General features: G+C 74.8%; 51 protein-coding genes and 2 tRNA genes (1 of these 53 running past the window's edge). 33 read left to right on the plus strand and 20 right to left on the minus strand.

Features of this window, described 5'->3' with window-relative positions; translation table 11 throughout:
• The first annotated feature begins 153 nt into the window (after positions 1-153).
• From GYH36_RS04550 to murQ, 5 genes are read left to right on the plus strand one after another with little or no spacing between them, the layout of a single operon-like run.
• Positions 154-1,161, plus strand: coding sequence for a carbohydrate ABC transporter permease (locus tag GYH36_RS04550; RefSeq protein WP_024840696.1), 1,008 nt, complete (start codon positions 154-156; stop codon positions 1,159-1,161).
• A 47-nt stretch (positions 1,162-1,208) separates the two neighbouring features.
• A complete protein-coding gene (locus tag GYH36_RS04555; RefSeq protein WP_034604439.1) occupies positions 1,209-2,042 on the plus strand; it encodes a carbohydrate ABC transporter permease in 834 nt (277 codons plus the stop codon).
• A complete protein-coding gene (locus tag GYH36_RS04560; protein ID WP_155098972.1) occupies positions 2,039-3,715 on the plus strand; it encodes a glycoside hydrolase family 3 N-terminal domain-containing protein in 1,677 nt (558 codons plus the stop codon). The genes GYH36_RS04555 and GYH36_RS04560 overlap by 4 nt, the downstream gene beginning before the upstream one ends.
• On the plus strand, positions 3,712-5,019 hold the full coding sequence (locus tag GYH36_RS04565) for an anhydro-N-acetylmuramic acid kinase (RefSeq protein ID WP_115943718.1): 1,308 nt from the start codon (positions 3,712-3,714) through the stop codon (positions 5,017-5,019). Before GYH36_RS04560 ends, GYH36_RS04565 begins: the two co-directional genes overlap by 4 nt.
• Positions 5,016-5,972: an N-acetylmuramic acid 6-phosphate etherase gene (gene murQ / locus GYH36_RS04570; RefSeq protein WP_162289229.1), complete on the plus strand. Its 957-nt coding sequence runs from the start codon at positions 5,016-5,018 to the stop codon at positions 5,970-5,972. Before GYH36_RS04565 ends, murQ begins: the two co-directional genes overlap by 4 nt.
• Before the next feature lie 24 nt (positions 5,973-5,996).
• Here murQ and GYH36_RS04575 read toward each other — a convergent pair whose 3' ends face one another.
• The gene (locus GYH36_RS04575) at positions 5,997-6,746 is read right to left on the minus strand and encodes a YggS family pyridoxal phosphate-dependent enzyme (RefSeq protein WP_162289230.1); all 750 of its coding nucleotides are present in this window, start codon (positions 6,744-6,746) and stop codon (positions 5,997-5,999) included.
• Positions 6,747-6,855: 109 nt separating this feature from the next.
• On the opposite strand from GYH36_RS04575, the gene GYH36_RS04580 reads away from it, so the two are divergent.
• Entirely contained in the window at positions 6,856-7,254 is a 399-nt protein-coding gene (locus GYH36_RS04580) for a YccF domain-containing protein (protein ID WP_162289231.1), read from the plus strand.
• A 21-nt stretch (positions 7,255-7,275) separates the two neighbouring features.
• Here the strand turns inward: GYH36_RS04580 and ybaK are convergent, their stop codons facing one another.
• Both ybaK and GYH36_RS04590 read right to left on the minus strand, forming a co-directional pair.
• The gene (gene ybaK, locus GYH36_RS04585) at positions 7,276-7,779 is read right to left on the minus strand and encodes a Cys-tRNA(Pro) deacylase (protein ID WP_162289232.1); all 504 of its coding nucleotides are present in this window, start codon (positions 7,777-7,779) and stop codon (positions 7,276-7,278) included.
• A 25-nt stretch (positions 7,780-7,804) separates the two neighbouring features.
• Positions 7,805-8,527, minus strand: a complete 723-nt coding sequence (locus tag GYH36_RS04590) for a VIT1/CCC1 transporter family protein (protein WP_024840704.1) — start codon at positions 8,525-8,527, stop codon at positions 7,805-7,807.
• A 72-nt stretch (positions 8,528-8,599) separates the two neighbouring features.
• Between GYH36_RS04590 and GYH36_RS04595 the strand changes: the two genes are divergently transcribed.
• The 3 genes from GYH36_RS04595 to GYH36_RS04605 all read left to right on the plus strand — a co-directional run bounded on the left by GYH36_RS04595 (position 8,600) and on the right by GYH36_RS04605 (position 10,724).
• Positions 8,600-9,256 carry a GNAT family N-acetyltransferase gene (locus tag GYH36_RS04595; protein WP_115942858.1) on the plus strand — a complete coding sequence of 219 codons (657 nt, stop codon included), beginning with the start codon at positions 8,600-8,602 and terminating at the stop codon, positions 9,254-9,256.
• A 111-nt stretch (positions 9,257-9,367) separates the two neighbouring features.
• On the plus strand, positions 9,368-10,240 hold the full coding sequence (locus GYH36_RS04600; protein WP_162289233.1) for a GNAT family N-acetyltransferase: 873 nt from the start codon (positions 9,368-9,370) through the stop codon (positions 10,238-10,240).
• 58 nt (positions 10,241-10,298) lie between these two features.
• Positions 10,299-10,724 carry a carboxymuconolactone decarboxylase family protein gene (locus GYH36_RS04605; RefSeq protein WP_162289234.1) on the plus strand — a complete coding sequence of 142 codons (426 nt, stop codon included), beginning with the start codon at positions 10,299-10,301 and terminating at the stop codon, positions 10,722-10,724.
• Positions 10,725-10,796: 72 nt separating this feature from the next.
• On the opposite strand, the gene GYH36_RS04610 is transcribed toward GYH36_RS04605, so the two are convergent.
• Positions 10,797-13,535 carry a DEAD/DEAH box helicase gene (locus GYH36_RS04610; RefSeq protein ID WP_162289235.1) on the minus strand — a complete coding sequence of 913 codons (2,739 nt, stop codon included), beginning with the start codon at positions 13,533-13,535 and terminating at the stop codon, positions 10,797-10,799.
• 137 nt (positions 13,536-13,672) lie between these two features.
• On the opposite strand from GYH36_RS04610, the gene GYH36_RS04615 reads away from it, so the two are divergent.
• Together GYH36_RS04615 and GYH36_RS20255 are read left to right on the plus strand one after the other, a co-directional pair.
• The gene (locus tag GYH36_RS04615; protein WP_203231573.1) at positions 13,673-17,317 is read left to right on the plus strand and encodes a glycoside hydrolase family 92 protein; all 3,645 of its coding nucleotides are present in this window, start codon (positions 13,673-13,675) and stop codon (positions 17,315-17,317) included.
• Positions 17,318-17,505: 188 nt separating this feature from the next.
• Complete coding sequence (locus GYH36_RS20255; protein WP_162289236.1) at positions 17,506-18,102, plus strand: YdeI/OmpD-associated family protein; 597 nt, start codon at positions 17,506-17,508, stop codon at positions 18,100-18,102.
• A gap of 7 nt (positions 18,103-18,109) precedes the next feature.
• On the opposite strand, the gene GYH36_RS04625 is transcribed toward GYH36_RS20255, so the two are convergent.
• The gene (locus GYH36_RS04625) at positions 18,110-18,898 is read right to left on the minus strand and encodes a helix-turn-helix domain-containing protein (protein ID WP_162289237.1); all 789 of its coding nucleotides are present in this window, start codon (positions 18,896-18,898) and stop codon (positions 18,110-18,112) included.
• Positions 18,899-19,042: 144 nt separating this feature from the next.
• Here GYH36_RS04625 and GYH36_RS04630 point away from each other — a divergent pair, with 144 nt between their 5' ends.
• Positions 19,043-19,438: a nuclear transport factor 2 family protein gene (locus GYH36_RS04630; RefSeq protein WP_162289238.1), complete on the plus strand. Its 396-nt coding sequence runs from the start codon at positions 19,043-19,045 to the stop codon at positions 19,436-19,438.
• A gap of 88 nt (positions 19,439-19,526) precedes the next feature.
• Here the strand turns inward: GYH36_RS04630 and GYH36_RS04635 are convergent, their stop codons facing one another.
• Positions 19,527-20,354, minus strand: a complete 828-nt coding sequence (locus tag GYH36_RS04635) for an aminoglycoside 3'-phosphotransferase (RefSeq protein ID WP_162289239.1) — start codon at positions 20,352-20,354, stop codon at positions 19,527-19,529.
• A gap of 135 nt (positions 20,355-20,489) precedes the next feature.
• Here GYH36_RS04635 and GYH36_RS04640 point away from each other — a divergent pair, with 135 nt between their 5' ends.
• Complete coding sequence (locus GYH36_RS04640; RefSeq protein WP_162289240.1) at positions 20,490-20,960, plus strand: peptidoglycan-binding domain-containing protein; 471 nt, start codon at positions 20,490-20,492, stop codon at positions 20,958-20,960.
• On the opposite strand, the gene GYH36_RS04645 is transcribed toward GYH36_RS04640, so the two are convergent.
• A complete protein-coding gene (locus tag GYH36_RS04645; protein ID WP_162289270.1) occupies positions 20,938-21,876 on the minus strand; it encodes a 3-methyladenine DNA glycosylase in 939 nt (312 codons plus the stop codon). The genes GYH36_RS04640 and GYH36_RS04645 overlap by 23 nt on opposite strands.
• Before the next feature lie 271 nt (positions 21,877-22,147).
• On the opposite strand from GYH36_RS04645, the gene GYH36_RS04650 reads away from it, so the two are divergent.
• Positions 22,148-23,200 (plus strand): DUF4190 domain-containing protein, encoded by a 1,053-nt coding sequence (locus tag GYH36_RS04650; RefSeq protein WP_162289241.1) that lies wholly within the window; start codon positions 22,148-22,150, stop codon positions 23,198-23,200.
• Between the two features lie 34 nt (positions 23,201-23,234).
• Positions 23,235-24,218, plus strand: a complete 984-nt coding sequence (locus GYH36_RS04655) for a hypothetical protein (RefSeq protein WP_162289242.1) — start codon at positions 23,235-23,237, stop codon at positions 24,216-24,218.
• A gap of 12 nt (positions 24,219-24,230) precedes the next feature.
• Here GYH36_RS04655 and GYH36_RS04660 read toward each other — a convergent pair whose 3' ends face one another.
• The 3 genes from GYH36_RS04660 to GYH36_RS04670 all read right to left on the minus strand — a co-directional run bounded on the left by GYH36_RS04660 (position 24,231) and on the right by GYH36_RS04670 (position 26,914).
• Positions 24,231-24,611, minus strand: coding sequence for an MmcQ/YjbR family DNA-binding protein (locus tag GYH36_RS04660; RefSeq protein WP_162289243.1), 381 nt, complete (start codon positions 24,609-24,611; stop codon positions 24,231-24,233).
• A 65-nt stretch (positions 24,612-24,676) separates the two neighbouring features.
• Positions 24,677-25,684: an aldo/keto reductase gene (locus GYH36_RS04665; protein ID WP_162289244.1), complete on the minus strand. Its 1,008-nt coding sequence runs from the start codon at positions 25,682-25,684 to the stop codon at positions 24,677-24,679.
• Positions 25,685-25,693: 9 nt separating this feature from the next.
• Positions 25,694-26,914 carry a heparan-alpha-glucosaminide N-acetyltransferase domain-containing protein gene (locus tag GYH36_RS04670; protein ID WP_162289245.1) on the minus strand — a complete coding sequence of 407 codons (1,221 nt, stop codon included), beginning with the start codon at positions 26,912-26,914 and terminating at the stop codon, positions 25,694-25,696.
• 128 nt (positions 26,915-27,042) lie between these two features.
• Between GYH36_RS04670 and GYH36_RS04675 the strand changes: the two genes are divergently transcribed.
• The 4 genes from GYH36_RS04675 (at position 27,043) to GYH36_RS04690 (ending at position 31,113) form a co-directional block, all read left to right on the plus strand.
• A complete protein-coding gene (locus GYH36_RS04675; RefSeq protein ID WP_155099907.1) occupies positions 27,043-27,933 on the plus strand; it encodes a methyltransferase domain-containing protein in 891 nt (296 codons plus the stop codon).
• A 55-nt stretch (positions 27,934-27,988) separates the two neighbouring features.
• Positions 27,989-28,771, plus strand: coding sequence for a fumarylacetoacetate hydrolase family protein (locus GYH36_RS04680; protein ID WP_162289246.1), 783 nt, complete (start codon positions 27,989-27,991; stop codon positions 28,769-28,771).
• A 66-nt stretch (positions 28,772-28,837) separates the two neighbouring features.
• The gene (gltX, locus tag GYH36_RS04685) at positions 28,838-30,340 is read left to right on the plus strand and encodes a glutamate--tRNA ligase (RefSeq protein ID WP_312028509.1); all 1,503 of its coding nucleotides are present in this window, start codon (positions 28,838-28,840) and stop codon (positions 30,338-30,340) included.
• On the plus strand, positions 30,337-31,113 hold the full coding sequence (locus GYH36_RS04690; RefSeq protein ID WP_162289247.1) for an HAD family hydrolase: 777 nt from the start codon (positions 30,337-30,339) through the stop codon (positions 31,111-31,113). Before gltX ends, GYH36_RS04690 begins: the two co-directional genes overlap by 4 nt.
• Before the next feature lie 52 nt (positions 31,114-31,165).
• On the opposite strand, the gene GYH36_RS04695 is transcribed toward GYH36_RS04690, so the two are convergent.
• On the minus strand, positions 31,166-32,302 hold the full coding sequence (locus GYH36_RS04695; RefSeq protein WP_203231574.1) for a YeiH family protein: 1,137 nt from the start codon (positions 32,300-32,302) through the stop codon (positions 31,166-31,168).
• 150 nt (positions 32,303-32,452) lie between these two features.
• Between GYH36_RS04695 and GYH36_RS04700 the strand changes: the two genes are divergently transcribed.
• A complete protein-coding gene (locus tag GYH36_RS04700) occupies positions 32,453-33,376 on the plus strand; it encodes a LysR family transcriptional regulator (protein ID WP_162289248.1) in 924 nt (307 codons plus the stop codon).
• Between the two features lie 7 nt (positions 33,377-33,383).
• Here GYH36_RS04700 and GYH36_RS04705 read toward each other — a convergent pair whose 3' ends face one another.
• Both GYH36_RS04705 and GYH36_RS04710 read right to left on the minus strand, forming a co-directional pair.
• On the minus strand, positions 33,384-34,082 hold the full coding sequence (locus GYH36_RS04705; protein WP_162289249.1) for a hypothetical protein: 699 nt from the start codon (positions 34,080-34,082) through the stop codon (positions 33,384-33,386).
• Positions 34,079-34,858, minus strand: coding sequence for a class I SAM-dependent methyltransferase (locus tag GYH36_RS04710; protein ID WP_034604454.1), 780 nt, complete (start codon positions 34,856-34,858; stop codon positions 34,079-34,081). The genes GYH36_RS04705 and GYH36_RS04710 overlap by 4 nt, the downstream gene beginning before the upstream one ends.
• 190 nt (positions 34,859-35,048) lie before the next feature.
• Between GYH36_RS04710 and GYH36_RS04715 the strand changes: the two genes are divergently transcribed.
• Positions 35,049-35,120 (plus strand) — tRNA-Gln (locus GYH36_RS04715).
• Positions 35,121-35,220: 100 nt separating this feature from the next.
• A tRNA-Glu gene (locus GYH36_RS04720) sits at positions 35,221-35,293 on the plus strand.
• Positions 35,294-35,498: 205 nt separating this feature from the next.
• On the opposite strand, the gene GYH36_RS19235 is transcribed toward GYH36_RS04720, so the two are convergent.
• The 3 genes from GYH36_RS19235 to GYH36_RS04730 all read right to left on the minus strand — a co-directional run bounded on the left by GYH36_RS19235 (position 35,499) and on the right by GYH36_RS04730 (position 37,598).
• The gene (locus tag GYH36_RS19235) at positions 35,499-36,473 is read right to left on the minus strand and encodes a PH domain-containing protein (RefSeq protein WP_203231575.1); all 975 of its coding nucleotides are present in this window, start codon (positions 36,471-36,473) and stop codon (positions 35,499-35,501) included.
• Positions 36,474-36,475: 2 nt separating this feature from the next.
• A complete protein-coding gene (locus GYH36_RS19240) occupies positions 36,476-36,643 on the minus strand; it encodes a hypothetical protein (protein WP_179151500.1) in 168 nt (55 codons plus the stop codon).
• A 235-nt stretch (positions 36,644-36,878) separates the two neighbouring features.
• Positions 36,879-37,598: an IclR family transcriptional regulator gene (locus tag GYH36_RS04730; protein ID WP_024840729.1), complete on the minus strand. Its 720-nt coding sequence runs from the start codon at positions 37,596-37,598 to the stop codon at positions 36,879-36,881.
• Positions 37,599-37,759: 161 nt separating this feature from the next.
• On the opposite strand from GYH36_RS04730, the gene leuC reads away from it, so the two are divergent.
• Both leuC and leuD read left to right on the plus strand, forming a co-directional pair.
• Positions 37,760-39,241 (plus strand): 3-isopropylmalate dehydratase large subunit, encoded by a 1,482-nt coding sequence (gene leuC / locus GYH36_RS04735; RefSeq protein WP_115943716.1) that lies wholly within the window; start codon positions 37,760-37,762, stop codon positions 39,239-39,241.
• A 53-nt stretch (positions 39,242-39,294) separates the two neighbouring features.
• Positions 39,295-39,933 (plus strand): 3-isopropylmalate dehydratase small subunit, encoded by a 639-nt coding sequence (leuD, locus tag GYH36_RS04740; RefSeq protein ID WP_024840731.1) that lies wholly within the window; start codon positions 39,295-39,297, stop codon positions 39,931-39,933.
• A 263-nt stretch (positions 39,934-40,196) separates the two neighbouring features.
• Here the strand turns inward: leuD and GYH36_RS04745 are convergent, their stop codons facing one another.
• The 4 genes from GYH36_RS04745 to GYH36_RS04760 form a co-directional block, all read right to left on the minus strand.
• Entirely contained in the window at positions 40,197-41,111 is a 915-nt protein-coding gene (locus tag GYH36_RS04745) for an LLM class flavin-dependent oxidoreductase (RefSeq protein ID WP_162289250.1), read from the minus strand.
• 85 nt (positions 41,112-41,196) lie between these two features.
• A complete protein-coding gene (locus GYH36_RS04750) occupies positions 41,197-42,510 on the minus strand; it encodes a hemolysin family protein (protein ID WP_024840733.1) in 1,314 nt (437 codons plus the stop codon).
• Between the two features lie 36 nt (positions 42,511-42,546).
• A complete protein-coding gene (locus GYH36_RS04755; protein ID WP_024840734.1) occupies positions 42,547-43,533 on the minus strand; it encodes a DUF808 domain-containing protein in 987 nt (328 codons plus the stop codon).
• 116 nt (positions 43,534-43,649) lie between these two features.
• Entirely contained in the window at positions 43,650-46,142 is a 2,493-nt protein-coding gene (locus GYH36_RS04760) for a leucine--tRNA ligase (RefSeq protein WP_162289251.1), read from the minus strand.
• A 336-nt stretch (positions 46,143-46,478) separates the two neighbouring features.
• On the opposite strand from GYH36_RS04760, the gene lpdA reads away from it, so the two are divergent.
• The 9 genes from lpdA to GYH36_RS04805 all read left to right on the plus strand — a co-directional run.
• Entirely contained in the window at positions 46,479-47,885 is a 1,407-nt protein-coding gene (lpdA, locus tag GYH36_RS04765) for a dihydrolipoyl dehydrogenase (protein ID WP_162289252.1), read from the plus strand.
• Positions 47,886-48,117: 232 nt separating this feature from the next.
• Positions 48,118-49,008 (plus strand): SDR family oxidoreductase, encoded by an 891-nt coding sequence (locus GYH36_RS04770; protein ID WP_115942832.1) that lies wholly within the window; start codon positions 48,118-48,120, stop codon positions 49,006-49,008.
• A gap of 103 nt (positions 49,009-49,111) precedes the next feature.
• Entirely contained in the window at positions 49,112-50,152 is a 1,041-nt protein-coding gene (locus GYH36_RS04775; protein WP_162289253.1) for an adenosine deaminase, read from the plus strand.
• A 181-nt stretch (positions 50,153-50,333) separates the two neighbouring features.
• Positions 50,334-51,578 (plus strand): RNA-guided endonuclease InsQ/TnpB family protein, encoded by a 1,245-nt coding sequence (locus GYH36_RS04780; RefSeq protein WP_203231576.1) that lies wholly within the window; start codon positions 50,334-50,336, stop codon positions 51,576-51,578.
• A gap of 213 nt (positions 51,579-51,791) precedes the next feature.
• Positions 51,792-53,108, plus strand: a complete 1,317-nt coding sequence (murA, locus tag GYH36_RS04785; protein ID WP_115942829.1) for a UDP-N-acetylglucosamine 1-carboxyvinyltransferase — start codon at positions 51,792-51,794, stop codon at positions 53,106-53,108.
• 67 nt (positions 53,109-53,175) lie between these two features.
• The gene (locus GYH36_RS20260; protein WP_162289254.1) at positions 53,176-54,462 is read left to right on the plus strand and encodes a sensor histidine kinase; all 1,287 of its coding nucleotides are present in this window, start codon (positions 53,176-53,178) and stop codon (positions 54,460-54,462) included.
• Positions 54,459-55,064 carry a response regulator transcription factor gene (locus GYH36_RS04795; protein WP_024840744.1) on the plus strand — a complete coding sequence of 202 codons (606 nt, stop codon included), beginning with the start codon at positions 54,459-54,461 and terminating at the stop codon, positions 55,062-55,064. The genes GYH36_RS20260 and GYH36_RS04795 overlap by 4 nt, the downstream gene beginning before the upstream one ends.
• Before the next feature lie 31 nt (positions 55,065-55,095).
• On the plus strand, positions 55,096-55,821 hold the full coding sequence (locus tag GYH36_RS04800) for a lysophospholipid acyltransferase family protein (protein ID WP_024840745.1): 726 nt from the start codon (positions 55,096-55,098) through the stop codon (positions 55,819-55,821).
• Positions 55,818-56,585, plus strand: partial view of an NAD(P)H-dependent glycerol-3-phosphate dehydrogenase gene (locus tag GYH36_RS04805; protein WP_024840746.1) — the 5' portion only. Its footprint extends 315 nt past the window's final position; only the first 768 of its 1,083 coding nucleotides appear in the window; the start codon lies at positions 55,818-55,820; its stop codon lies off the right edge, out of view. Before GYH36_RS04800 ends, GYH36_RS04805 begins: the two co-directional genes overlap by 4 nt.

Raw genomic sequence — 56,585 nt, forward strand, 5'->3', positions numbered from 1 at the left:
GGGGGTTGTTTTTGCCCCCCGCCCCCCCCGCGGGGGGGGCCCCCCCCCCCCGGGGGGGGGGGGGCCCCCCCCCCCCCGCCCCCCCCCCCCCCCGCCGCCACCGGCCTCCCCGGGGCCCCGCCCCGCACGCACCACCGACAGGACCTCATCCCCATGGCAGACCTTCGAGCCGCGCCCGGCGCCTCGCTGGACCCGGCCGCCCCGGCCGACCGGCCGACGTCGGGCACCGCGCCCACGGGCACGCGCCGGCGCCGCGCCGGCGGCCTCGGCCACCGCTCCCCGCTGCGCCCCTGGCTGCTCCTCGCGCCCGGGCTCGTCGTGCTCGGCGTGCTGCTCCTGTGGCCGCTCGTGCGCGTCGTCCTGCTCTCGCTGCAGGACTACGGGCTGCGCCAGATCGCGAGCGGCGAGTCGAACTGGGTCGGCCTGCAGAACTACGCCGACATCCTCGGCGACAGCTACCTGTGGACGACGGTCCTGCCGAACACCGTGCTCTTCGCGCTCGCGTGCGTCGTGCTCACGGTCGCGCTCGGCACCGCGGTCGCGCTGTTCCTCAACACGCTCGGCGGGTTCTGGCGGGGCGTCGGCGCGACGGCGATCATGGTCGCCTGGGCCGTGCCCGCGATCACGGGCACGTACGTGTGGGTCTGGATCTTCGACCCGCTCAACGGCCTCGTCGCCTCGGTGCTCGAGGGCGTCGGCGCGATCGAGCCCGGCACGGTGAACTGGTTCACCGAGCGCCTGTCGTTCTACGCGATCGCGACGCTCAACGTCGTGCACCACGGCTTCCCGTTCGTCGCGATCACCGTGCTCGCGGGACTCATGACGATCCCGAACGAGCTGCACGAGGCGGCGAAGGTCGACGGCGCGAGCGCGTGGCGCCGCTTCTGGTCGATCACCGCGCCGATCCTGCGCCCGGTGTTCGCGGTCGTGACGATCCTGTCGACCATCTGGGACTTCAAGGTCTTCACGCAGATCTACCTCATGCCCGGCGGGAACGGCGGCAACAAGGACGTGTTCAACCTCGGCGTGTGGTCGTACATCGAGTCGTTCGCGCAGGGCAAGTACGGCATGGGCTCGGCCATCGCGGTCCTGCTCACGCTCATCCTGCTCGGCATCACGCTCGTGTACATGCGCACCCTGTTCAAGGAGGAGGAGCTGTGAGCGCCGCCGTCGTCGACACCCCCACCGCCGCGCCGGCAGGCCAGACCCTGCGCGCGCGTCCCCGTCGCCCCGGCGTCGCCGCCGCGAAGACGGTCGGGCTCGTCGCCCTCCTCGCCTTCTCGCTCTTCCCCGCGTACTGGATGTTCTCGTCCGCGATCGACCCGCAGGCCGCGACGCGCGGCGCCCGGCTCCTGCCGGCCGGCGTCACGTGGGACAACTTCGTCAGCGTCATCGACGACGGCGGGTTCGGCCACTACCTGCGCAACTCGGTCCTCGTCGCGCTCGGCACGGTCCTCGCGTCGTCGGTCGTGGCGCTGCTCGCCGCGGTCGCGGTGAGCCGGTTCCGCTTCCGGTTCCGCAAGTCGATGCTCGTGCTCATCCTCATGGTGCAGATGGTCCCGCTCGAGGCCCTCGTCATCCCGCTGTTCCTGCAGATGCGCAACCTCAACATGCTCAACTCGCTCCTGGGCCTGACGATCGTCTACCTCGCGTTCGCGCTGCCCTTCGCGATCTGGACCCTGCGCGGCTTCGTCGCCGCGGTGCCCGTCGAGCTCGAGGAGGCCGCGTACCTCGACGGCGCGTCGTGGGGGCGCATGTTCTGGAAGATCCTCGTGCCGCTCGTGGCGCCCGGCGTCGTGGCGACGAGCGTGTTCTCCTTCATCACCGCGTGGAACGAGTTCATCTTCGCGCTGACGTTCCTCCAGCAGTCGAGCAAGTACACCGTGCCGATCGGCCTGCAGAAGTTCTTCGGGGAGAACACGACCGACTGGGGCGCGGTCATGGCCGCGTCGACGATCATCACGCTGCCCGTCCTCGTGTTCTTCGTCCTCGTGCAGCGCAACCTGTCGTCGGGCCTCACCGCGGGGTCGGTGAAGGGATGAGCGGCACGACCCGCCCGACGCCGTCGCCGGAGCGCGCGCGCCCGGCCGCGAGCGACGTCGTGCGCGCCGTCAACGGGGTGCTCCTGCCCGGGTTCACCGGCACGGACGACCCGCCGGCGTGGCTCGCCGAGGCCGCGCGCGACGGGCTGGCCGGGGTCGTGCTGTTCGGGCACAACACGCCCGACGTCGCGACGACGGCCCGCCTCACCGCGCGCCTGCGCGGGGCGTCGCCAGACCTGCTCGTCGCGATCGACGAGGAGGGCGGCGACGTGTCGCGCCTCGAGGCCGCGACGGGATCGAGCCTGCCGGGCAACGCGGCGCTCGGGATCGTCGACGACGTCGAGGTCACCGAGCGGGTAGGCGTCGCGCTCGGCCGCCTCCTCACCGCGACCGGCGTCGACCTCGACCTCGCGCCGGACCTCGACGTGAACTCCGACCCGGACAACCCCGTCATCGGCGTCCGGTCGTTCGGTGCGGACCCGGCGCTCGTCGCGCGCCACGGCGCCGCGTTCGTGCGCGGCCTGCACGCGGGCGGCGCGGGCGCGTGCGGCAAGCACTTCCCGGGGCACGGCGCGACGAACGTCGACTCCCACCTCGCGCTGCCCGTCGTCGACGCGAGCGCCGACGAGCTGCGGGCGCGCGACCTGCCCCCGTTCGTCGCGACGATGACCCGGCGCGACCCGGCGTCGCCCGCGGACGACGCGGTGCTGGACGCGGTCATGACGGCCCACGTCGTCGTCCCCGCGCTCGGGCCGCTGCCCGCCACGCTCGAGCCCGCGGTCGGCGCGCTCGTGCGCGAGCTCGGCTTCGAGGGGCCGGTCGTCACGGACGCGCTCGACATGGGCGCCGTCGCGGCGTTCGGCGCCGAGGGGGCCGTCGCGGGCATCGGCGAGGTCGCGGTGCGCGCCGTCGAGGCGGGTGCCGACCTGCTGTGCCTCGGCACGACCGTCGGCCGCGACGACGAGGCGCTGTTCCGCCAGGCGCAGGACGCGCTCGTCGACGCCGTCACCGCGGGACGCGTCACGCTCGACCGCCTGCGCGAGTCCGCGGACCGCACGGCGCGCGCCCGGGCGGCGGTCCGCGCGCGCCAGGCCGCGAGCGGCGTCGTGCCGTCGCCCGAGTCCGCGCTCGCGGCGCTCGACGAGCTCGGCCGCGTGGGCGCCGAGGTCGCCGCGCGCGCCGTCCGGTTCGCCGGGCCGGTGCCCGCGGACGGACCTGTCGTGACCGGCACGCCCGACGTCGTCGACCTCCGCCTCCGGTTCGACCACGCCGCGGGCCGCACCGCGCAGCACGTCCAGCGCGCGCTCGACGAGGCGTTCGGGCCGGACGTGCGCCACCTGCGCCCGGCCGACGCCGACGCGTGGGCGCACGCGGTCGCCACGGTGCGTGCGAGCGACCGGCCCCTGCTCGTGCTCACGCGCGAGCCCGTCCTCGGCTCGGGCGAGCGGACGCGCCTCGGCGAGCTGCTCGCGGCGCGCCCCGGCGCGGTCGTCGTGCACACGGGATTCCCGGGCGCCGTCGAGCAGTGGTTCGGCACCGACCTGCCCGCCGCCGACGGCGCCCCGCGCGCGGTCGTCGTGGTCGCGTGCGGCACGGGGCGGGCGAACGCACGCGCCGCCGTCGCGCTCCTGCGCGGCCGGCCCGCCACCGCGCCGGGGGAGGGGTCCCGATGATCGTCCTCGGGCTGTCCTCCGGCACGTCGGTCGACGCGATCGACGCGGCCGCCGCCGACCTCACCCTCGGCGACGACGGCGTGCTGCGCATGCGTCCCCTCGGCCACACCGAGTACGCCTGGCCGCGCGCGCTGCGCGAGCGCATCCTCGCGGCGCTGCCGCCGGCCGCGGTCGACATGGCGGAGGTCGCGCAGCTCGACACGCTCGTCGGCCAGGAGCTCGGCCGCGCGGGCCGCCGCGCGATCGACGACGTGGCCGGCGGCGACGTCGACCTCGTCGCGTCGCACGGGCAGACCGTCTACCACTGGGTCGTCGGCGCCCGCGCGCGCGGCACCCTGCAGCTCGGCAACGCCGCGTGGGTCGCGGAGCACGTCAAGCGGCCCGTCGTCAGCGACTTCCGCGTCGCCGACGTCGCCGCCGGCGGGCACGGCGCGCCCCTCGTGAGCGTGCTCGACGCGCTGTGGCTCGGTCGCGAGGACGACACTACGGGCACCGACGGCGCGCCCGACGCCGGGCTCACGGCGGCGCTCAACCTCGGCGGGATCGCGAACGTCTCCCTCGTCGGGCGTGTCGACGACCCGGTCACGGGCTGGGACACCGGGCCCGGCAACTGCCTGCTCGACGTCGCGGTCGCACGTCTCACCGACGGCCGCCTCGCCTACGACGAGGACGGCGCGCTGGCCGCGCGAGGCACCGTCGACCCCGTCGCGCTCGCGGCGCTGCTCGACGACCCGTACTTCGCCGCGCCCGCGCCCAAGTCCACCGGGCGCGAGCTCTTCGACACCACGTACACCGAGCGCCGGCTCGCGGCCGTGCGCCCCGGCCTCACCGGGCCCGACCTCGTCGCGACGCTCACCGAGCTCACCGCGGTGAGCGTCGCCGACGCGCTCGCGGGGCACGACGTGCGCCGCGTCGTCGCGTCCGGCGGTGGGGCGCGCAACCCCGTGCTGCTCGACCGCCTGCGCGCAGCGCTCGCCGAGCGCCTGCCCCACGCGTGCGAGGTCGTCACGTCCGACACCCTCGGGCTGCCCGTCGACGCGAAGGAGGCCTACCTCTTCGCTCTCCTCGGCTTCCTCTCGGCCCACGGGCTGCCCGGGACGGCCGCGGGCGAGCACCGGCGGCGGGCCACCGGAGCGCGGCGTGCCGTCGTGCTCGGCTCGCTCACGCCGCCCACGCCGCTGCCGTGGCAGGCCGCGAGCGGGCCCGTGCGCCGACTGGCGCTCGCCAACACTCCGCACGGGCTGCTGCCGGGCCCGCGCGCCAAGAGCCCGCTGACGGGCTCGACGAAGGGAAGCACCCGATGACCGACCCCACCCTCGCCACGAGCACGGAGGAGTGGCAGGCGCTCGTGCGCCTCGCGTCACCGACCGAGGAGCGCAACCCGCGCACCACCGACGTCGACCTGCTGCCCACCGCCGACGTCGTGCGGCTCATCACCGACGAGGACGCGGGCGTCGCGGACGCCGTGCGCGCGCAGCGTGACCACATCGCGCGAGCCGTGGACCTCGCGGTCGAGGCGCTGCGCGCGGGCGGGCGCGTGCACTACGTCGGCTCGGGGACGTCGGGCCGCCTCGGCGTGCTCGACGCGGTCGAGCTCCTGCCGACCTACGGCGTGGGCGAGGAGTGGTTCGTCGCCCATCTCGCGGGCGGCGTCGGCGCGATGATGCTCGCGGTCGAGGGGGCAGAGGACGACGTGGAGCTCGGGCGCGCCGACGTCGACGCCGTCGGGGCGCACGACCTCGTCGTCGGGCTCGCGGCGAGCGGCCGCACCCCGTACGTGCGCGGCGCGCTCGACGTCGCGCGCGAGCGCGGCGCGCGGACGGTGCTCGTCTCGGCCAACCCCGGCGCGCCGCTCGCGGAGGGCGTCGACGTCGCGATCCTCGTGGACACGGGCCCCGAGGTCGTCACGGGCTCCACGCGCATGAAGGCCGCCACGGCCCAGAAGCTCGTGCTCAACACGTTCTCGACGGCGACGATGATCCGCCTCGGCAAGACGTACTCGAACCTCATGATCGACGTGCGCCCGACCAACCAGAAGCTGCGCGCCCGCATCGTGCGCATGCTCGTCCAGGCCACGGGCCTCGGCGCACCCGAGTGCGAGGACGTGCTGCAGGAGGCCGACGGCGAGGTGCACGTGGCGCTCGTCATGCTCCTCGCGGGCGTCGACGCCGACGCGGCGCGCGAGGCGCTCGCGGGGGACGGCGTCGCGGGGGTGCGCGGCGCGCTCGCCCGGCTCGGGGCGCTCCCCGCGCGGTAGACCCGGGACAGGCCTCCGCGGGTGTCAGCGGGCAGGGGCGGGGCGCGGGCCGAAGACGGCGGTGCCGACCCGGACGATCGTCGCGCCCTCGGCGACCGCGAGCTCGAGGTCGCCGCTCATGCCCATGGACAGCTCACGGGCGCCTGCGGTGCCGGGCGCGCCCGAGCCCACGACGGCGTCGCGCACCTCCCGGAGGCGGGCGAACCCCGAGCGGACCTCGGCCTCGTCGGGCGAGTTCGCGCCGATCGTCATGAACCCCGCGAGCCGCAGGCCGGGGAGCGCGGCGACCGCCGTCGCGAGGGGGGCGGCGTCGTCGGGACGCACGCCCGACTTGGACTCCTCCCCCGAGACGTTCACCTGGGCCAGGACGTCGAGCACGCGGCCGTCGCGCGCGCAGCGGACCGACAGCGCCTCGGCGAGCGCGCGCGAGTCCACGCTCTCGACGCCGGTCGCCGTCGCGAGCACCTGGTTGACCTTGTTGCGCTGGAGGTGTCCGATCATGTGCACCTCGACGCGCCCCGCGGCGACGAGGTCGGCGAGGTCCGGCGCCTTCGCGACGAGCTCCTGCACCCGGTTCTCGCCGATCAGGTCCGCTCCCGCCTCGACCACCGCGCGCACCGCGGCGGCGGGCTGCGTCTTGGTCGCCACGAGCAGCCGGACGTCCGACGGCGCACGCCCCGCCGCGCGCGCCGCGGCGTCCACCCGGTCCCGCACCCGGGCGAGGTTGTGCGCGACCTGCGCGGGCAGCACGGACGGCGGCTCGGGGAGGGGCATGCGGTCAGTCTAGGTCGGACGGTGCCCGCAGGACCCGGGTCGTCTCAGGGTGGTCCCCGATCGGCACCGGGGCCGCGGTCGGCGAGAATGGTCGCGAAAGGACGGTGCCGTGAAGACACTGCTCAACATCATCTGGCTCGTGTTCGCCGGGCTCTGGCTCGCGCTGGGGTACGTCGTCGCGGGCATCATCTGCTGCATCCTCGTCGTGACGATCCCGTTCGGGATCGCGAGCTTCCGCATCGCGGGCTACGCGCTGTGGCCGTTCGGCCGCACCGTCGTCGACAAGCCGACCGCGGGTGCGTGGTCGACGATCGGGAACGTCGTCTGGGTGCTCGTCGCGGGGATCTGGCTCGCGATCGGGCACGTCGTCACGGCGATCCCGCTCTTCGTGTCGATCATCGGCATCCCGCTCGGGATCGCGAACCTCAAGCTCATCCCCGTCTCGCTCCTGCCGCTCGGCAAGGACGTCGTCCCGACCGACGCCCCGTTCGCCGCCTACCAGCGCTGACCGTGGCGGTCGCCGCCCGCCCTACCGGGCGACGGGGGCGGCGGTCCCGCCGGTGAGGCGCAGCAGGTCCGACGGCGCGAGACCGACGTCGAGGCCCCGGCGCCCACCCGAGACGTACACCGCGTCGAGAACGAGCGCGCTGTCGTCGAGGAACGTGCGGTGGCGCTGCTTCTGGCCCAGCGGTGAGATGCCGCCGACGACGTAGCCGGTCGCGCGCTCGGCCACGGCGGGCTCGGCCATCGTCGCCTTCTTGCCGCCCGCCGCCTTCGCGAGCGCCTTGAGGTCGAGCTGGCGGTCGACCGGCACGATGCCCACGACGAGGGGGCCGCCGTCGACCACGGCGAGCAGCGTCTTGAACACCTGCTCGGCGGGCACCCCGATCGCGGCGGCGGCCTCCAGGCCGTAGGACAGGTCGCTCGACGGGTCGTGCTCGTACGGGTGCAGCGTGTGCGCGACGCCCTCGCGCTCGAGGAGGGCGACCGCGGGGGTCCCGGCGTGCGCGGACGACTTCGACTTCTTGGCCACGCGCCGATTCTGCCGCAGCGGTGCGCTACACGTTGACGTCGAGCAGGGACCCGATCGCGTACGTCACGCCCATCGCGACCGCGCCGCCGAGGACCGTGCGGACCGTCGCGCGCCGCGTGGGCGCCTCGCCGAGCCGTGCGGAGCCCCAGCCGGTGAGCACGAGCGCGAGCACGACGGCGACGAAGGTCAGCGGGATCCGCACGCCCGCCGGGGCGAGGAGGATCGCCGCGAGCGGCAGCAGCCCGCCGACGGTGAACGACACCACGGACGCGAGGGCGGCCTCCCACGGGCTCGTGAGCTCGTCCGGGTCGAGGTGCAGCTCGGCGTCGGCGTGCGCCGCGAGCGGGTCGCGCTCGGTGAGCTGGACGGCGACCTGCCGCGCGAGGTCCGGCGTCAGGCCCTTCGCCTCGTAGATCCCGGCCAGCTCGTCGAGCTCGGCGTCGGGCATCTCGGCGAGCTCGCGGCGCTCGGTCGCGAGCAGCGCCTTCTCGGTGTCGCGCTGCGTGCTCACCGAGACGTACTCGCCCGCGGCCATCGACAGCGCGCCGGCGAGCAGCGCCGCGCCGCCGGCCGTCGCGATGACGGGGACCGACGTGCTCGTCGCCGCGACGCCCACGACGACACCGGCCGTCGACACGATGCCGTCGTTCGCCCCGAGCACCCCGGCGCGCAGCCGGTTGAGCCGTGACCCCGTGCTCGGACGGTGCGGTTCGTCGGGGTGCTCGCCCGGTCGCGGTGCGTCGCTCATGAGCCCACGGTAGGGCCGGAGGGAGGTCCCGACGCCGGTGCGCGGCCCGGCGCGTCGGCGTACGGTCGGACCGTGGCGGCACCCGGCGCGGCGCACCCCGGCAGGCCCGGGGCCGTCGTCGTGCGCCCGGCGAACGAGGTCACGTGGGACGACCTCGCGGCCGTGTTCGGCGACCGCGGGTACCCCGCGACGTGCTGGTGCCAGCGCCAGGTGCTCGGCGACCGGGTCTGGTACGCGACGCCGCCCGAGGAGCGCGCGCGGCTCCTGCACGAGCAGACGAGCTGCGACGACCCGGACGCCCCGACGACGAGCGGTCTCGTGGCGTTCCTCGACGGCGAGCCCGCCGGGTGGGTCGCGGTCGGGCCACGCCCCTCGTTCCGGCGCCTGCGCGGCAGCCCCGTGCCCTGGACCGGACGGGCGGCGGGCGACGCCCAGGACAAGGACGACCCCGACGTGTGGGCGGTCGCGTGCTTCGTCGTGCGCGCGGGGTTCCGGGGCCTCGGCCTCACGTACGACCTCGCGCGCGCGGCCGTCGACCTCGCGCGCGAGCGTGGCGCGGCCGCGGTCGAGGGCTACCCGATCCTCGACCCGTCGGGTGCCCCGATCACGTGGGGCGAGAACTCGGTGGGCAGCGTCCAGGCGTTCCGGGCCGCAGGGCTCGAGGAGGTCGCGCGGCCGACCGTGCGGCGCCGGGTGCTGCGCCGCGACCTGCGGCCGCGCGGCGCCTGACCTCGCGACCGGCTCGTGGGCGGCGGACCCCGGCGGCGGGACCCGTGCGGCGGTGGCCCTCCGCGCGAAAAGAGGGCGCGCCCGCGCGGTGGCGTGGTGTCTCATCGAGGCATGGTGATCGAGACCGCGACGCCGCGGGTCGAGCAGCTCGGCGAGGTGCTGGACGCGGTGCGCGCGTGGCAGGACGACGCCGCCCCGCTCCAGCTGCACCCGGGCGACGTCGGATGGTTCTGGCGGTTAGGCGCCACCGCGACCGCGGCGGCGCTGCGCACGTGGCGCCGTGACGGGCGCGTCGTCGCCGTCGGGCTGCTCGACGGGCCGGGCCTCCTGCGCCTGGGTGTCGCGCCGGACCTCCTGCGCGACGACGAGCTCGCCCGGCGGGTCGCCGCGGACGCCGCCGACCCGGCCTGCGGTGTCCTCGGCCTGGGCCAGGCGTCCGTCGAGTCGCCTGTCGGTGCGCTCATCGACGAGCGTCTGGCCGACGCTGGCTGGGCCCAGGACGAGCCGTGGGCGCTGCTGCGCCGTGATCTCACGGGCCCCGTGGAGGACCCGGGCGTGCGGGCGCACGTGGTCGGTCCGGCGGACGCGCCCGCGTGGGCCGAGGTGCTGCGCTCGGCGTTCGACGGCGCCCGCGCCGCGCCCGAGCGCTGGCACGCCCTCGCCGGCGGACTGCCGTTCGCGGACGCGCGGTGCCTCCTGCTGCACGACGTCGACGCGGCGGGCGAGCCCGCGGCCGTCGTCGGCGTGTGGTCGGCGGGCGCGGGCCGCCCCGGACTGGTGGAACCTCTGGGCGTGCACGCCGACCACCGCGGCCGGGGCCTCGGCCGGGCCGCGACGCTCGCGGGCCTGGTCGCGCTGCGCGCGCTCGGCGCGTCGAGCGCGCTCGTCGCCACGCCCGCGGCCAACGCCGGCGGCGTCGCGACGTACGTCGCCGCCGGTTTCGAGCACCAGCCCGCGCGGCGCGACCGGCGCCGCGAGGCGTGACGGCCGCCCTGCGAGACCGGGCGCCGTCGCGCGCGGGCGCTCGCCTACGCTGCGCCTCGTGACGCAGGGGGAGAGCACGCAGGACCGGGCGACGACGCGCGCCGAACGCTACGAGCAGGGGAGGGCGGTGCTCGACGCGGTCAACCCGGGCGCCGGTGCGGCGCTGCGGGACGCGCTCGGGGACGTGTCCCCGGAGCTCGAGCACCAGGTCGCCGCGTGGGCGTACGGCGAGGTCTACGCCCGCCCGGGGCTCGGGCCGCGCGACCGCCAGCTCGTCACGCTCGGCATGCTCTGCGCGCTCGGCGGGTGCGAGCCGCAGCTCGAGATCCACGTGGGCACGGCGCTCGACGTCGGGCTCGCACCGCAGGAGATCGTCGAGGCGCTGCTGCAGTCCGCGGTCTACTGCGGGTTCCCGCGGGCGCTCAACGCGACGGCCGCCGCGAAGCGGGTCTTCGCGGCGAGGGGCCTCCTGCCGCTCGCGTAGCGGGTCTGCCGCGCGTCGGGGGCGACGCGGACCTGGGCCCGCGGAGGGCTGGTCGCGGAGGGCCGGTCGGGCCTACAGCGGGCCGACCGCGAGCACCGTCACCACGGGCTCGCCCGCCTCGTCGCTCGCCGCGAGGTCGACGCTCGCGGTGATCGCCCAGTCGTGGTCGCCGGCCGGGTCGTCGAGCACCTGCCGCACGAGCCACGTGCCCGCCGGGACGACCCCTGCGGGGGCGTGCTCCGCCGTCCGGCCCTCGTGGCCCGCGGGCAGCGGTGCGCCCGCTTCGACGACCTGGAACAGCGCCGCCGCGCGCGCACCCGGGCCGATGCCGATCGCGTCGTCCCCCTGGTCCTCGAACAGCGGGTCCAGGGCGTCACCCCACGCGTCCGCGTCCCAGCCCGCGCGGCCGTCGAGCGCGCCGAGCGCCCGGTAGTCCTCGCGCGCCGCGAGCTCGACGCGGCGGAACAGCGCGTTGCGCACGAGGCGGCGGAACGCCCGCGGGTTGCCCGTCACGGGGCGCGCGGGCGCCTCGGCACCCGCCCCGGAGAGCGGTCCGTCGCCGACCTCGCCGTCCGCGTCGTCGTCCACCGGGTGCGCGAGGCGCTCCCACTCGTCGAGGAGCGACGAGTCGACGCCGCGCACGAGCTCGCCGAGCCACTCCACGATCTCCTGCACCTCCTCGGTGCGGTGCTCGTCCGGGACCACCTGGCGCAGCGCGCGGTAGGCGTCCGCGAGGTAGCGCAGCACCACGCCCTCGGTGCGCTCGAGCCCGTAGACGGACACGAACTCCGCGAACGTCATGGCGCGCTCGACCATGTCGCGAACCACGGACTTGGGGGAGAGCTCGGCGTCCGCGACCCAGGGGTTCGACCGCTTGTACATCGCGAACGCGGGCGCCAGCAGCTCCTCGAGCGGCTTGGGCCACGTGATCTCCTCGAGCAGCGCCATGCGCTCCTCGTACTCGTACCCCTCGGCCTTCATCGCGGCGACCGCCTCGCCCTTGGCGGCGTTCTGCTGCGCGTAGAGCACCTGGCGCGGGTCGTCGAGCGTCGCCTCGATGACGGAGACGACGTCGAGCGCGTGGGTCGCGCCCTCGACGTCGAGCAGGTCGAGCGCGGCGAGCGCGAACGGCGACAGCGGCTGGTTGAGCGCGAACTCGCGCGGGAGGTCGCCGACGAGGCGCACGCTCGGGCGGTAGCCCGCGGGGCGCGACGCGTCGGGCACGCGTACGCGCTCGACGATCCCCGCGACGCGCAGCGACCGGTAGATGCGGAACGTCTGGCGCACGTGCTCGCGGCGCTGGGACTCCGTGTCGTGGTTCGCGAGGAGCAGGTGCCGCATGGCCTCGACGGGGTCGCGGCGCGGGTCGTCCGCGTCCGCGTCGCCGGGCTGCGGGCGGCCGTGCTGGGCGGTGCGCGCGAGGACGTTGAGCACCATCGCGTGCGTGACCGTGAAGTGGCTCGTGAGCGGCTCGGGCTCGGCGTCGCGCAGGCGCTCGAACGTCGCGTCGGTCCAGTTGACCGAGCCCTGCGGCGCCTTCTTCCGGACGATCTTCTTGAGCTTCTTCGGGTCGTCGCCCGCCTTGGCGAGCATCTTGCGGTTCTCGATGACGTGCTCGGGCGCCATGACGAGCACCTCGCCCACGGTGTCGTACCCGGCGCGGCCCGCGCGCCCTGCGATCTGGTGGAACTCGCGCGCGGTGAGGTGGCGCATGCGCTCGCCGTCGAACTTGACGAGGCTCGTGAGCAGCACGGTGCGGATGGGCACGTTGATGCCCACGCCGAGCGTGTCCGTGCCGCACACGACCTTGAGCAACCCGGCCTGCGTGAGGCGCTCGACGACGCGCCGGTACTTGGGGAGCATGCCCGCGTGGTGCACGCCGACGCCGTGCCGCAGGAACTTGCTGAGCGTCTTGCCGAACCCGGTGCCGAAGCGGAAGTCGCCGAGCTCGGCGGCGATGGCCTCCTTCTCGGACTTCGTCGCGACGTTCATCGACAGCAGCGACTGCGCGCGCTCGACGGCGTCCTTCTGCGTGAAGTGCACGACGTACACCGGGGCGCGGCGCGTGCTGACGAGCTCCTCGATGACCTCGGTCAGTGGCTCGACGACGTAGCTGAAGTGCAGGGGGACCGGCCGCTGCGCGGTGGTCACCTCGGCCACGGGCCGGCCGGTGCGCTCCTCGAGCTCCTCGACGAACCGGGTCGTGTCGCCGAGCGTCGCGGACATGAGCAGGAACTGCGTGCTCGGCAGCTCGAGCAGGGGCACCTGCCACGCCCACCCGCGCTGCGGGTCGGCGTAGAAGTGGAACTCGTCCATGACGACCTGGGAGATCGCGTCCTCGTCGTCGGGCGCGGTCTCGCCGCCGCGGCGCAGCGCGATGTTCGCGAGGATCTCGGCCGTGCAGCAGATGATCGGCGCGTCGGGGTTCACGGCGGAGTCGCCCGTCGTCATGCCGACGTTCTTCGAGCCGAACGCCGCGACGAGCGCGAAGAACTTCTCGCTGACGAGCGCCTTGAGCGGCGCGGTGTAGTACGTGCGGCCGCCGCGGCCGGACCGGTGGGCGGCGAGCGCGGCGAACTGCGCGCCCATCGCGACGAGCGACTTCCCCGAGCCGGTGGGCGTCGAGAGGATGACGTGCGAGCCCGTGACGAGCTCGATGAGCGCCTCGCTCTGGTGCGGGTAGAGCTCGAGGCCCTGCTCGGTCGCCCACGTGGTGAACCCCTCGTAGAGCGCGTCCGGGTCGGGAGCCCTGCCCGTCGGCGCAGGCACGTGGGCGAGGAGAGCCGGGGTGCGGCCGGTGGTGGTGGTCACGGCACGAGTGTGTCAGGTGTCGGGCGCACCGGGCGTCGGTCGGCAGGCTCGACAGCGCTGTCAACGTGTGCGAGGGTATGCCGCGAGTCACCGACGACCACGATCCCACGACGCCGTGGGGGCAAGGGGAGCACCACATGCGCACCGACAGCGCGACCGAGCCCGGTCGCCGTCCTCGTCCGTCCCGGTCCGGACCACCACGCCCGGCGCGAGCCCGGCGCCGCACGAGCGCCGCCGTCGCCCTCGCCACGGCGGCGAGCCTCGCGCTCCCGCTCGCCGCGCACGCCACGCCCGTCCCGGCGTCCGCAGCACGAGCCGAGGCCACGACGGCGGTCGCCGCGGTCGACGCCCCGCTCGTGGACTACGTGAACCCGTTCATCGGGACCAAGGACGACGGCAACACCTACCCCGGCGCGGCCGTGCCGTTCGGCATGGTCCAGCTCTCGCCGGACAACGGGCACAACGTCGGCTACGACTACGACCGCACGTCGGTCCGCGGCTTCTCGCTCGTGCACCTCTCGGGCGTGGGCTGCGGGCTCGGCGGCCCGCTCCCGGTCCTCCCGACGACCGGCCCCGTCACGTCGACGGACTACGGCCAGTACGCGCTCGGCTTCTCGCACGACGACGAGGAGGCCTCGCCCGGCTACTACCGCGTCGGCCTCCAGGCGGCCGCGGGCACGATCGACGCCGAGCTCACCGCGACCGCGCGCACGGGCGTGCAGCGCTACACGTTCCCGGCGACGACGCAGGCCAACGTGCTGCTCAACGCCGGGCAGGCCCTCAACCGCGTGACCGGGTCGGACGTCCGCGTGGTCGACGACCGCACGGTCGAGACCCGGATCACCGTGCGCGGCTTCTGCCAGGACACCGAGCCGCAGACGATCTGGACCCGCACGACGTTCGACCGCCCCTTCGTCGCGCACGGCACGTGGGACGGCGAGACCGTCATCGCGGGCTCCGACGCGGCGTCCGGCGGCGAGGGCCGCCGCGGCGTGTACGTCACGTTCGACACCACCGACGGCGACCTCGACGTCGAGGCCGTGACCGCGATGAGCTACGTCGGCGCCGAGGGCGCGGCGGCGAACCTCGCCGCCGAGGCCGGCACGTTCGACGCCGTGCACGACGCCGCGCGTGCGGCCTGGGAGGAGCGGCTCGGCCTCGTGCGGGTCGCGCAGGGCGCGGAGGACGACCTGCGCACGTTCTACTCGTCGCTGTACCGCAGCTTCCTCGCGCCGAACGTCGGGTCCGACGTCGACGGGCGCTACCGCGGCTGGGACCAGGAGGTCCACGACGCGGAACCGGGCTTCACCTACTACCAGAACTACTCGCTGTGGGACACGTACCGCACCCAGCAGCAGCTCCTCTACCTGCTCGCGCCCGACGAGTCGGCCGACATGGCGCTCTCGCTCGTGCGCCAGGGCCAGCAGGGCGGCTGGCTCCCGCGCTGGGGGTACGGCACGGTCGAGACCAACATCATGACGGGCGACCCGGCGACGCCGTTCCTCGTCAGCGCGTGGCGCCAGGGGCTGCTCGCGGGCCACGAGGAGGAGGCGTACGCCGTCCTGCGGCAGAACGCCGACGAGGTCCCGCCCGCCGACTCGCCGTACAACGGGCGCGCCGCCAACGTCGAGTACCTGCGCGACGGCTTCGTGCCGCACGAGCCCGCGCGCTCGGGCAAGCCCGGCGACTACGACCTCCAGCACGGCGGCTCGGCGACCATGGAGTACGCGCTCGCCGACGCGATGCTCTCGACGATGGCGCGCGGCCTCGGTCACGACGAGGACGCCCACCGGTACGCCGCCCGCGGCCAGAGCTACCGCAACGTGTTCGACCCGCGCACGAGCAGCTTCCGCGCGCGCAACGCCGACGGCTTCTTCGTGGGCGACCCGGACCCGGCGCACTCCGACGGGTTCCACGAGGGCACCGCGGTGCAGTACCAATGGCTCGTCCCGCAGGACGTCCCGGGCCTGTTCGACCTCATGGGCGGCACCGACGCCGCCGTCGAGCGCCTCGACGCGTTCTTCGCGTACGACGAGCTCGTCGAGGACCCGGCGCGCGTCGCGAGCGAGGTGTGGGTCAACGGCACGTACGACTACTACGGCTGGGAGACCTACAACCCCAACAACGAGCCGAACCTCCACGCGCCCTACGTGTACCTGTGGACCGGCCAGCCGTGGAAGACGACCGACGTCGTGCGCGCCGCGGCGACGCTCTTCACCGACGGCCCCGACGGCGTCACGGGCAACGACGACCTCGGCACCATGTCCGCGTGGCACGTGCTGTCGTCGATCGGCGTGTACCCGATCGTCCCGGGCACGGACCTGTGGGGTCTGACGACCCCCCTGTTCGACGACGTGACGATCACGCTCGACCCCGAGGTGTTCGGGCGCGACTCGCTGCGCCTCACCGCCGAGGGCGTCGCCCCCGACGCGCACTACACGCAGTCCGTCGCGCTCGGCGGCGAGCCCCTCGACCGCGCGTGGGTCACGGGCGACGAGCTGACCGCGGCGGGGACGCTCGACGTCGAGGTCGGGTCCGCCCCGTCCGCGTGGGCGACCGACCCCGCAGCCTCGCCCGGCGCCGTCGTGCCGGCCGACGGGACGGTCGAGCGCCTGTTCGTGGGCGCGACGCCGCGCCGGCCTGTCCTCGCCCCGGGCGGGCAGACCGAGGTCGCCGTCCAGGTCGTCGCGCAGGGCTCGGGCACGTCCAGCGGCACGCTCGAGGTCACCTCGGACGGCGCGGTCACCGCGACGACCGACCTCGCCGAGTGGACGGCGGAGTCCGACGGCCTGCCCGCGACGGTCGAGGGCACGGTCACGCTCGCGGCCGCCGCGGACGCCGAGCAGGGCGTGCACACGGTGCGGGTCGTCGTGCGCGACGCGGCGGGGACGGAGGCCGTGCGCGAGCTCCAGGTCGTCGTCTCGGGCGAGTCGTGGATCGCGGACGCCTTCGACAACGTGGGCATCGGTGACGCGGGGGCGGCGAACGCCGACCTCGACGGCTCGGGCGCGTACCTCCTGCGCGACCTGCTCGCCGACCTCGGCGTGGTCCAGGGCCTCGAGCTCACCGTGCCGGGCACCGACCTCACCTACCTGCTCGGCGCACCGCCCGCGGGAGAGCCCGACAACGTCGCCGCCGACGGGCAGGTGCTGGACGTCCCCGAGGCCCACCGCGGCACGCGCACGCTCTCGCTCGTCGGGACGGCGACGCACGGCACGCAGGGCGGCGACCTCGTGCTCGGGTTCGCCGACGGGTCGAGCGAGACCGTCCCGGTCGTGCTCAGCGACTGGTGCACCGGCTCGCCCGAGCCCGGCAACGTCCTCGTCGCCAAGCCGGGCGCGCGCGGCAACGGGACGGGGACCGACAAGTTCGGCTGCGGCCTCTACGCCACCGCGCCCGTCACGGTGCCCGACGGCAAGGTCCTCACGAGCCTCACGCTGCCCCGCAACACGCGGTTCCACGTGTTCGCGGTCGCGACCGACGCGGTCGGCGTCGCACCGGGACCGCAGGTCGAGGTCACGGCGCAGGCCCGCTGCCTCGGCGCCCGGGCGTTCGTCGCGGTCCGCGCGCTCAACACGGGCGAGCAGGCCGTCGCGATCGAGCTCGCGACCCCGTACGGCTCGCGCCTCGTCGCCGGCGTCGCGCCCGGGGCGAGCGCGTACCAGTCGTTCGCGACGCGCGCCGCCGCGGTCGAGGCGGGCGAGGTCACCGTCACCGTGACCGCGCCCGACGGCGAGCCCCAGCAGGTCACGGCCGCGTACGACGCCGCGACCTGCTCCTGACCGGGCGTGGAGCCGGGCCGCCGCGGCCCGGTTCCACGCGCAGCCCTGCCGCACCCGCCACGGTGCGGCAGGGCCCGACGGACCGGCCCGGGAGGCGCCGAGGGAACGCCTCCCGGGCCGCCGTCGACCCCTGGCGCCCCGGTGCCGGGTCGGGCACGCTGGTGCCCCGGACCGACGACGGAGGCGCGGTGACCGAGGACGAGTACCGGGGCCGACCGGCGGTCCACGCCGAGACGCCGCAGGAGTGGCGGGCGTGGCTCGCCGACCATCACGACGACCCCGAACCCGGGGTGTGGCTCCTGACGTGGCGGCGCGAGAGCGGCCGCCCGACGTACGGCTACGAGCCGTGGATCGAGGAGGCCCTCTCCTTCGGCTGGATCGACGGGCAGGCCGCGACGGTCGACGCCGACCGCCACGCGCTCTGGTTCACGCGGCGTCGGCGCGGCAGCCGCTGGACCCGGCTCAGCAAGGAGCGCGTCGCGCGGGTCGAGGCCGACGGTCGCATGACCGACGCGGGTCGCGCCGTCGTCGAGGCGGCGAAGGCCGACGGGTCGTGGACGCGGCACGACGACGCCGAGGCGCTCGTCGTGCCCGACGACCTCGCCGCGGCGCTCGCGGCCCGCCCCGGCGCGCGCGAGCGCTTCGACGCGTTCACGCCCGGCGTCCGGCGCTCGGTCCTCGGGTGGATCGTCGAGGCGAAGCGCCCCGAGACCCGGGCGCGCCGCGTCGCGGAGACCGCCGAGCTCGCCGAGCAGGGCGTCCCCGCGCACCAGCCGCGCCGGTAGACGGCGGTCAGCGCGCGACGCCGAGCGCGGCCGCCGTGGCGTCGTCGGCGGGGAAGAACGACTCGATCGCGATCTCGTCGAGCGTGACGTCACGCGGGGACCCGAACACCGTCATCGTGTAGAGGAAGGCGAGCTCGCCGTCGGGCGTCGCGAGCCGCAGCGGCACGACGGCGTCGCCCGCCGCCACGCGGTCCTCGTGCCCGTGGTCGGGCGGCGGGAGGTACCCCTCGACCTCCGCGAGCAGCGCGGCGAGCGCCGGGTCGCCCGTGCGCTCGAGCTGGCGCCGCACGCGGCGGCGCACGTGCCCGCCCCACTCGGCGAGGTTCGCGATCCGCGGCGCGAGTCCGTCCGGGTGCAGCGTCAGCCGCAGCACGTTGGTGCGCGGTGCGCGCAGGTGGTCGGGGACGTCGTCGAGGAACGCGCCCGCGGCCGCGTTCGCAGCGACGAGGTCCCAGCGTCCGTCGACGGCCATCGCGGGGAACGGCTCGTGACCGGCGAGCACGAGGTCGACGGCGCGCCGCGCCGCCGCGAGCGTCGCGGTGGACAGCGGCGTCTCCCGGTGCCGCGGCGCGTACCCGGCCGCGAGGTACACGTCGTTGCGCGCCCGCAGCGGCACGTCGAGCTCGTCGCACAGGCGGTCGATCATCTCCCGGCTGGGGCGTGCGCGGCCCGTCTCCAGGAAGCTGATGTGGCGCGCCGACACGTCGGCGCCGAGCGCGAGGTCGAGCTGCGAGCATCGACGCCGCACGCGCCACTCGCGCAGCATCGATCCGACGGGTACGTCCACGGGTGCCATGGACCCACCCTGCCGCCGGCGCCGACGCGCGCCAACTACCTCCGAGGTCATCGACACGGTGCGCCGGCCCGCCCGACGGTGGTGCTCCGGCCGTCCGCCGGACCGCAGGGCGCCGCGGACCAGGCGCCGACCCGAGGAGGGACCATGTCCGAGACGACGACGCGGACCGCGACCGCGGTCGAGCGCTACCTGGAGTTCTGGAACACCGCGGACGCGGCCGAGCGCGACCGGCGCGCGGCGCGGACGTTCGCGCGCGGGGTCGAGTACGTGGCCCCGGTGACGCGCGCCGAGGGAGCCGACGCCGTGCTCGCGTTCGCGACCGAGCTGCTCGGCCACCTCGCGGGCCACCGCTTCGAGGCGCGCACGGATCCCGACCTGCACGACGACCGGCTGCGGCTGCGCTGGCGCGTCGTCGCGCCCGACGGGAGCGAGTTCGCGACGGGCACCGACGTGCTGCACGTGCGGTCGGACGGGCTCGTGTCGTCGGTGACGACGTTCCTCGACCGCGCCCCCGACGGGTTCGCGGCGCGCCACGCGTGAGCACCGGACGTCGGTGCGCACGCGGACCACCGCGCGGGGGACGGCCGTGGCCGGACGGACCGGTCGCGGCCGTCCCTCGCCCGACGGGTCAGGAGAGGTCCCAGAGCAGGCGGTAGTAGGCGATGCGCTCGGGGTCGGGCTCGACGCCGTAGCCCGTGTAGACGTGGCCGTCGTACCCGGGGCCGTAGTTCCACTCGGTGCTCCAGGCGGCGACGGCGAGGTCGGCCCAGCGGTCCGCGACCCCGAGCGAGCCGAGGTCCACGTGCGCGGCGAACGAGCCGTCGTCGTGCAGGAGCGTGTTGGGCACGCACGCGTCGCCGTGGCACACGACGAGGCGGTCGACGGCGGGTGCGTCGTCGAGTCGTGCCCTCGCCTCGGCGACGGGGATGCCACGGTGCTCCGGGAACCACTGCGCCGGGCCGTCGCCGCGGGCGAGGCGCGCGTCGGCGTTCGCGACCCGGTCCGCGACGGACCACGTGAAGGGGCAGGACGCGACGGGCAGCGCCTCGTGCAGCGCGCGCAGGCCGCGACCGATCGCGGTGGCCGCGCCCGCCGGGTCGCCGGTCTCGCGGGCCTCGACAGCGGAGCGGCCGGGTACGGCCTGCGTGACGAGCCAGGCGCCGTCGGCGTCGGTCCCGTGGTCGAGGACGCGCGGCACGGGCGTGCGGTCGCCGACCCACGCGAGGCGCGCGGCCTCCGCGGCGAGGTCGAGCCCCGGGACCCCCGCGGGTGCCCACTTGACGTACCGGGTCCCGCCCGCCTCCCGGCCCGGGCCGGGGTCGAGGCGGAAGGTCAGCCCGCCCAGCACGTTGCGCCACACGGGCGTGACGACGTCGTCCCCGGCGAGGGTGCGGACGGCGGGCGGGACGGCCACGGGCCCGGTCGGGATCTCGGCGATTCGCTCGGCACGGCTCACCCGACGGATCCTCGCACGCGGACGCGCGGTGGCCGTCGTGTATCTCGCGCGGCCCGGTCCGCTCCCTAGACGACGGGGCGCGGGTGCCTCACGGCGGGCCTCCGCCGGGCCCGTGTCCGCACGAGGGGGAACGCGATGTCGATCGTCATCACCACGCTGCCGGCCTGGCCGCGGGTCCGTCGCGGCGCGAACGGGCACCCGGTCCAGACGCTCCAGCACCTGCTGCGCCACCGCGGGCACGAGCTCGCGGTCGACGGGCTGCTCGGGCCGCGCACCGAGGTCGCCGTGCGCTCCTTCCAGGACGCCGCGGGACTCGACGTCGACGGCGTCGCCGGCCCCGTCACGTCGGCCGCGCTCGTCGTGGTCGTGCGCCGGGGGAGCGTCGGCGAGGCCGTGCGGGCCGTGCAGCGCGAGGCCGTCGCGCGCGACCTGTCGGGCGGCCCCGACCCCGTGCTCGCGATCGACGGGCAGCTCGGGCCGCGCACCGAGGCGTGGGTGCGCGGATTCCAGGAGGCGCTGCACGCGGGCTTCCCGGAGGTCGCCGTCGACGGCGTCGTCGGGCCCGTGACGTGGCGGTGCCTCGTCAGCGGGATGCTGTCGCACTGACCGCCGGGTCGGCGTTCGCGAGCAGCGCGTCGCACGCCGCGAGGAGCCGCTCGCGCAGCGCGGCGCCGCGCTCGGCGAACGCGCGCTGGTGGCGCACGTACTGCGCCTTGCCCTCGGGCGTCTCGATCGCGACGGGCGCCAGGCCGTACGACGACACGTCGTACGGACTGGCCTGCATGTCGACGACGCGGACGTCCCGCGCGAGCTCGAAGGAGTCGAGCACGACGTCGCCCGGCACGGCGGGCGTGAGCTTGAGCGCCCACTTGTAGAGGTCCATGGTCGCGTGCAGGCACCCCGGCTGCTCCAGGGCGGGCTGGGTCTCGCGCGTCGGCTGCAGGCGGTTGAGCGGACCGGCCTCGGGCGTGAAGAACCGGAACGCGTCGAAGTGGGAGCACTGCACGGGGTGCGACTCGACGACGCGGTCGGTGCCCGCGTGGCCGAGGCGCAGGGGGAGCGGGTGCCGGTGGTCGCGGCCCGCCTCCTTGTCGCGGTAGACCATCGCCCACTCGTGCAGGCCGAAGCACCCGAACCGTCCCGGCCGCGAGGCCGTGGCGGCGAGCAGGGCGCGCAGGTAGCGCACGGTGTCGCCCCGGTCGGCGAGGAACGCGTCGACGTCGAGCGTCAGGCCTTCGCGCGTCTCGCGGTACCACCGCCACCCGGCGCGCGTCGCGTACGGGTCGGGGGCGTCGTCCGGCGACCCGGCGGCGGCGCGGCCTGCCGGGGGAGCGAGCACGACGCCCGGGCCCGGGTGCCAGCGCCGGAGCTGGGCCGGGCGCGTGGGGTAGTACGTGAAGAGGAAGTCCTCGATCGCGTGCTTCTCGCGCCGCGGCTTGCGCGCGCGCCAGCCCGCGGTGAACGCGTCGGCGCGCTCCGCGTGCGCGCGCTCGCGCTCCGCCCACTCGTCCGCGGCGAGCACGACCGGGCGCGCCGCGCCCGCCGGGCGCGCGGCGACGGGCCCGGCGCCGGTCGGGTCGCCGGTCGTGGTCGTGGTGAGGGGCACCGTCCCAGGGTACGAGAGGGGTGCCGAGACGGGCCGGGCCGGAGTTCACCCGCCGGGCCGTTTTCCCGATGTGGGCGGAACCGGGAAGAATGCTCGTGAACGTGCTGTGAAGGCCCGGCGCGTCGGGAGGGCGTCGCCCTCCGCCCACCCGTACGAACGACTCGCGGCGACGCCGCGGAGGAGCACCATGTCGCAGCCGCCCACGGCACCGCAAGACCCGTACCAGTTCGACCCGTACCGGCCGCAGGGGACGAGCCCGGCGCCGCAGGGCGACCCGCAGCCCGCCCCAGGCGCCCCCGCGTACGCCCCGTCCCCGGAGCAGGCCCCGTACGGGTCCGACCCCGCGACGGCGCCGTACGGGTCGTCGCCCGAGCAGGCTCCCTACGGCGCGCCCGGGCAGGCTCCGGCGTCCGCGCCCCAGGGCTACGGCCAGCCGTACCCTGACCCCGCCCAGCAGGGCTACGCCGCGCCCTACGCCGACCCGGCGCAGCAGCAGGGGTACCCCCAGCCCTACCCGGACCCGGCGCAGCAGCCCTACGGCTCCCCGTACAACGGCGGCTACCCGGCGTACGGCGCGCCCGCGTCGTCGACGAGCACGCTCGCGATCGTCGGCTTCGTGCTCGCGATCCTCGGCTTCCTCGGCAGCTGGATCCCGTTCCTCAACCTGTTCGCGGTCGTGCTCGGCATCGCCGGCGTCGTGCTCGGGTTCGTCGGCCTGTCCCAGGTCAAGCGCGGGCGCACCGGCAAGGGCTTCTCGATCGCCGCGATCGCGCTCGGCGTCGCGTCCGTCCTCGTGACCATCGCGATCTGGGTCGTGGTCGTCGTCGCGGCGAACAACGCGAGCTCGCAGTACGAGCAGGCGATCGTCGACCTCGAGCAGGAGACGTCCGAGTGGGACGAGGAGCTCGACCGCATGTCCGGCGAGGCGACCGAGGAGATCCTCGCGAACGACCTCGGCGTCGAGTTCGGCGCGTTCGAGGGCGAGCCCGACGAGTACGGGTGGGTCGAGTCCACGCTGCCGCTCACGCTGACGAACACGTCCGACGAGCCGCTGACGTTCGACCTCGACGTCGATGCGATCGCCGCCGACGGCACCGTGATCGAGTCGGACTTCGCGTACACGGACGAGCTCGCGCCGGGCGAGTCGGAGACCGTCGAGGTGTTCACGTACATCGACGAGGAGAACCTCGAGGCGATGCGCACCGCGACGTTCGAGGTCACGCGCGCGAGCGCGTACTGACCCCCCTGACCGCCCCAGCACCCCAGGACCGGCCGTGAGCACGAAGGACCCCGCGGGCCCGCCCGAGGACGCGGCGCCGACCGTCCCCGCGTGGGGGACGGCGCACGGCGCCGAGGGACCCGGCGAGCCCGCGGCCGGTGCTGCCGCCCCCGCGCCCGCCGAGGCCGCGCTCGCGCCCACCGAGCCCGACCCGGGCGGCGGGTCCGGGCAGGCGTCCGACGACCCGGAGCCTGCGGCGACGGCCGCGCCCGTCCTGTCGACCGCGGGGCGGAGCGCCGCGCGGAGGTGGGACGGCGCGGCCGTCGTCGCCGCGTGCGCGGGCGTGCTCCTCGTCGTCGCCGTCCTCGCCACGGAGGTCGCGTCGTCGTGGCGCGGCTGGGCGCACGTCGGCGTCCCGTACGCGCTCGCGGGGGTCGCGGTGCTCGTGGTCGGAGCGCTCGCGCGGCGACGTGGCGCACGAGGGGCGCGGACGCTGGTCGCGCTGCTCACGGGCACGGCCGTCCTCACGGCGTGGGTGACGGTCGACGTCGTGCCGTCGTTCGGGCCGGGGTACGCGGTCGCGACCTCGCTGCGGGGGTACCCGCTGGGCTCGGGCGGCGGCGAGGACGGGGTGAGGATCGGCGCGGCCGCGGACCGCGTCTGGTTCGGGGAGTCCGTGCGGTACGACGACGGCCTCGTCGTCTCGGTCTCCGCGCCGCGCCCGTACACCCTGAGCGAGTACGCGACGGAGCGCGAGGACGACCACCCGCACTACGTGCGGATCCGCGTCCGGGTCACCAACGGCACGAGCAGGGCCGTGGACCCGCGCGACCTCGAGATCCAGCCCGTCTCCGGGGGGCTCGTGCCCCGGAGGGTCTACGACTTCGCCCCCGACGCGCTCCTCGAGCGCCCCGACACGATCGAGCGCGGGACGAGCGGCGAGTGGGACGTCGTCTACACCGTGTACGACCCCGAGGACGTCACCGTCGCGGTCGAGCCGGCGTGGGCGATCTACGCGGTGGCCGTGTTCTCCTGGTGACGCCGCCGCGCCTCACTCGGTGCGGTCGAGGTACTCGCGCGCGAGCCGCTTCGGGGCGCGCGCGAGCCACGCGTCCTGGACGAGCTCCTCGAGCTCGGGCACCGCGAGGCGGTCGAGGCGCGCGAGCACGACCGGGTAGCCGTGGAAGTGGCTCGTCGTGAGGAAGACGTCCGGCTCGTCGGCGAGCAGCGCCTCCTTCTCGCCCTCGTCGGCGACGCGGAACGCGACGGGCGGCTCGGCGGGCGCGGCGTCGCCGAGCTCGTCGAGGTCCTTGGCACGCAGGGGTCGCTCCCAGACGAACAGCGTGCCGTGCACGGTCCACCGCCGCGGACCCTTGAGGTCCGTGTCCGGCAGCACCGTCGCGATCCGCTCGACGTCCTCCCACGAGGCCATGACCCCACGGTAGGCCCGGCCGTGCCCGGCGACCAGGGCGAGAGCGCCCGGTCGCCGGGCGCCGGTCAGTACGGGGCGACCTTCGCGGCCGGCGGGAAGATCCCGTCGAGCTCCGCGAGGTCCTCGGCCGTGGGCACCCACGCGCCCGCCGCGGCGTTCTGGCGCACCTGCTCCGGCTTCGTCGCGCCGGCGATCACGCTCGACACCTGCGGGCGCGACAGCAGCCACCCGAACGCGACCTGCACCTCGCTGATCCGGCGCACCTCGCAGAACGCGCCGAGGCGTGCGAGCGCCTCCCACGGCGCCGACTCCAGGAGGTGCGGCTTCGTCGTGACGAGGCGCCCGTCGTCGGGCCGCGCGCCGTGGGCGTACTTGCCCGTGAGCAGACCGTTCGCGAGGGGGAAGTACGGGAGCACGCCGATCCCGTACGCCGCCGCCGCGGGCAGCACCTCGAGCTCGGCCGCGCGGTCGACGAGGTTGTACTGGTTCTGCGCGGACACGAACCGCACGGTCCCGGCGGCGCGGGCGGTGAGCTCGGCCTCGGCGATCTGCCACCCCGCCCGGTTGGAGTGCCCCACGTAGAGCACCTTGCCCGCGCGCACGAGGTCGTCGAGCGCGGCCAGCGTCTCCTCGATCGGCGTCCGCGGGTCGGGCGTGTGGAACTGGTAGAGGTCGATCCGGTCGGTGCCGAGCCGGCGCAGCGAGTCCTCGACGGCCCGCACGACGTACCGCCGCGAGCCGCGCGCGTCGAAGTCCGCGCCCGCCGCGCCGCGCATCGACATGCCGAACTTCGTGGCGACCACGACGTCGTCGCGGCGCGACCCGAGCGCCTGGCCGAGCAGCTCCTCGCTCAGCCCGGGCCGCGCGCCGTAGGTGTCGGCCGTGTCGAAGAACGTGACCCCGGCGTCGAGAGCGGCGTCGACGACGGCGCGCGTCCCGTCGAGCGTCTCGGTGGCGGTGCGCGGCCGGCCGAAGTTGTTGCAGCCGAGCCCGACGGCGGACACGGCCAGGCCGGACCGGCCGAGGCGGCGCAGGGCGGGGCGGGGTGCGGTGTCGTCGGTCGCAGTCGTCATGCGGCGACCCTACGACCCGGTGCGCGTCGTCGTGACCGCGGACGCGCGCGCCGCGACGGCCGCGAACAGCCGCTCGAGCGGTCCGCGCCCGAGCGCCCAGCGCCACAGGGTCGCGCCCGCGAGCGTCGCGAGGACGAGCACGAGCAGGGGCCCGTTCGTCGTCCGGGAGTACGCCTCGTCGCCCCACGCCCACAGCACGACGATCTGCGCGGAGTAGACGGTGAGCGCCATCGCGCCGACGGCCGCGACGGGGGCGAGCACCCACCGGCCGACGCGCCCGGCGAACAGGCACAGCCCGAGCACGGCCACCGCGAACCCGCCCGACCCCACGACCTCGGGCAGCGTGTCGGTGTGCGGCCCGGCGAGCCACAGGTACGCGCTCGTCGGCCACGGGTCGTCCCACGCGAGCGGCTCCGGGCGCAGCGTGCTCGACCACGCGGCGGCCGCCTCCTCGACCGCCTGCGAGCCGCCGAGCGGCCCGACGACCGCGGCGGACACGCCGTACCCGACCGCGAGGGCGACCAGCCCGCCGCCCACGAGCCCGACGCGCACGGTCGTCGACGACAGGTCCGACCGGCCGATCGCGACCCCGACGAGCACGTACGCCATCCACACCACCGCCGGGTAGTGCCCGGACACGAGGAAGTCCGTGAGCGCGCCCGACCCGTCGTCGGGCAGGTGCAGGCCCGCGCGCGCGAGCGCCTCGGGGAGCCAGGACGCGAGCACCGGGCCGACCACGGCGAGGACGCCCGCGAGCACGAGGAGGTCCCGGCGCCGCCAGCGCAGGAAGGGCAGGGCGAGCACGAAGTAGGCCGCGTAGAACCCGAGGATGAGCAGCACGCGCGTGCCGAGCAGGTCGAGCAGGCCCACGAGCCCGAGCAGGAGGACCGCCCGCACGAGGATGCGCGTGCGGCTCTGCAGCGCGGGGAGCCCGTCGAGCGGCGTCCGCCCGCCCGAGACGATCGCGAGGGACACCCCGGCCACGAGCGCGAAGAGGATCGACGACCGGCCGTGCGCCACCGAGAGCCAGCCCGACACCTCACCGAGGTCCTCGGTCGTCCAGCCCACGTGCGCGGTGAACATCCCCAGCACGGCCACGCCACGGGCGACGTCGACGCCCGCCACGCGGCCCGGCCCGCCGAGGAGCAGCGCCGCGTGGCGGCGGGCGAACCCGGTGGCGGGCGGGGAGGGGTCGCCGGGGGCGGAGGTCGTGCCGGTCGCGGCCGTCATGGGGGGATTGTCCGCGCGCGAGCGCGCCCGCGCGGCGCCGCCACGCCGGGGGACGGGCCGTCCGGACGTCGCGCCCAGAGTGTGAGAACAGGGTCGAGAACGATGCACGTCGGGCCTACGGTGCGGGTATGACGCACACCCCGCACGGCGCCGACGCGGCCGCCGACCTCCACGCCGACGCCCCCACCGGGGCCGGGAGCGACCCCGCGCAGGAGTCCGAGTCGTACACGCACGGGCACCACGAGTCCGTGCTGCGCTCGCACCGGTGGCGCACGGCCGAGAACTCGGCCGGGTTCCTCCTGCCGCACCTGCGCGCGGGCATGAGCGTCCTCGACGTCGGCTGCGGCCCGGCGACGGTCACCGTCGACCTCGCCGACCGCGTCGCCGACGGCCGGGTCGTCGGGGTCGACGCGTCCGAGGCCGTGCTCGCGAGCGCGCGCGAGCTCGCCGCGCAGCGCGGCACCGCGAACATCACGTTCCAGCACGCGAACGCGTACGAGCTCCCGTTCGCGGACGGCACGTTCGACGTCGTCTACGCCCACCAGCTCCTGCAGCACCTGTCCGACCCGGTCGCCGCGCTGCGCGAGATGAAGCGCGTCGCGAGGCCGGGCGGGCTCGTCGCCGTGCGCGACGCCGACTACGCCGCCATGACGTGGTACCCCGAGTCCCCGGGCCTGACGGAGTGGAACACGCTCTACCACGAGGTCACGCACGCGTACGGGTTCGAGGCCGACGCCGGGCGCCGCCTCTTCGCGTGGGTCCAGGACGCCGGGTTCGACCTCGACGGCATCGTCCCGAGCGCGAGCACCTGGTGCTACGCGACCCCTGCCGACCGCGCGTGGTGGGGCGGGCTGTGGGCCGAGCGCTGCGTCGCCTCCAACTTCGCCGTCCAGGCGAAGGAGTCGGCGCTCGCGGACGACGTCGCGCTCGAGCAGCTCGCGCAGGACTGGCTGCGCTGGGCCGAGGAACCCGCGGGCTGGTTCGCGGTGCTCAACGGCGAGGTCCTCGCACGCGCCTGACCCGACCCGTCCGGCCCCTCCCGCGCGACGGCGCACGGGCGGCTAGCCTGACCCCGTGCGCATCGCGAGATTCACCACCGGAGACGACCCCCGTTACGCCCTCGTCCAGCAGGAGGGGGACCGCACGTACCTCGCGGTCCTCACGGGCGACCCGCTGTACATGCCCGTCACGCCGACGGGCGAGCGCATCGAGCTGGGCGACGGCGTCCGGCTCCTCGCTCCGGTGATCCCGCGCTCGAAGGTGGTCGCCGTGGGCCGCAACTACGCGGACCACGCGAGGGAGATGGGCAACGACGTCCCGACGAGCCCGCTGCTGTTCCTCAAGCCGAACACGTCGGTCGTGGGCCCGGACGACCCGATCGTCCTGCCCGACTTCTCGCAGGAGGTCTCGTACGAGGCCGAGCTCGCCGTCGTCATCGGGCGCCTCGCGAAGGACGTGACGCCCGAAGCCGCGCCCGGCTACGTGCTCGGCTACACCGTCGCGAACGACGTCACCGCGCGCGACGCCCAGCGCACCGACGGCCAGTGGGCGCGCGCCAAGGGCTTCGACTCCGCGTGCCCCCTCGGGCCGTGGATCGACACCGACCTCGACCCGGAGGACGTCGGCGTCCGCAGCCGCGTCAACGGCGAGGTCAAGCAGGACGGCCGCACGCGCGACATGATCTTCGACGTCCCGTACCTGGTGTCGTACGTCTCCGAGGCGATGACCCTGCTCCCCGGAGACGTCATCCTCACGGGCACGCCCGCGGGCGTCGGCCTGATCGACGTCGGCGACCGCGTCGAGTGCGAGGTCGAGGGACTGGGCGTCCTGAGCAACCCGGTCGTCCGCCGCGACTGAGACGCCGAGGGGCCCGACGCCGGACGCCGAGGCGGCGCGCGGCGTCGGGCAACTAGGCTGGGGGCCGTGATCCCCGCACCTGGTTCCTCGCCCGTCCGCGTCCGCTTCTGCCCGTCCCCGACCGGGACGCCGCACGTCGGCCTGATCCGCACCGCGCTGTTCAACTGGGCGTACGCGCGGCACACGGGTGGCACGTTCGTCTTCCGCATCGAGGACACCGACGCCGCGCGCGACAGCGAGGAGAGCTACCAGCAGCTCCTCGACGCGCTGCGCTGGCTCGGGCTCGACTGGGACGAGGGCGTCGAGGTCGGTGGCCCGCACGAGCCGTACCGCCAGTCGCAGCGCGCGGACATCTACCAGGACGTCATCGCGCGGCTCGTCGAGGGCGGGTACGTCTACGAGTCGTTCTCGACCCCGGAGGAGTCGGACGCGCGCAACGCCGCCGCGGGCCTCAAGACCAAGGGGTACGACAACTTCGACCGCACCCTCACGGACGAGCAGAAGGCCGCGTTCCGCGCCGAGGGCCGCGAGCCGGTACTGCGCCTGCGCATGCCCGACGAGGACATCACCTTCACCGACCTCGTGCGCGGCGAGATCACGTTCAAGGCGGGCTCCGTCCCGGACTACGCGCTCGTGCGCGCGAACGGCCAGCCGCTGTACACGCTCGTCAACCCCGTCGACGACGCGCTCATGGGCATCACGCACGTGCTGCGCGGCGAGGACCTGCTGTCCTCGACCCCGCGCCAGATCGCCCTGTACCGGGCCCTGCTGGACATCGGCGTCGCCCAGGTGATGCCGGAGTTCGGCCACCTTCCCTACGTCATGGGCGAGGCCAACAAGAAGCTCTCCAAGCGCGACCCCGAGTCGAACCTGTTCCTGCACCGCGAGCGCGGCTTCACGCCCGAGGGTCTGCTCAACTACCTCGCGCTGCTCGGCTGGTCGATCTCGCCGGACAACGACATCTTCTCGGTCACCGAGATGGTCGAGGCGTTCGACGTCCACGACGTGCTGCCCAACCCGGCGCGCTTCGACCTCAAGAAGGCGGAGGCGATCAACGCGACGCACGTGCGCCTGCTCGCGCCCGAGGACTTCCGCGACCGCCTCGTCCCGTACCTGCACGCGGGCGGCCTCGTCCCGGCGGACTCGTTCGCCGACCTGTCGCCGCGCAACCAGGAGATCCTCACCGCGGCCGCGCCGCTCGTGCAGGAGCGCATGGTGCTGCTCGGCGAGTCGGTCGGCATGCTCGGCTTCCTCTTCACGGCCGACGACGCGGTGACGGTCGAGGACGACGCGCGCGGCGCGCTGCGCGACGACGCGAAGGAGATCCTCGCCGCCGCGATCACCGCGCTCGACGTGCTGCAGGACGACGAGTTCGTCACCGCGGCGATCGAGGCGCGCCTGCGCGACGCGATCGTCGAGGGGATGGGTGTCAAGCCGCGCTTCGCGTTCACGCCGCTGCGCGTCGCGCTGACGGGCCGCCGCGTCTCCCCGCCGCTGTTCGAGTCCATGGAGCTGCTCGGCAAGGGCTCGACGCTCGAGCGCCTCGTGCGCCTGCGGGACGCGCTGTGACGGACCCGGGCACCGCGCCCGTCGAGGGCGTCCTGTTCGACGTCGACGACACGCTCGTCGACACGCGCGCCGCGTTCGCGGAGGCGATCGCCGCGGCGTCGCGCGTGTGGCTGCCCCACCTGCCCCCGGACCGGTACGACGAGGTCCTCGCGCTGTGGCGCGCCGACCCGAACGGGCACTACCGCGCGTACACGCGCGGCGAGGTCGACTTCGACGCGCAGCGCATGGCGCGCGCGAACGAGCTCCAGGCGACGTTCGGCGGCGAGCTGCTCGACGACGCCGCGTACGTGGACTGGAAGGACCTCTTCTGGGGCACGTTCGAGGCGTCGTGGACGGCGTTCGCGGACTCCCGGCCCGTCGTCGACGCGCTCGTCGGCGCGGGGGTGCGCGTCGGGTCGCTGTCGAACGCGCGCGTCGAGCTGCAGACCCGCAAGCTCGCCGCCGCGGGCCTGCCCGACGTCCCGCTGCTCGTCGGCGTGGACACGCTCGGCTTCGGCAAGCCGGACCCGCGCGTGTTCGCCGAGGCGTGCCGCCGGCTCGGCACCGACCCGGCGCGCACGGCGTACGTGGGCGACGAGCTCGACGTCGACGCGCGTGCCGCGCTCGCGGCGGGCCTCGTCGGGGTGTGGCTCGACCGTCCCGGCACGCGCCGCGGCGGGCCGCACCCCGAGGACCCGTCGGCGGCCCGCGCGTCGGGCGTGCACGTGGTGCACGGCCTCGCGGACCTGCCGGCCGCGCTCGGCGTCGCGGCCGAGGTTCCGGCGCCGCGGTAGCGCCGGGCGAGCCCGTGCGTCGCGGGCGCGCCCGGGCCGGGCCGGGTGCGGCTCAGGCGAGCAGCAGGACGCCGGCGAGCGCCGTCGTCGTGACGAGGAGCGCCGAGAGCGCGCCGAGCGCGAGGGAACGGCGGCCCGTGCGCAGGAGGCGGGGCACGTCGACGCCGAGGCCGAGCGCGAACATCGCGGCGGCGAACGCGACCGTCGTCGCGGTCGCGAGCGCCGCGAGCAGGGGCGCGGGCACGACGCCGAGGCTGCGCAGCGCGACGGCGGCCACGAACCCGACCACGAACCACGGCACCGGGGCGACGCGCGGGGCTGCACCCGTCGCGCGGGTCACGACTCCCGTCGCCCGGGTCGCGTCGCCCGTGCCGCGGGCTCGTCCGGCGACCGGGACGTACGCGCCCCCGGCGGTGGCGCGACGCGCGGCGCGGACGACGACGGCCCCCGCCACGGCGACGAGCGGGGCGAGCAGCGCGACGCGTGCGAGCTTGGCGACGGTCGCCGTCGCGAGCGCCGGGTCCGAGACCGCGCCCGCCGCCGTGACGACCTGCGCGACCTCCTGGACGCTCGCGCCGATCCACAGGCCGGTCCGGTCGTCGCCGAGCCCGAGCACGGACGCGAGCGCGGGGAGGACGGCGATCGCGAGCGTGCCGTAGAGCGTGACGAGCGCGAGCGACGCGGCGAGGGCCTCGTCGTCCGCGCGGGCCTGCGCGGGCGTGCGCGGGCGCCCGGCGACGACGCCCTGCATCGCGGAGATCGCCGCCGCCCCGCACACCGAGAACCCCGTCGCGACGAGCAGCGCGGCGACGCGGGGGACGCGCAGGACCCGGCCGAGCGCGACCGTGCCCGCGAACGTGACCGCGAGCGTCGTCGTGACGACGACGAGCCCGCGCCACCCGAGCGCGAGGACCTCGGGCACCGAGAGGCCGAACCCCAGGAGCACGACGCCCGCCCGCAGCACGACGCGCGACGTCCACGCGATGCCGGGCCCCGTCGCGCGCAGCCGCGCACCGCCGCGAGCGCTCGCGGCCCGGGCGAGGACCGGCGCGACGAGCGCGCCGAGCAGGAGCGCGACGACGAGCGGCGACACCGTGGGGACGAGCCGGGACCCGGCGAGGACGACGACGGTCGCGGCACCTACCAGGGCGAGGCCGGGGAGGAGCGCGCGCAGGCACGTGGGAGGCACGGGGGAGCCGCGTCGCGGCGCCGGCGCGGGCGCGCCCGATCCCGGGCGGGGTGGCGTCGTGCGGGTCGCGGTGCGGGGCATACGACGAGCCTGCGGGGCCGCACGCCGCGGCGGAAGGCCGATCCTCGTGGCGAGCCATAGAGTGGGGCTATGGCCACGACCTCGCGCGACCGTACGTCGCTCGCCGCGCTCGAGCTGCTCGTCGCGACCGACTCGCACGGGTCGATCAGCGCGGCCGCCAGGGCGCTCGGCGTCGCGCAGCCCACGGCCTCGGCCGGGCTGCGCGCTCTCGAGCGCCGCCTCGGGCTCGACCTCCTCGAGCGCACGACGCGGGGCGCGCGCCTCACGGAGACCGGGCGCGCCACCGCGGCGTGGGCGCGCGAGGTCATCGAGGCCTCCGACCGGTTCGAGACGTCGGTCGCGGCGCTGCGCGACGCCCCCGCCGCCCGCGTCCGCGTGGCGGCGAGCCTCACGGTCGCCGAGTACCTCGCGCCCCGCTGGCTCGCACGGCTCGCGCTCGAGGGCCCGGCCGGCGGGGGAGCGCCCGACGTCGAGCTCGTCGTGCGCAACTCGCGCGAGGTGACGGAGCTCGTGCTGGGCGGCGAGGTCGAGCTGGGCTTCGTCGAGAGCGCGACCCTGCGGCGCGGGCTGCGCAGCCGCACCGTCGCGCACGACCGGCTCGTCGTGGTCGTCGGCCCCGCGCACCGCTGGGCCCGGCGGAGCGCGCTGCGCGTCGACGAGCTCCTCACCGGCGGGCTCGTCGTGCGCGAGCGCGGCTCGGGGACGCGCGAGACCCTCGAGCGTGGCCTCGCGGCCGTGGGGGAGCGCCTGCCCGACCACCTGCCCTACCTCGGCTCCACGGCGGCGCTCAAGACGGCCGTGCAGCACGCCGGGGCGGTCGCCGTGCTCTCGAGCCTCGCCGTCGCCGACGACGTCGCGCGCGGCGCGCTCGTGCGCGTCGCCGTCCCGGGGCTCGAGCTCGAGCGGCGGCTGCGGATGGTGTGGAAGGACGGGGCGGCGCTCTCGCCCGGCGCGCGCCGGATCGCGGCCGCGGCGGCCGCGGCGTCGGGCTGAGCCGTCCTCAGCGCACCGTCGCGTCCCACCGCCAGCGCGTGCGCCGCGGGCGGTCGGGCAGCTCGCCGCGCCCCGTCGCCCACAGCAGCACGAGGTCCGCGTCCTCGCCGGGGCGCAGGTCCACGTCGGGGAAGAGGCGCGCGAGGACGCGCGCCGCGAGACTGGTCGGGAAGGGCGCGTGCTCGCCCGTGAGGCCGAGGACGACGTCGTGGCCGTGCACGAGCACCTCCGTGACGCCCATGGCCGCGAAGCCCCCGGCGTCGGACGTGCCGTAGGGGTGGAACGCGCGCGCACCCCGCGGCCGGGTCTCGGCGAGCGTCGCGAGCAGCTCCGCGCCGCCCAGGAGCGCCTCCGCGAGGCCGGCGGTCCCCGACGCCCGGTCCACGTGCGCGATCTCGTCCTCGCCCCGCGGGCCGACCAGCGGGACGTACGCGAGCCGCGGCAGCGCCGCGAGCTGCAGCGCGTAGGCGAGCAGGTCGTCGACGACGTGCTCCGCCGTCGTCCAGCAGGACCAGCGCACGGGCCCGGCCGGGACGTCGAACCGGGTCGCGGGGTGGCGCACGAGGTGGTCCGCGAGCCAGCGCGCCGCGGTCCGGACGTCGTCGCCCGTCACGGCCTCCGGTGCGTCGTCGCCCCGCACGGGTCGTGGCGCGTCGTCGTCCGGTCCGGCGCCGGCCCGGCCGGACGCGGCCGCACCGGCGCTCACGGGGCGCCCGGCGCGGCGGGCAGGGCGTCCGCGCGCCAGCACTCCGCGAGGTAGGGCAGGTCGACCGCGTCGCGCCCCGCGAGCGCGGGGTGGGTCGCCACGAGGTCGTCGATCTCGCCGAGCAGCTCCTCGCGGCGCTCGGGGGGCAGCGTGAGGAAGTAGCTCCGGGACGCGGCGAGGGGCCGGAGCGAGGAGGTGGCCACGCGGTCCGCCCACGGCACCGTCCGGTGCTCGGGCGCCGTGAACAGGCCGGCGTCGAGGACGGGCTCGCGGTAGCTGCGCTCGAGCGTGTCGCCGCGGTGGATGATCTCCGTGAAGCGCCCGACCCAGTCGACCGCGTTGTCCCGGACGTTCCACACGATGCCGAGGCGGCCGCCCGGGCGCAGCACGCGTGCGATCTCGGGCTGCGCCGCCGGGGAGAACCAGTGCCACGCCTGCGCGACGAGCACGGCGTCGACGCTCGCGTCGGGTAGCGGGACGGACTCGGCCGAACCCGCGAGCGCGTGCGCGCCCGGCACGGTCTGCGCGAGGCGCTCCCGCATCGCGTCCGACGGCTCGACGGCGACGACGTCGAGACCGCGGGCGACGAGGCGCTCCGTGAGCTTGCCCGTCCCGGCGGCGAGGTCGAGGACCCTGCGCGCCCCGGTCGGGAGGAGCCAGTCGACCGCCGCGTCCGGGTACGAGGGGCGGGTCGAGGCGTACTGGGCGGCACCGAGCTCGAACGACGCGGCGCGGTCCGCCCGCGAGCCGGGATCGGGGGAGTCTCCTGCGCTCATGCCTCGACGGTGCCAGACGGCGCCGTCCCGCGTCGACCCGTACACGCGGACGCGCGGTCCACGCCGATCGCATTTGGTCGCAGTCGCCGCGTCCGGTAATGTTCTCGGCCGGTGGGACCTCCACGGGAGGGAGCCAGGGGACGAGTCTCGACTCGTCGCACGGTTTCCCGACCAGGGATGGTTACCCCCTTGGGGTATGGTGTAATTGGCAGCACGAGTGATTCTGGTTCACTTAGTCTAGGTTCGAGTCCTGGTACCCCAGCGAAGAGCTCCGGCTCTGGATCGGGCGGTCAAGACCGCGCGAAACATGAGGTAGAGTTCTCGACGGAGAAACGGACCGGAAACGGAACGAAGCTCCACAGGCCCCCATCGTCTAGCGGCCTAGGACGTCGCCCTCTCACGGCGGTAACACGGGTTCAAATCCCGTTGGGGGTACAGAGGAAGGCCCGGTCACTATCACGGTGACCGGGCCTTCGTCGTTCTTCAGCACACCCGTCCGAGCGGGGTCATCGCGGTGTGACGTCTCTCTCAGCAACGCATTCCGAGCTGCTCTCCGTGCCTGCCCGACGCGAACGGGTGCCGAGCGCCCGGAACCACGATTCCGCCGGCGCGGACGGGAAGGCGTCGCGCCGGAGCCCGGTCAGGGTGCGCCGTCGCGTCCCGGACCCGGCTCGTACGGCTTGGGGATCGGCGTCGGGGTCGGGCGGGGGTGGACGACGGGCACGTAGGTCGCCCGGTGCTCCCCGGAGACGGCCCAGCCCGGCTCGTCGTCGTGCGGGTCGCCGTCGTGCCCCGCGCCGCCCCAGCGGTCACGGGAGGCGTCGTGCGCGGCCTCGTGCGCGCCCGCGACCGGGATGGGCTGGGTGGGGCCGCTCGACGCACCCGCGGACCGTCCCGGCACCACGACCACGTCGCGGTCCGTGGGCGGCGGCGGGACGGGCGGCAGCGTCTCGGCCGGGCTACGACCGTCCCACGCGGGAGCGGGCTCGACGGGCGCCGGCTCGGCCGGCTGCGGCGGGCGCGGGCCCGGTGGCGGGACGGCGGGCGGGACCGCGCCCTGCGCCGGGCCGGGAGAGGGCGCGCCGCCGCCCGACGGCGCCGCCCCCGGCCGGCTGCCCGGCGTGAAGAGCGTGTCGCACAGCAGGCGGTAGGTCGCGTCGGGGTGCGACACCCAGTCGATCTGGCGCAGCGCCTGGTCCTGGCCGGCCGACTCCAGCAGGAACTGGCCGTAGCCCAGGACGCGCCCGACCGGGGAGCGCCCGTAGTTCATGTCGGTGACCTTGGTGAGCGGCATCATCGCCACCTTGTGCGTGATGAGCCCGTACAGCAGGAGCAGGCGCTTGTCCGTGGCGACGAACCACTCGTTGCGCCACTCGAGGACCTTCCAGGCCAGCCGCACGACGAGGACGAGCCAGAGCCACCACAGGAGGAGCACGCCGTCGCCGACGGCCGGCCCGGCCTGCACCACGAGCCACGCGACGGCGAGCGCCGCGGCCGCCGTCGTCACGACGGGCTCGAGCAGCATGCCCCAGTGGTGGCGCGTCGCGACCACGACCCGCTCGCCGCTGAGGACGTAGCGGTCGAGGATCCGGCTGCGAGGGCCGCCGCGGGCCACGGTCAGTCCAGGAGCGAGCTGAAGAACTGCCCGATGGAGCGGAACGCCCCGAGGATCACGTCCCAGATCCCCTCGACGATGTCGGCGGCGCGGTCCGGGCTCGTGACGATCGCGTAGAGGGCGAAGATCACCAGCACCCAGATCAGGGTCGCCTTCACCTTCGGATGCATCGGGACTCCTCGTGTCTCGGGTTCGGACGGTCAGGCTCGCCCCCTGCCGCCCACCGAGCTGTCGGCGCCGGGGCACGCACAGCATGGCAGCAGCCGGTGCCATTTTGACAGGGCACGTCCCGTTTGCGGCCCGCGGCACGCCGACCGACGCCGACACCGGGTCGGCACCGACGCCGGTGCCGACCCGGCGCTCCGGGCCTCGTCACGGGGTGGGTGGCAGGGACGCCGCCGTCGGTCACTCCCCGGCGCGGCGCAGGACCTCGGTGAGGCGGTTCGCGGCGGCGACGACCGAACCCGAGTGCAGGCGGCCGGGCTGGCGGCTGAGGCGCTCGACGGGGCCCGAGATCGACACGGCCGCGACGACGCGGCCCGACGGCCCGCGGACCGGCGCCGAGACGGACGCGACGCCGAGCTCGCGCTCGGACACGGACTGCGCCCACCCGCGGCGCCGGACCCCGGAGAGGATCGTCGCGGTGAACACGGCCTCCCGCAGCCCGCGGTGCAGGCGGTCGGGCTCCTCCCACGCGAGCAGGATCTGCGCGGCGGAGCCGGCGTTCATCGTGAGCGTCGCGCCGACCGGGATCGAGTCGCGCAGCCCGACGGGGCGCTCGGCCGCGGCGACGCAGATGCGGTGGTCGCCCTGGCGGCGGTAGAGCTGGGCGCTCTCGCCCGTGTGGTCGCGCAGCGCGGTGAGCACGGGGTTCGCCGCGGCGAGCAGGCGGTCCTCGCCGGCCGCGGTCGCGAGCTCGTTGAGCCGCGGGCCGAGGACGAAACGACCCTGCATGTCGCGCGCGACCATGCGGTGGTGCTCGAGGGCGACGGCGAGGCGGTGCGCCGTCGGACGGGCCAGGCCCGTGGCCGTGACCAGCTGCGCGAGGGTGGCCGGCCCGGACTCTAGGGCGCCCAGGACGGAGGCCGCCTTGTCCAGCACTCCGACTCCGCTAGTATTGTCCATAGGTCGATATTGACGTCTCACGCACTGAGATGCAAGTCCGGCGGAGATGTTCCACCCGCTGGACGTTCTCCCCGGCAGGCCGCCGGACGACGGACGATCGACCCCGACGGCGCTCCGTACCCCCCAGGAGCCCCGTGACAGACGACGAGGAGATGAGCAACATGGCCGGCACGCTGGCGGAGAAGGTCTGGGACGCGCACCTGGTGCGACGAGGCACCGACGGGTCGCCCGACCTCCTCTACATCGACCTCCACCTCGTGCACGAGGTCACCAGCCCGCAGGCGTTCGAGGGTCTGCGCCTCGCGGGCCGCCAGGTCCGCCGTCCGGACCTCACCATCGCGACCGAGGACCACAACACTCCCACGCTCGACATCGACCTGCCCATCGCGGACCTCACGAGCCGCACGCAGATCGACACGCTGCGCAACAACGCGCGCGAGTTCGGCGTCCGGATCCACTCGCTCGGCGACGCCGACCAGGGCATCGTCCACCAGGTCGGCCCGCAGCTCGGCCTCACCATGCCGGGCCTCACCGTCGTCTGCGGCGACTCGCACACCTCGACCCACGGCGCGTTCGGCGCGCTCGCGTTCGGCATCGGCACGTCCGAGGTCGAGCACGTCCTCGCGACGCAGACGCTGCCGCTCGCGCCGTTCAAGACCATGGCGATCAACGTCGAGGGCGAGCTCCCGCCCGGCGCGACGAGCAAGGACATCATCCTCGCGATCATCGCCAAGATCGGCACCGGCGGCGGTCAGGGCTACGTGCTGGAGTACCGCGGCGAGGCCATCCGCAGGCTCTCCATGGAGGCGCGGATGACGATCTGCAACATGTCGATCGAGGCCGGCGCGCGCGCCGGCATGATCGCCCCGGACGACACGACGTTCGAGTACCTCAAGGGCCGCCCGCACGCGCCCGAGGGCGCCGACTGGGACGCCGCCGTCGAGTACTGGCGGACGCTGCGCTCGGACGACGACGCCGTCTTCGACGCCGAGGTCACGCTCCGCGCGTCCGACCTCGAGCCGTTCGTCACGTGGGGCACCAACCCCGGGCAGGGCCTGCCCATCTCCGCGACCGTGCCCGTCCCCGAGCAGATCGCCGACGAGAACGAGCGCGTCGCCGCCGAGCGCGCGATCGAGTACATGGGCCTCACGCCGGGCCAGCCGCTGCGCGAGATCCCGGTCGACACCGTGTTCATCGGCTCGTGCACCAACGGCCGCATCGAGGACCTGCGCTCCGTCGCGAAGGTCGTGCAGGGCCGCAAGAAGGCCGACGGCGTGCGCGTGCTCGTCGTCCCGGCGTCCGCTCGCGTGCGCCTGCAGGCCGAGGCCGAGGGCCTCGACCAGATCTTCCTCGACTTCGGCGCCGAGTGGCGCAACGCCGGCTGCTCGATGTGCCTCGGCATGAACCCCGACCAGCTCCAGCCCGGCGAGCGCGCCGCGTCCACCTCGAACCGCAACTTCGAGGGCCGCCAGGGCAAGGGCGGGCGCACGCACCTCGTGTCGCCGCTCGTGGCCGCCGCGACCGCGATCCGCGGGACGCTCTCCTCGCTCAGCGACCTCGACCTCCCCGAGGGCACCGACATCACGTCCTTCGACGGCACGCCGCTCGCCCCGCTCGACCCGCGCGTCCTCGTGCAGGTCTGACCGCAGCCCGCGCCCGCCCCGTCGCCCCCCGAAGACTCGAAGAGGTTCCTGCCATGGAGAAGTTCACGACCCACACCGGCGTCGGCGTCCCGCTGCGCCGCAGCAACGTCGACACCGACCAGATCATCCCCGCCGTCTACCTCAAGCGCGTGACGCGCACCGGGTTCGAGGACGCGCTGTTCGCCGCCTGGCGCGGCGACCCGACGTTCGTCCTCAACCAGGACGCCTACCGCGCGGGCTCCGTGCTCGTCGCCGGCCCGGACTTCGGCACCGGCTCGTCGCGCGAGCACGCCGTGTGGGCGCTCAAGGACTACGGCTTCCGCGTCGTCCTCGCCTCGCGCTTCGCCGACATCTTCCGCGGCAACTCCGGCAAGCAGGGCCTCGTCGCGGGCGTCGTCGCGCAGGAGGACATCGAGCTCCTCTGGAAGATCCTCGAGACCAACCCGGGCACCGAGGTGACCGTCGACCTGGTCAACCGCACCGCGTCCGCGCAGGACGTCACCGTGCCGTTCCAGATCGACGACTACACGCGCTGGCGCCTCATGGAGGGCCTCGACGACATCGGCCTCACCCTGCAGCACGAGGACGAGATCTCCGCGTTCGAGGCGACGCGCGCGTCGTGGCGCCCGAAGACCCTGCCGGCGAGGACGCTGCCCAAGGTCGAGATCGAGGCGGCTCGGCCCGTCGGCTGAGAGGTTCACGGGGGGCGGGCTCCGGGGTGGCGACGACGGGTCGACCATCCGCGGGGCTCGTCCCTCGCCCCGCTCCCGCCAGGCCCGCCACGACCCGTCGTCACCACCCCGGAGCCGCCCGCGCCCGTGTCTCCGACACGTCACGGCAGCGGGCTCTCGGCGTCGAAGCGGACCATTCACGTCCGAGCGTGGGCCGTGCGGCAGTCCGCGTCTGCGTCGGGCCGCCGTGCCGGGCCATCGGGCAGCGACGGTTCGCGTCCTCGTCAGGGGCGCGGGGGACCGGCGTGGATCGCGTCGAGGAGCGACGCCGGGGTCGCGGTCTCCGGGTTCCAGCGCGCCTCGACCCACCAGGTGGCGCCCGCGGCGGCGAGGCCCGCGAGCTGGTCCTCGGCCGCGGCGCGGTCCGCGGGGAGCTCGCCCTGGAGGACGACGTCGAACGGGCGGGCCGCGTCCAGGCCCAGGTCCGCGCGGCGCGTGGTGAGCCACGCGACGAGGGCGGAGACGTCGTCGGGCGTGGGGACGTCGAAGCCGCGGTCGCCGCGGAGCTGGAGCACGATGCCGTCGGCGCGCAGCGCGCGGTCGAGCGAGCGCAGCGGCGGACGGTCGGCGTCCCACACGCCGACCGGCCAGAGCGGCACGTGGTGCCCGACGGCCGCGCGCTCGACCGGGCGGGGGAGGAACCGCATCTCGCCCGCCTGCACGTGCGTCCCCTCGAACGCGAACGGCTCCCCGGTCCAGGCGCGGTCGAGGTAGGCGATCGCGTCGTCGAGCAGCTCGGCGCGCTCGCGCAGACCCTGGAGCTGGCCGGGCACGGCGGAGAAGCCGCCGTCGTCGAGGACGCCCACCCCGACGGGCAGGACGAGTCGCCCGCCGGAGAGGTGGTCGACGGTGAGCGCCTGCTGAACGACCTCCCACGGCCGGCGGCGCGGCAGCGCGAACACCATCGCCCCGAGCGCGATCCGCTCCGTGCGGGCGGCCGCCGCCGCGAGGATCCCCCACGGGTCGAACGTCTCGACCGGCATCGAGCGCAGGCTCAGCCCGTCCCACGAGAAGAAGCCGTCCCAGCCGGCGTCCTCGGCGCCGACCGCCATGTCGAGCACCTGCGTCGCCGAGCCGAAGCTGCCGACCACCCCGACCTTGAACCTCGTCGTCTCCGCGAACCTCGTCGTCTCCGCCATGCCCGCGACGCTACGACCCGCCACCCACACCGCCGAGCGCACGGGACGGTGGTGCCGTGGCGCGGGAACCGGTCGTCGCGGACGCTCAGCGGCCGGGCAGCGGCACGACGTCGAGGCGGACGATCCGGCGGCGCGCGACGTCGGTGACGACGAGGCGGTGACCGGCGACGTCGACGTGATCACCCACGACCGCGAGGCGGCCGAGCTGCGCGAGGACGTACCCGGCGACGGTCTCGTACGGGCCGTCGGGCAGCTCGATGCCGGTCCGCCGGGCGAGTTCCTCGATCGTCTGACCGGCGTCGACGCTCGTCGCACCCCCGTGCTCGCGCGCGGCGGACGGCTCGTCGGGGTCGTACTCGTCGCGGATGTCGCCCACGAGCTCCTCGACGAGGTCCTCGAGCGTGACGATGCCGTCGGTGCCGCCGTACTCGTCGACGACGACCGCGATGTGCACGCCCTCGCGTCGCATCTGCGACATCGCCGGCAGCACCGTGTTCGTCGCGGGAAGCGCGAGGATCGGGCGCACGACGTCGCGCACCGCGAGCGCGCGGCCCGTCGCCGGGTCGGTCGCGGGGTGGTCGGGGCAGTCGCGGCCCAGGAGGTCGCGCGCGTGCAGGAACCCGACGACGTCGTCGAAGTCGACCCCCGTCACGGGGTAGCGCGAGTAGGGCCCGGCGGCGACGGTCCGGGCCGCCTCGGCGAGCGGCGTGTCCGCGGCGAGGAACGCGACCTCGCCGCGCGGCGTCATCGCCTCCGCGAGCGAGCGGTCGCCCGCGGAGAACACGTCGTCGAGGATGCGGCGCTCGTCCTCGGGCAGCGACTCGTGCGCGAGCACGATCTCGCGCAGCTCCTCCTCGCTCATCTCCTCCGTGCGCGCCGACGGGTCGCCGCCGAGCACGCGCACGACGCCGTCCGTCGAGCGCGACAGGAGCCAGATGACGGGGCGCATGAGCGTCGCGAAGCGGTCGAGCGGCGGGCCGACGGCGAGCGCGACGCCCGCCGCGCGCTGCAGCGCGATGCGCTTCGGCACGAGCTCGCCGAGGACGAGCGAGAGGTAGGCGATGACGAGCGTCAGCGCGACGAGCGCGACCGTGCCGGCGAGCGCGGGGGCGAGCCCCGCGTCCTCCAGGACGGGCGCGAGGTCGGGCGCGAGCGTCGAGGCGCCGTAGGCCGCCGAGAAGAACCCGGCGACGGTCACGCCGATCTGCACGGCCGCGAGGAAGCGGTTGGGGTCGCGCGCCACGGCGGCGACGCGCGCGCCGCGCGCCGACTGCCGCTCGAGCCGCGCGACCTGGCTCTCTCGCAACGAGACGAGCGCGATCTCGGTGCCGGCGAACACGCCGCCGACGAGGATGAAGAGCAGGACGAGGCCGATGTTGGCCCAGGTGCCGGAGTCCATGCTCCATCCAAGCAGGCCGTCCGGCCCGCGGCGGGCTCAGCCGTCGGTGGGCGTCGGGTGCTCCGGGTCGGTCGTCGCCGCGGCGTCGGACGCGCCGTGCGTGCGGCGCGGGATCAGGTGCGCGACGAGCACCACGACGCCGCCCACGAGGATGCCGACGACGGCCGAGCACGCCGTGTTGACGAGCCAGCCGAGGAACCCGCCCACGCCCGCGACGCCGGTCACGGCGTGCTCGAGGTGGTGCACGACGTCGTACGGGCCGTGCCAGCCGAGGTCGTACGCGCCCTGCAGGAGGATGTGGCCGCCGACCCACAGCATGGCGATGATCCCGACGAACGAGATGACGGCCATGACCTTCGGCATCGCGCCGACGAGCCCGCGACCGAACGACTGGACCCATGGCGTGTCGCGCCGCGCGAGGTGCAGGCCGATGTCGTCCATCTTCACGATGAGCGCGACCACCCCGTACACGAGCACGGTGATGAGCACCGCGACGATCGCGAGGATGATCAGGCGCGACCAGAAGGCCTCCGAGGCGACCTCGTTGAGCGCGATGACCATGATCTCGGCGCTGAGGATGAAGTCGGTGCGCACCGCGCTCGACACGACCGAGTCCTCGTCGACGGCCTTCTTCTCGGTCTTCGTCTCGACCTCGGCGTGGTGCGTGCCGGAGACGAGCTCCCACACCTTCTCGGCGCCCTCGAACGCGAGGTACGTCCCGCCGAGCATGAGCAGCGGCGTGAGCAGGTCCGGCAGGAACTGGCTCAGCAGCAGGATCGCCGGGAGGATGAAGAGCAGCTTGTTGCGCAGCGACCCGACCGCGATGCGCTTGACGACGGGCAGCTCGCGCTTGGCCGCCAGGCCCTCGACGTAGCGGGGCGTGACCGCGGTGTCGTCGATGACGACGCCCGTCGCCTTGGCGCTGGCTCGCCCCGCCGCGGCGCCGACGTCGTCGATCGACGCGGCGGCGAGCTTGGCGAACGCCGCGATGTCGTCCAGGAGGGCAGCGAGTCCGAAGGCCATGGGAGGTGCTCCGTGCGCCGGCCCGCGTCGCCGCGCACGGGCCCGCTGGTCGAGGGGACGCGGCCGCAGCATCGTAGCGACTCCGCCCCCACCTCGCGTCGCCGTGTCCGCGTCGCTCAGGGCGTGGTGGTCACGGGGCGCGTCACGACGTTCACGACGCGCGGTGCGCGCACGACGACGCGCACGACCTCGCGCCCGTCGGTCGCCCGGGCCACGCCACCCGTCGCGAGGGCGAGGTCGCGCAGCACGGCGTCGTCGACGTCGGCCGGGACCCGGACCCGCGCGCGGACCTTCCCGTCGACCTGGACCGCGGCCTCGACCTCGTCCACCGCGAGGAGCGCGGGGTCCACGGGCGGCCAACCCGCGTCGGCGACCGACGGCTCGTGCCCGAGGCGCTGCCACGCCTCCTCGGCCGTGTACGGGGCGAACAGGCCGAGCAGCACCGCCACCGCCTCGGCGGCCTCGCGGACGGCCGCGGCGTGCGGGGCGGCGGGTTCGCCCGGTGCCGGCCCGGCGTCGGCTGCGCGCCGCGCCGCCGTGACGAGCTCCATGACGCGCGCGACGACGACGTTGAACGCGCCCCGGTCGAGCAGGTCCTGCGCGTCGTGCACGGTCCGGTGCGTGGCTCGGCGCAGCGCGTGGGCGCGCGACCCGGGCACGACGGCGCCGACCTCCTCGGTGTGGGAGGTCGTCCGCCCCGCGGCCGCCACGGAGTCCGCGAGCCGCAGCACGCGCGCGCAGAACCGCCGCATCGCGGCCGGGTCGACGTCGGCCCAGTCGACGTCGTCCTGCGGCGGCCCGGCGAACACCATCGCGAGCCGCACCGCGTCCGCGCCGTACCGGTCGAGCTGCTCGCCCAGGTCCACGCCGTTGCCGAGCGACTTGCTCATCGCGCGCCCGCCGTGGCGGACCTGCCCCTGGTTGAGCAGCGTCGCGAACGGCTCGACGACGTCGACCCAGCCCTCGTCGTGCAGGAACTTCGTGACGAACCGGCTGTACAGCAGGTGCAGGATCGCGTGCTCGACGCCGCCCACGTACTGCGCAGCGGGCATCCACCGCCGCGCGTCCTCGGGACGGAACGGGACGTCGTCGGGCGGGCCGTCGTCGCCCAGCGAGCAGTACCGCAGGAAGTACCACGACGAGTCGACGAACGTGTCGAGCGTGTCCGGGTCGCGCTCGGCGTCGCCGCCGCACCGGGGGCACGCGACGCGTCGCCACGCGTCGGCCGCGGGGGAGGCGAGCGGGGAGCGGCCGCGGGGGAGCAGGTCGTCGCCCGCCAGGTCCGGCAGGCGCACGGGCAGCTCGTCGTCGGGCACCGGCACGACGCCGCAGCCCGGGCAGTGCACGACCGGCACCGGGGCGCCCCAGTAGCGCTGGCGCGAGACCAGCCAGTCGCGCAGGCGGTACGACGTCGCGCGCTCGCCCGTGCCGTCGGCCTCCAGCCGCGCGACCGCCTCCTCGACGCCCGCCCACGTCTCGCCCGACCCGGCGGGCAGGCCGTGCGCCGCCGCGAACCGCGCGTCGCGGTCGTCGTGCGCGGGCACGCCCATCACCGCGCCCGTCCCGTAGCCGGGCAGCACGTGGTCCGCGGCCCACACGGGCAGGCGCTCGCCCGTCACGGGGTGGCGCACCCACGCGCCGAGGAACGTCCCCGCGCTCGGGCGCTGCGCGTTCCTCCGCTCGATCTCCCCGGACGCCAGCGCGGCCTCCCGGTGCCGGGCCAGCGCGTCCGCGCGCTCCGGGGCGCACAGCGCGCCCGCGAGCGGCCCGTCGGGCGCGACGGCGACGAACGTCACGCCGGGCAGGGTGTCGGGCCGCGTCGTGAACACCTCGACGTGGTCGGGGCGCGCGCCCGCACCGGGCGAGCCGACCTCCCCGGCGCGCGGGCCGTCGTCGGGCACGACCGCGAACCGCACGCGCGCGCCCGTGCTGCGCCCGACCCAGTTCCGCTGCATCGTCAGCACGCGCGCGGGCCACGCGCCCTCCAGCGCGTCCATGTCGTCGAGCAGGCGGTCCGCGTACGCGGTGACGCGCACGAACCACTGCGTGAGCTCGCGCCGCACGACGACCGCCCCGCACCGCTCGCACCGGCCGCCCACGACCTGCTCGTTCGCGAGCACGGTCCGATCGGTCGGGCACCAGTTCACGGGGGCGGTCGCGCGGTAGGCGAGGCCGCGGTCCAGCAGGCGCAGGAACAGCCACTGCGTCCAGCGGTAGTACTCGGGCCGGTGCGTCTCCAGGCGGCGCGACCAGTCGAACGACACCCCGTACCGGCGAGCCGTGCCGGCCTGCGTCGCGATGTTGGTCTCGGTGAAGACCGCGGGGTGCTCCCCGCGGCGGATCGCGGCGTTCTCGGCGGGCAGCCCGAACGAGTCCCAGCCGATCGGGTTGAGGACGTCGGCCCCGCGCAGGCGCCAATACCGCGCGACGACGTCCTCGAGCGCGAACACCTCGGCGTGACCCATGTGCAGGTCGCCCGACGGGTACGGGAACATCGTCAGCAGGTAGCGGCGCGGGCGGGCGCCGTCGTCGCGCGCGCGGAACGTGCCGTGCTCGGCCCAGTACCGCTGCCACCGGTCCTCGACCTCGCGCGTCGGCCCGCCGAGCATGCGGTCGTCGCCCGAGATGGGCCCGACACGGGCGCTACTCGCATGGTCGGCGGGGTGGGATGGGTGTGCGGCGTCCACGGGAGGCTCCTCGAGAAAGGTGGGCTTCGTCGTCGGGCACTCGCCGTGCGCGGACCAGGACGCGCAGGCACCGCCGCGCTGAGCGTGCCCGCCCGGCGGGCTCAGCGCGGCCGGCGAAGGAGGAGCCGCATGCGTCGCATCCCGGACATCGTGACTCTCCCGGCCGCGCGGGGTCAACCCTCACGGGCCGCGGCAGTGTGGCGGACGTCGCCCGCACGCGCGCCCCGGGGCCGATCCGGCGCCAGTAGGCTGGGCGTCATGGCATCCCACTACGACGTCGTCGTCCTCGGTGCAGGTCCCGGTGGTTACGTGGCCGCGATCCGTGCAGCCCAGCTGGGCCTGTCGGTCGCGGTCGTGGAGGAGAAGTACTGGGGAGGGGTGTGCCTCAACGTCGGCTGCATCCCGTCCAAGGCGCTCCTGCGCAACGCCGAGCTCGCGCACATCTTCCAGCACGACGCGAAGACCTTCGGCATCTCCGGTGACGTGAGCTTCGACTTCGGCGCGGCGTTCGACCGCTCGCGCCAGGTCGCGGAAGGGCGCGTCAAGGGCGTGCACTTCCTCATGAAGAAGAACAAGATCACCGAGTACGACGGCCGCGGCACGTTCCGCGACGCGCACACGCTCGACGTGCGGCTCGGCGACGGCACCACCACCGAGGTGACGTTCGACAACGCCATCATCGCGACCGGCTCGAAGGTCCGCCTCCTGCCGGGCGTCGAGCTGTCGGAGAACGTCGTCACGTACGAGAAGCAGATCCTCACGCGCGGCCTGCCCCGCTCCATCGCCATCGTCGGCGCCGGCGCGATCGGCATGGAGTTCGGCTACGTCCTCAAGAACTACGGCGTGGACGTCACGATCATCGAGTTCCTCGACCGCGCGCTGCCCAACGAGGACGCGGACGTGTCGAAGGAGATCGCCAAGCAGTACAAGAAGCTCGGCATCAACCTGCTCACCTCGACCGCCGTGCAGACGGTCAAGGACAACGGCACCGCCGGCGTCACCGTCAGCTACAAGGGCGTCAAGGACGACAAGCCGGGCGAGCTCGTCGTCGACAAGGTGCTCATGGCCGTCGGCTTCGCCCCCAACGTCGAGGGCTTCGGTCTCGAGAACACCGGCGTCCAGCTCACCGAGCGCGGCGCCATCGCGATCGACGACGTCATGCGCACCAACGTCGAGCACATCTACGCGATCGGCGACGTCACCGCGAAGCTCATGCTCGCGCACGTCGCGGAGGCGCAGGGCGTCGTCGCGGCCGAGACCATCGGCGGCGCGGAGACCCTCACGCTCGGCGACTACCGCATGATGCCGCGCGCGACGTTCTGCCAGCCGCAGGTCGCGAGCTTCGGTCTCACCGAGCAGCAGGCGCGCGACGAGGGCTACGACGTCAAGGTCGCGACCTTCCCGTTCATGGCGAACGGCAAGGCGCACGGCCTCGGCGACCCGACCGGCTTCGTCAAGCTCATCTCCGACGCGACGTACGGCGAGCTCCTCGGCGGCCACCTCATCGGCCCCGACGCGTCCGAGCTCCTGCCCGAGCTCACGCTCGCGCAGAAGTGGGACCTCACCGTCAACGAGGTCGCGCGCAACGTGCACACGCACCCGACGCTGTCCGAGGCCGTCCAGGAGTCGATCCACGGCCTCGCGGGGCACATGATCAACTTCTGATCGAGCGCGGTCGGCACCTGCCGGCAGCCCGCGTGACGAGCGCGGTCGGCACCTGCCGGCAGCCCGCGTGAGAGGCCCGGTCCTGCGGAACGCCGCGGGATCGGGCCTCTCGCCGTCTCCGGGGCCCGTCGTGCCGAGCACGGCACGACGTCCTCGACGGCGACGCGCGCTGCGAGCGGGCCGCAGTGCCCCCATGCTGGACGTTCCGCCGACGCCGACAGGGGAGACGCACATGTCCGACCAGACCACGCCGCAGGACCCCACCACCGAGCACCCGCAGCCGGAGCAGCCCGCGGACGACCTGCAGCCGCCGGGGCGCACGGGTGACATGTCGCAGGAGCCCGACCACGGGGAGACCACCTACCGGGGGTCGGGACGGCTCGACGGCAAGCGGGCGCTGATCACGGGCGGTGACTCTGGCATCGGGCGCGCGGTCGCGATCGCGTTCGCGCGCGAGGGTGCGGACGTCGCGATCTCGTACCTCCCGGAAGAGGAGGAGGACGCCCGCACGACCGCCCGCTGGGTCGAGGACGCCGGCCGCACCGCGGTCCTGCTCCCGGGCGACATCCGCGACGAGGAGTTCTGCCGGCGCCTCGTCGCCGACGCCGTCGCGGGCCTGGGCGGGCTCGACGTGCTGGTGAACAACGCCGCGTACCAGATGGCGCAGGACGACGGCTTGCGTGGGATCACGACCGAGCAGCTCGACCGCGTGCTCAAGACCAACGTGTACGCGCTGTTCTGGATCACGAAGGCGGCGCTCGACCACCTGCCGCGGGGCGGGGCGATCATCAACACCTCGTCCGTCCAGGCGTTCGAGCCGAGTCCGCCGCTGCTCGACTACGCGTCGACGAAGGCGGCGATCCTCAACTTCACCAAGGGCCTCGCGCAGCAGCTCGCGCCCGAGGGGATCCGGGTCAACGCCGTCGCGCCGGGACCGATCTGGACGCCGCTCATCCCGGCGACGATGCCGCAGGAGAAGGTCGAGCAGTTCGGCGCCGACACCCCGCTGGGTCGTGCCGGGCAGCCGGCCGAGCTCGCGCCGGCGTACGTGTTCTTCGCGTCCCAGGAGTCGAGCTACATCACGGGCGACCGCATCGGCGTCACGGGCGGCCGTCTGCTCTGACCCGGCCCTCGCGACGGCGGCGGCGCCACCTGACCGGGTGCGCCGCCGTCGTCGTGCCGGGAGAGGATGGTCCCGGGGGGGAGACCGACCGAGAAGGAGACCCATGCCTGCGCCCACCACACCCACCCGCGAGTTCGTCACCGGCCTGCCGAAGGCGGAGCTGCACCTGCACCTGGAGGGCACGCTCGAGCCCGACCTCAAGCTGCGCCTCGCGCAGCGCAACGGGATCGACATCGGGCAGACGACGGTCGAGGAGGTGCGCGCCACGTACGCGTTCGACTCGCTCACGAGCTTCCTCGCCGTGTACTACCCGGCGATGGAGGTGCTGCAGACCGCGGACGACTTCTACGAGCTCGCCGACGCGTACCTCGCCCGCGCGGCCGCGGACGGCGTGAAGCATGTCGAGATGTTCTTCGACCCGCAGGCGCACACGTCGCGTGGCGTGCCGTTCGAGGCGGTCGTGACGGGCTACCACCGCGCCGCGGCCGAGGCGCCGGGCAAGCACGGGGTCGACGCGCACCTCATCCTGTGCTTCCTGCGCGACCTGTCCGCCGAGAGCGCGGCCGAGACGCTCGAGGCGTCGGTGCCGTTCCGCGACAAGATCCTGGGCGTGGGGCTCGACTCCGACGAGCGCGACAACCCGCCGCAGAAGTTCGCCGCGGTGTTCGCGCGCGCCCGCGAGCTCGGCTACCGGCTGACGATGCACTGCGACATCGACCAGGTCGGCAGCATCGACAACATCCGCACGGTCCTCGACGAGATCGGCGTGGACCGCGTGGACCACGGCACGAACGTCGTCGAGGACCCGGCGCTCGTCGACGTCGTGCGCGAGCGCGGTCTGGGGCTCACGTGCTGCCCGATCTCGAACTCGTTCGTCACCGACGACATGAAGGCGACCGAGATCGCGGGCCTGCTGCGCTCGGGCGTGCGCGTCACCGTGAACTCCGACGACCCCGCGTACTTCGGCGGCTACGTCGCGGACAACTACGTGGCGCTCGCCGAGGCGGCCGACCTCACGGTCGCCGAGGTCGTGCAGCTCGCGCGCAACTCGTTCGAGGCGTCGTGGCTGGGCGACTCGCAGCGCGCGGCGTACCTCGCCGAGATCGACGGGTACGTCGCGGCGTTCGAGGCGCGGGCAGTCTAGGGCTTGGTTCGTAGAGGGTCAGCGGCGGCCGATCCAGGCAAGGATGTCGTCGGTAATGGTATTCGGGTCGGCGGCGGTGGCGATCCCGTGCGCCCGGGCAGCGGGGTCGAACACGACGCCTCGTGCAGGCACAGCGGCTCCGCGGCCCTGTGGGCTCCGTGCCACCGCAGACCCGATCCCCGTGACCGGCGGCGATGTCAGGGGCGCCTGGGAAGGTGATGTCGTGACATTGCAGGGATTCAAGGTCGAGCTCGGACCCACGCGGGACCAGGTCGGACGGTTGGCGCAGCATGCTGGTTTGCATCGGGTCGTGTTCAACCATGGGCTCGCGCACGTCAAAGCGGTCATGGGGCAGCGAGCGGTTGAGAAGACGTATGGGATCGGCGACGCCGAGCTGACGCCGGCGGTGGGTTGGTCGGCGCCTGCGCTGGAGAAGTACTGGCGCGCCACCCATGGGCGGGCGTACCCGTGGTTCGTCGCCGAGGGACTATCGTCGCGGGTCCCGAAGGAGGCCTGCCGTGCGTTGGCCGCCGCGTTGTCGAATTGGGCAGCGTCCAGGACCGGGCAGCGCAAGGGCAGACGTGTCGGGTTCCCGCGGTTCCGACGTCGCAAGAACGGGTCGAGGTTTCGGATGGACGCCGATCGCGCCCGCCCGGTCGATGTCAGGCATGTGCGTATCCCTGCCGTAGGGATGGTGAGGGCGCTTGAGGACATGTCCTGGCTCACGGACCGGATCGCCGACGGGAGGGCACGGGTGCTCGGATCCCGGGTCGAGGCGCGGGCCGGGCGGTGGTGGATCAGTTTTCAGGTCGATGTGGACCGCGCCGACATCGACGCCCGCCGTGTCGCACCTGTCCACGGTCCGGTGGTCGGGATCGACCTCGGGATCACGACGTTCGCGACGATCGCAGCCGACGACGGGACCGTGACCAAGGTTGCCAACCCGCGTCACCTCGGGCGGCGCCTGCATCGACTGCGGCGGGCGAACAAGGCCCTGGCTCGTGCGCAACCTGGTTCGAAGAACCGCGCGAAGGCCGCACGGCGGGTCGCGGAGGTCCACCTGGGAGTCTCCGACGCGCGCGCCGATTTCCTGCACCAGCTCACGACGTCGTTGACGAGATCCAACTCGACGATCGTCGTGGAAGACTTGTCCGTCGCTGGCATGATCCGGAACCGGAGCCTGGCCCGGCATATCGTCGACGCGGGCTGGTCTGAGTTCCGCCGCCAGCTGACCTACAAGGCCGCCTGGTACGGCGCCCGGCTCGTGGTGGTGGATCGCTGGTACCCCTCCACCCGCACCTGCACGACCTGTGGGGACATCAATCACGACCTGAGACTGGCGGACCGAACCTGGACCTGCCCCTGCGGCGCGGTCCACGATCGCGATGGCACGGCTGCCATCAATCTCCTACGGCTTGCTGTCTGAGAACGGCTGGTCGCCGGGCAGTTCCCCGGAGACCCAAAACGCCTGTCGAGACCACGTGAGACCCCACCACGGTGAGGCAGAGGTCAATGAAGCAGGAAGAGAATCACGTAGATTACTCGAACGGTGAATAATCTCCGGGTGCCCCGCGTTGGCGCACGAGGGCCTGAACTCGGGCCCGCGAACCACCCGCAGTCGAGAGGGCAACCTGAACTGATGAATGACGTGCTGTACGTGAACGGCGGGACCCCGCTGGACGGGACGATCACCGTGCGGGGCGCGAAGAACTTCGTGTCCAAGGCAATGGTGGCGTCGTTGCTGGGCGAGTCGCCGAGCGTGCTGCGCAACGTGCCGCAGATCCGCGACGTGGGCGTCGTGACGGGACTGCTCGAGCTGCACGGCGTGGCCGTGAAGTCGGACCCGGACGCCGGCGTCCTCGACCTCGACCCCTCCAACGTCGAGTCCGCGCACGTCGCGGACATCGACGCCCACGCGGGCTCGAGCCGCATCCCGATCCTCTTCTGCGGGCCGCTGCTGCACCGCCTCGGCGAGGCGTTCATCCCCGACCTCGGTGGCTGCCGGATCGGCGACCGGCCCATCAACTACCACCTCGACATCCTGCGCCAGTTCGGCGCCGTCGTGGACAAGCGCGAGAACGGCATCCACATCCGCGCCCCGCGCCGCCTCCAGGGCACCAAGATCGCGCTGCCCTACCCGTCGGTCGGCGCGACGGAGCAGCTCCTGCTCACCGCCGTGCGCGCCGAGGGCATCACCGAGCTCTCCAACGCGGCGATCGAGCCCGAGATCATGGACCTCATCGCCGTCCTGCAGAAGATGGGCGCGATCATCTCGGTCGACACGGACCGCGTGATCCGCATCGAGGGCGTCGACCGCCTCGACGGGTACACGCACACCGCGCTCGGCGACCGCATCGAGGCGGCGTCGTGGGCGTCGGCCGCGCTCGCGACCGGGGGCGACATCACCGTCAAGGGCGCGACGCAGCCCGAGATGATGACGTTCCTCAACACGTTCCGGAAGGTCGGCGGCCGGTTCGACGTGCAGGACGACGGCATCCGGTTCTGGCACCCGGGCGGTGACCTGTCGCCCATCGTGCTCGAGACCGACGTGCACCCCGGCTTCATGACGGACTGGCAGCAGCCGCTCGTCGTCGCGCTCACGCAGGCCAAGGGCCTGTCGATCGTCCACGAGACGGTCTACGAGAACCGCTTCGGGTTCACCGACGCGCTGCGCGGCATGGGCGCGACCATCCAGGTGTACAAGGAGTGCCTGGGCGGGCGCGACTGCCGGTTCGGGCAGCGCAACTTCCACCACTCCGCCGTCGTCTCCGGCCCGACGCCGCTCTCCGCGGCCGACATCGAGGTCCCCGACCTGCGCGGCGGCTTCTCCCACCTCATCGCCGCCCTCGCGGCCAAGGGCACGTCCACGGTGCGCGGCATCAGCCTCATCGACCGCGGCTACGAGAGCTTCCAGGACAAGCTCGTGGCGCTCGGCGCCGACGTCAGCCGCGACTGACCGCGCCGCCGCACCTCATGACGCCTGTCACGCCCCGCGCACCGCGGGGCGTGACAGGCTGGGGACCGTGAGCAGACCCCGCACGTTCCTCGAGTCGTGGTCGCGCCGTTCCGCGCCCGAGCGGTTCGACACGTACACGCGCGGCTCGCTCTACTTCCTGTCCGCGTTCGAGCCCTTCTTCGCGCTGTCGATCCTCGGCGCCGAACCGACGTTCGACCGGGACCTCGTCCTGCCGTGGCTCGTCGTCGTCGTGGCCCACACGATCGCGTGCGTCGCGCTGCTGCGCGCCGGGATCTCGCAGTTCCTCGGGGGACCGCCCGTGCGGCCGTGGCTGGGCACGGCGGCCGTCGTGCTGACGGTCGCGCTCGTGGTCGTCGCCGTCCCGACGTTCCCCGTCGGCGACGGTGACGAGGGCGCGGTCGCCGGGCGGTTCTTCGCCGTCCTCCTCGGCGTCATGCCGCTCCTCGCCGCGGCGTCGCCGCTGCTGCTCTTCCGGCACCTGCTCCTCGCGGCCCTCGGCGCGACCCTGTTCACGGTGGGCGCGACCGTCGCGACGGCCGCGGCGGTCGGCACCGACCCGTCGCGCACGTCCACGTTCGCGGGGGTCGCCGTCTTCATGGGGCTGGCGACGTTCTTCATGGCGGTCGGGATCGTCGGGTCCTACCGGGTCTCCATCTGGATGCTCGGCGTCGTGTGGGAGCAGGACCGCACGCGCGTCCTGCACGCGCGCCTCGCCGTCGCCGAGGAACGGCTCCGGTTCTCGCGCGACCTGCACGACGTGTTCGGCCGGACGCTCTCCGTCGTCGCCGTGAAGAGCGAGCTCGCCGCCGAGCTCGCGGCCCGTGGCCGGCCGGGGGCCGAGGAGCAGATGCTCGAGGTGCGCCGGATCGCGCAGGACGCGCTGCGCGAGGTGCGCGCCGTCGTCGCCGGGTACCGCAGCGCCGACCTGGGCGCCGAGCTCGCGGGCGCGCGCTCCGTGCTGCGCTCCGCCGGCATCACGACGACCGTGCACGGCGACGAGACGCCCGTGGGGCAGGAGGCGCAGGAGGCGCTCGCCTGGGCGGTGCGCGAGGCCGTGACGAACGTCGTGCGGCACTCCACCGCGACGACGTGCGTCATCACCGTGCACCGCGACGGCGGGTCGAGCGTCGTCGAGGTCGTCAACGACGGCGTGCCCGCCACGGCGCGCGCGGGCCGGGGATCCGGCCTCGTCGGCCTCGCCGAGCGGCTCGAGGGCGCGGGCGGTGCGCTCGAGACCTGGGTCGACGACCGGCGCTTCGGCCTCGTGGCGCGCGTGCCCGACCCCCGCCCCGACCGCCCCTCCACCCAGCCCGAGAGGACCGCCTCCGCGTGATCCGCATCCTGCTCGCCGACGACGAGAACCTCATCCGCGATGCCGTCGCGTCGCTCCTCGCGCTCGAGGACGACCTCGACGTCGTCGCCCAGGCCGCGTCGGGACCCGAGGCCGTCGCGGCGGCGCTCAAGCTCGCGCCGGACGTCGCGGTGCTCGACCTCCAGATGCCCGGGCTCGACGGGGTCGAGGTCGCGCAGCAGCTCGCTCGCGACCTGCCGGGGTGCGGGGTCGTCATCGTCACGAGCCACGGCCGCCCCGGCTACCTCAAGCGCGCGCTCGAGGCAGGCGCGCGCGGGTTCCTGCCCAAGACGGTCTCGGCGCGCGTGCTCGCCGACGTCGTGCGCCAGGTGCACGACGGCGGCCGGTACGTCGACCCGGAGCTCGCCGCCGAGGCGATCGCGGCCGGGGCGAGCCCGCTCACGCCGCGCGAGGCCGACGTGCTCGAGCTCGCCGCGGACGGGGCCCCCGTCGAGGAGATCGCCGCGCGCGCCCACCTCGCTCCCGGCACCGTCCGCAACTACCTGTCGTCGGCGGCGGCGAAGCTCGGGGCGGCCAACCGTCACGAGGCCGCGCACGCCGCGCGGCGGCACGGCTGGATCTGACGGCGGGCTGCGCCCGGTAGGCTCGGGGATCGTGCCGAGCCTTCCCCCGACCCCGCGCGCGTACAAGATCCTCGCGTTCTTCCTGCGCCCGATCCTCTTCGCGATCACCCGCCGCGACTGGCGGGGAGCCGAGAACCTGCCCGCGCGCGGCTTCATCGCCGCCGCGAACCACGTCACCGAGGTCGACCCCGTGACGCTGGCGCACTTCCTCTACGACCAGGGCCGGGCACCGAAGATCACGGCGAAGGCGTCGCTCTTCTCGGTCCCCGTCCTCGGCGGCATCCTGCGCCGCACGGGCATGATCCCGGTGCACCGCGGGACGGCCGGCGCGGCGCAGTCGCTCGTGGACGCCACGGCGCGCCTGGACGAGGGGGAGTGCGTCGTGTTCTTCCCCGAGGGGACGCTCACGCGGGACCCGGACGGCTGGCCGATGGTCGGCAAGACGGGCGCCGCGCGCCTCGCGCTGGCCAGCCGCGCGCCCGTCGTGCCGATCGCGCAGTGGGGTGCCGAGCAGCTCCTCGCGCCCTACGGGAAGGTCTTCAAGCCGATCCCGCCGAAGCACGTCGCCGTGCACGCGGGACCGCCCGTCGACCTGTCCGACCTGTACGACCGCCCGCTGGACAGCGCGACACTGCGCGAGGCGACCGAGCGCATCATGGCGGCGATCACGCGCCAGCTCGAGGAGATCCGCGGGGCCCAGGCGCCCGCCGAGCGCTTCGACATGCGCAAGAACCCGGGCTCGGAGGGCCGCCGATGAGCGGGGACCAGACCGTCGAGATCAGCCCCGTGCCGCTCGGCGCCGACGACGCCCCCGCCGCGGAGCGCGTCGTGGCCGCCGTGCTCGGGTCGGGGAGCTGGGGCACGACGTTCGCCGCCGTGCTCGCCGACGCCGGCTGCGAGGTGCGCCTCTGGGGCCGCGACCCCGAGGTCGCCGCGCAGGTGAACTTCTCCCGTCGCAACGAGAAGCGGCTGCCGGGGATCGAGCTGCCCGCGGGCATCCGCGCCACGACCGACGCGCGTGACGCGCTCGCCGGGGCGGGCCTCGTCGTCGTCGCGATCCCCTCGCAGGTCGCGCGCGCGACGCTCGCGGAGCTCCGGCCGCACCTCGCGCCGGACGCCGTCGCCGTGTCGCTCATGAAGGGCGTCGAGCTCAGCACCGACCGCCGCATGAGCGAGGTCGTCATGGAGGCCCTCGACCTGCCCGCCGAGCGCGTCGCGGTCGTCTCCGGCCCGAACCTGGCTCGCGAGATAGCGCACCGGCAGCCCACGGCGACCGTCGTCTCGTGCGTCGACGAGGAGACCGCGCGCTACGTGGCGCGCGCGTGCTCGTCGTCGTACTTCCGCCCGTACACGAACCGCGACGTCGTCGGGGTCGAGCTGTGCGGCGCGGTGAAGAACGTCATCGCGCTCGCCGTCGGCATCGCGCAGGGGCGCGGGTTCGGGTACAACACCACGGCGACGGTCATCACGCGCGGCCTCGTCGAGATCACGCGCCTCGGGCTCGCGCTGGGCGCCGACGCC

It is taken from the genome of Cellulosimicrobium composti, assembly GCF_010287905.1.
GTDB classification, from domain to species: Bacteria; Actinomycetota; Actinomycetes; order Actinomycetales; family Cellulomonadaceae; genus Cellulosimicrobium; species Cellulosimicrobium composti.

Coding starts and splice junctions, on each gene's coding strand:
- GYH36_RS04590 (WP_024840704.1), bottom strand. CDS start 8,527: ATGAGCGACGCACCGCGACCGGGCGAGCACCCCGACGAACCGCACCGT.
- GYH36_RS04640 (WP_162289240.1), top strand. CDS start 20,490: ATGTCGATCGTCATCACCACGCTGCCGGCCTGGCCGCGGGTCCGTCGC.
- GYH36_RS04550 (WP_024840696.1), top strand. CDS start 154: ATGGCAGACCTTCGAGCCGCGCCCGGCGCCTCGCTGGACCCGGCCGCC.
- GYH36_RS04745 (WP_162289250.1), bottom strand. CDS start 41,111: ATGGCGGAGACGACGAGGTTCGCGGAGACGACGAGGTTCAAGGTCGGG.
- GYH36_RS04615 (WP_203231573.1), top strand. CDS start 13,673: ATGCGCACCGACAGCGCGACCGAGCCCGGTCGCCGTCCTCGTCCGTCC.
- GYH36_RS04650 (WP_162289241.1), top strand. CDS start 22,148: ATGTCGCAGCCGCCCACGGCACCGCAAGACCCGTACCAGTTCGACCCG.
- leuC (WP_115943716.1), top strand. CDS start 37,760: ATGGCCGGCACGCTGGCGGAGAAGGTCTGGGACGCGCACCTGGTGCGA.
- murQ (WP_162289229.1), top strand. CDS start 5,016: ATGACCGACCCCACCCTCGCCACGAGCACGGAGGAGTGGCAGGCGCTC.
- GYH36_RS04700 (WP_162289248.1), top strand. CDS start 32,453: ATGGCCACGACCTCGCGCGACCGTACGTCGCTCGCCGCGCTCGAGCTG.
- GYH36_RS04565 (WP_115943718.1), top strand. CDS start 3,712: ATGATCGTCCTCGGGCTGTCCTCCGGCACGTCGGTCGACGCGATCGAC.
- GYH36_RS04755 (WP_024840734.1), bottom strand. CDS start 43,533: ATGGCCTTCGGACTCGCTGCCCTCCTGGACGACATCGCGGCGTTCGCC.
- GYH36_RS04575 (WP_162289230.1), bottom strand. CDS start 6,746: ATGCCCCTCCCCGAGCCGCCGTCCGTGCTGCCCGCGCAGGTCGCGCAC.
- GYH36_RS04750 (WP_024840733.1), bottom strand. CDS start 42,510: ATGGACTCCGGCACCTGGGCCAACATCGGCCTCGTCCTGCTCTTCATC.
- leuD (WP_024840731.1), top strand. CDS start 39,295: ATGGAGAAGTTCACGACCCACACCGGCGTCGGCGTCCCGCTGCGCCGC.
- murA (WP_115942829.1), top strand. CDS start 51,792: ATGAATGACGTGCTGTACGTGAACGGCGGGACCCCGCTGGACGGGACG.
- GYH36_RS04665 (WP_162289244.1), bottom strand. CDS start 25,684: ATGACGACTGCGACCGACGACACCGCACCCCGCCCCGCCCTGCGCCGC.
- GYH36_RS04710 (WP_034604454.1), bottom strand. CDS start 34,858: ATGAGCGCAGGAGACTCCCCCGATCCCGGCTCGCGGGCGGACCGCGCC.
- GYH36_RS04560 (WP_155098972.1), top strand. CDS start 2,039: ATGAGCGGCACGACCCGCCCGACGCCGTCGCCGGAGCGCGCGCGCCCG.
- GYH36_RS04675 (WP_155099907.1), top strand. CDS start 27,043: ATGACGCACACCCCGCACGGCGCCGACGCGGCCGCCGACCTCCACGCC.
- GYH36_RS04600 (WP_162289233.1), top strand. CDS start 9,368: ATGGTGATCGAGACCGCGACGCCGCGGGTCGAGCAGCTCGGCGAGGTG.
- GYH36_RS04775 (WP_162289253.1), top strand. CDS start 49,112: ATGCCTGCGCCCACCACACCCACCCGCGAGTTCGTCACCGGCCTGCCG.
- GYH36_RS04660 (WP_162289243.1), bottom strand. CDS start 24,611: ATGGCCTCGTGGGAGGACGTCGAGCGGATCGCGACGGTGCTGCCGGAC.
- GYH36_RS04760 (WP_162289251.1), bottom strand. CDS start 46,142: ATGCTCGGCGGGCCGACGCGCGAGGTCGAGGACCGGTGGCAGCGGTAC.
- GYH36_RS04625 (WP_162289237.1), bottom strand. CDS start 18,898: ATGGCACCCGTGGACGTACCCGTCGGATCGATGCTGCGCGAGTGGCGC.
- GYH36_RS04630 (WP_162289238.1), top strand. CDS start 19,043: ATGTCCGAGACGACGACGCGGACCGCGACCGCGGTCGAGCGCTACCTG.
- lpdA (WP_162289252.1), top strand. CDS start 46,479: ATGGCATCCCACTACGACGTCGTCGTCCTCGGTGCAGGTCCCGGTGGT.
- GYH36_RS19240 (WP_179151500.1), bottom strand. CDS start 36,643: ATGCATCCGAAGGTGAAGGCGACCCTGATCTGGGTGCTGGTGATCTTC.
- GYH36_RS04670 (WP_162289245.1), bottom strand. CDS start 26,914: ATGACGGCCGCGACCGGCACGACCTCCGCCCCCGGCGACCCCTCCCCG.
- GYH36_RS04730 (WP_024840729.1), bottom strand. CDS start 37,598: ATGGACAATACTAGCGGAGTCGGAGTGCTGGACAAGGCGGCCTCCGTC.
- GYH36_RS04770 (WP_115942832.1), top strand. CDS start 48,118: ATGTCCGACCAGACCACGCCGCAGGACCCCACCACCGAGCACCCGCAG.